The 57,671-nt window shown below is 67.6% G+C and carries 49 protein-coding genes (2 of these 49 only partly in view); 31 read left to right on the plus strand and 18 right to left on the minus strand.

Features of this window, described 5'->3' with window-relative positions; translation table 11 throughout:
- Positions 1–367 carry the beginning of a S9 family peptidase gene (locus tag NR101_RS08420; protein ID WP_256774830.1) on the minus strand. 1,862 nt of this gene lie to the left of the window's left edge, so only the first 367 of its 2,229 coding nucleotides appear in the window; it begins with the start codon at positions 365–367; its stop codon lies off the left edge, out of view.
- Positions 368–571: 204 nt separating this feature from the next.
- Positions 572–1,261: a glutathione S-transferase N-terminal domain-containing protein gene (locus tag NR101_RS08425; protein WP_256774831.1), complete on the minus strand. Its 690-nt coding sequence runs from the start codon at positions 1,259–1,261 to the stop codon at positions 572–574.
- Between the two features lie 109 nt (positions 1,262–1,370).
- On the opposite strand from NR101_RS08425, the gene NR101_RS08430 reads away from it, so the two are divergent.
- Both NR101_RS08430 and NR101_RS08435 read left to right on the plus strand, forming a co-directional pair.
- Positions 1,371–2,006: a TIGR00645 family protein gene (locus tag NR101_RS08430; RefSeq protein ID WP_256774832.1), complete on the plus strand. Its 636-nt coding sequence runs from the start codon at positions 1,371–1,373 to the stop codon at positions 2,004–2,006.
- A 187-nt stretch (positions 2,007–2,193) separates the two neighbouring features.
- Positions 2,194–3,213: an energy transducer TonB gene (locus NR101_RS08435; RefSeq protein WP_256774833.1), complete on the plus strand. Its 1,020-nt coding sequence runs from the start codon at positions 2,194–2,196 to the stop codon at positions 3,211–3,213.
- Between the two features lie 264 nt (positions 3,214–3,477).
- Here NR101_RS08435 and NR101_RS08440 read toward each other — a convergent pair whose 3' ends face one another.
- The 4 genes from NR101_RS08440 to NR101_RS08455 form a co-directional block, all read right to left on the minus strand.
- Positions 3,478–4,662, minus strand: coding sequence for an ABC transporter permease (locus NR101_RS08440; protein ID WP_256774834.1), 1,185 nt, complete (start codon positions 4,660–4,662; stop codon positions 3,478–3,480).
- Positions 4,659–5,405, minus strand: a complete 747-nt coding sequence (locus tag NR101_RS08445) for an ATP-binding cassette domain-containing protein (protein WP_256774835.1) — start codon at positions 5,403–5,405, stop codon at positions 4,659–4,661. Before NR101_RS08445 ends, NR101_RS08440 begins: the two co-directional genes overlap by 4 nt.
- On the minus strand, positions 5,402–6,913 hold the full coding sequence (locus NR101_RS08450) for an alpha/beta hydrolase (protein ID WP_256774836.1): 1,512 nt from the start codon (positions 6,911–6,913) through the stop codon (positions 5,402–5,404). Before NR101_RS08450 ends, NR101_RS08445 begins: the two co-directional genes overlap by 4 nt.
- Before the next feature lie 107 nt (positions 6,914–7,020).
- A complete protein-coding gene (locus NR101_RS08455; RefSeq protein ID WP_256774837.1) occupies positions 7,021–8,187 on the minus strand; it encodes a diguanylate cyclase in 1,167 nt (388 codons plus the stop codon).
- Between the two features lie 259 nt (positions 8,188–8,446).
- On the opposite strand from NR101_RS08455, the gene NR101_RS08460 reads away from it, so the two are divergent.
- On the plus strand, positions 8,447–9,607 hold the full coding sequence (locus NR101_RS08460; protein WP_256774838.1) for a lytic polysaccharide monooxygenase: 1,161 nt from the start codon (positions 8,447–8,449) through the stop codon (positions 9,605–9,607).
- Between the two features lie 47 nt (positions 9,608–9,654).
- On the opposite strand, the gene NR101_RS08465 is transcribed toward NR101_RS08460, so the two are convergent.
- Positions 9,655–10,404: a ferredoxin--NADP reductase gene (locus tag NR101_RS08465; RefSeq protein WP_256774839.1), complete on the minus strand. Its 750-nt coding sequence runs from the start codon at positions 10,402–10,404 to the stop codon at positions 9,655–9,657.
- Between the two features lie 104 nt (positions 10,405–10,508).
- On the opposite strand from NR101_RS08465, the gene NR101_RS08470 reads away from it, so the two are divergent.
- Genes NR101_RS08470 through NR101_RS08485 form a run of 4 tightly spaced genes read left to right on the plus strand, consistent with a single transcriptional unit; the run spans position 10,509 to position 14,108 of the window.
- Positions 10,509–11,468 (plus strand): ABC transporter ATP-binding protein, encoded by a 960-nt coding sequence (locus NR101_RS08470; protein ID WP_256774840.1) that lies wholly within the window; start codon positions 10,509–10,511, stop codon positions 11,466–11,468.
- Complete coding sequence (locus tag NR101_RS08475) at positions 11,465–12,265, plus strand: ABC transporter permease (protein ID WP_256774841.1); 801 nt, start codon at positions 11,465–11,467, stop codon at positions 12,263–12,265. Before NR101_RS08470 ends, NR101_RS08475 begins: the two co-directional genes overlap by 4 nt.
- The gene (panE, locus tag NR101_RS08480; RefSeq protein ID WP_256774842.1) at positions 12,265–13,203 is read left to right on the plus strand and encodes a 2-dehydropantoate 2-reductase; all 939 of its coding nucleotides are present in this window, start codon (positions 12,265–12,267) and stop codon (positions 13,201–13,203) included. Before NR101_RS08475 ends, panE begins: the two co-directional genes overlap by 1 nt.
- A gap of 2 nt (positions 13,204–13,205) precedes the next feature.
- Positions 13,206–14,108: an NAD-dependent epimerase/dehydratase family protein gene (locus NR101_RS08485; protein WP_256774843.1), complete on the plus strand. Its 903-nt coding sequence runs from the start codon at positions 13,206–13,208 to the stop codon at positions 14,106–14,108.
- A gap of 347 nt (positions 14,109–14,455) precedes the next feature.
- Here the strand turns inward: NR101_RS08485 and NR101_RS08490 are convergent, their stop codons facing one another.
- A complete protein-coding gene (locus NR101_RS08490) occupies positions 14,456–15,271 on the minus strand; it encodes a TatD family hydrolase (RefSeq protein WP_256774844.1) in 816 nt (271 codons plus the stop codon).
- Positions 15,272–15,373: 102 nt separating this feature from the next.
- Here NR101_RS08490 and hrpB point away from each other — a divergent pair, with 102 nt between their 5' ends.
- Together hrpB and NR101_RS08500 are read left to right on the plus strand one after the other, a co-directional pair.
- Positions 15,374–17,878, plus strand: a complete 2,505-nt coding sequence (hrpB, locus tag NR101_RS08495) for an ATP-dependent helicase HrpB (RefSeq protein ID WP_256774845.1) — start codon at positions 15,374–15,376, stop codon at positions 17,876–17,878.
- Between the two features lie 184 nt (positions 17,879–18,062).
- Entirely contained in the window at positions 18,063–18,452 is a 390-nt protein-coding gene (locus NR101_RS08500) for a hypothetical protein (RefSeq protein ID WP_256774846.1), read from the plus strand.
- A 132-nt stretch (positions 18,453–18,584) separates the two neighbouring features.
- On the opposite strand, the gene NR101_RS08505 is transcribed toward NR101_RS08500, so the two are convergent.
- Entirely contained in the window at positions 18,585–19,124 is a 540-nt protein-coding gene (locus NR101_RS08505) for a pseudouridine synthase (protein WP_256774847.1), read from the minus strand.
- An 85-nt stretch (positions 19,125–19,209) separates the two neighbouring features.
- The gene (locus NR101_RS08510) at positions 19,210–20,064 is read right to left on the minus strand and encodes a methyltransferase (RefSeq protein ID WP_256774848.1); all 855 of its coding nucleotides are present in this window, start codon (positions 20,062–20,064) and stop codon (positions 19,210–19,212) included.
- A gap of 174 nt (positions 20,065–20,238) precedes the next feature.
- On the opposite strand from NR101_RS08510, the gene NR101_RS08515 reads away from it, so the two are divergent.
- The 18 genes from NR101_RS08515 to NR101_RS08600 all read left to right on the plus strand — a co-directional run bounded on the left by NR101_RS08515 (position 20,239) and on the right by NR101_RS08600 (position 39,315).
- Complete coding sequence (locus NR101_RS08515) at positions 20,239–21,198, plus strand: aldo/keto reductase (protein ID WP_256774849.1); 960 nt, start codon at positions 20,239–20,241, stop codon at positions 21,196–21,198.
- 669 nt (positions 21,199–21,867) lie between these two features.
- Positions 21,868–22,074, plus strand: a complete 207-nt coding sequence (locus NR101_RS08520; protein WP_256774850.1) for a hypothetical protein — start codon at positions 21,868–21,870, stop codon at positions 22,072–22,074.
- 55 nt (positions 22,075–22,129) lie between these two features.
- Positions 22,130–22,318, plus strand: coding sequence for a hypothetical protein (locus tag NR101_RS08525; RefSeq protein WP_256774851.1), 189 nt, complete (start codon positions 22,130–22,132; stop codon positions 22,316–22,318).
- 186 nt (positions 22,319–22,504) lie between these two features.
- Positions 22,505–23,116 carry a hypothetical protein gene (locus NR101_RS08530; RefSeq protein WP_256774852.1) on the plus strand — a complete coding sequence of 204 codons (612 nt, stop codon included), beginning with the start codon at positions 22,505–22,507 and terminating at the stop codon, positions 23,114–23,116.
- Between the two features lie 211 nt (positions 23,117–23,327).
- Positions 23,328–24,464 carry a YcaO-like family protein gene (locus tag NR101_RS08535; RefSeq protein WP_256774888.1) on the plus strand — a complete coding sequence of 379 codons (1,137 nt, stop codon included), beginning with the start codon at positions 23,328–23,330 and terminating at the stop codon, positions 24,462–24,464.
- Positions 24,465–24,472: 8 nt separating this feature from the next.
- Positions 24,473–25,312 carry a hypothetical protein gene (locus NR101_RS08540; protein WP_256774853.1) on the plus strand — a complete coding sequence of 280 codons (840 nt, stop codon included), beginning with the start codon at positions 24,473–24,475 and terminating at the stop codon, positions 25,310–25,312.
- Between the two features lie 48 nt (positions 25,313–25,360).
- On the plus strand, positions 25,361–26,185 hold the full coding sequence (locus NR101_RS08545) for a nitroreductase family protein (protein ID WP_256774854.1): 825 nt from the start codon (positions 25,361–25,363) through the stop codon (positions 26,183–26,185).
- Positions 26,186–26,190: 5 nt separating this feature from the next.
- Positions 26,191–27,399 carry a M50 family metallopeptidase gene (locus NR101_RS08550; protein ID WP_345779479.1) on the plus strand — a complete coding sequence of 403 codons (1,209 nt, stop codon included), beginning with the start codon at positions 26,191–26,193 and terminating at the stop codon, positions 27,397–27,399.
- A 40-nt stretch (positions 27,400–27,439) separates the two neighbouring features.
- Positions 27,440–30,142 carry a lantibiotic dehydratase gene (locus NR101_RS08555; protein WP_256774856.1) on the plus strand — a complete coding sequence of 901 codons (2,703 nt, stop codon included), beginning with the start codon at positions 27,440–27,442 and terminating at the stop codon, positions 30,140–30,142.
- Entirely contained in the window at positions 30,132–31,172 is a 1,041-nt protein-coding gene (locus NR101_RS08560) for a lantibiotic dehydratase C-terminal domain-containing protein (RefSeq protein WP_256774857.1), read from the plus strand. Before NR101_RS08555 ends, NR101_RS08560 begins: the two co-directional genes overlap by 11 nt.
- Complete coding sequence (locus NR101_RS08565) at positions 31,156–32,274, plus strand: thiopeptide-type bacteriocin biosynthesis protein (RefSeq protein WP_256774858.1); 1,119 nt, start codon at positions 31,156–31,158, stop codon at positions 32,272–32,274. The genes NR101_RS08560 and NR101_RS08565 overlap by 17 nt, the downstream gene beginning before the upstream one ends.
- Complete coding sequence (locus NR101_RS08570; protein ID WP_256774859.1) at positions 32,271–34,136, plus strand: hypothetical protein; 1,866 nt, start codon at positions 32,271–32,273, stop codon at positions 34,134–34,136. The genes NR101_RS08565 and NR101_RS08570 overlap by 4 nt, the downstream gene beginning before the upstream one ends.
- On the plus strand, positions 34,133–35,176 hold the full coding sequence (locus NR101_RS08575; RefSeq protein WP_256774860.1) for a lantibiotic dehydratase C-terminal domain-containing protein: 1,044 nt from the start codon (positions 34,133–34,135) through the stop codon (positions 35,174–35,176). Before NR101_RS08570 ends, NR101_RS08575 begins: the two co-directional genes overlap by 4 nt.
- 26 nt (positions 35,177–35,202) lie before the next feature.
- Positions 35,203–35,385, plus strand: coding sequence for a hypothetical protein (locus tag NR101_RS08580; RefSeq protein WP_256774861.1), 183 nt, complete (start codon positions 35,203–35,205; stop codon positions 35,383–35,385).
- Positions 35,337–36,173: a YIP1 family protein gene (locus tag NR101_RS08585; protein WP_256774862.1), complete on the plus strand. Its 837-nt coding sequence runs from the start codon at positions 35,337–35,339 to the stop codon at positions 36,171–36,173. The genes NR101_RS08580 and NR101_RS08585 overlap by 49 nt, the downstream gene beginning before the upstream one ends.
- 48 nt (positions 36,174–36,221) lie before the next feature.
- Positions 36,222–37,394 carry an efflux RND transporter periplasmic adaptor subunit gene (locus NR101_RS08590; protein ID WP_256774863.1) on the plus strand — a complete coding sequence of 391 codons (1,173 nt, stop codon included), beginning with the start codon at positions 36,222–36,224 and terminating at the stop codon, positions 37,392–37,394.
- Positions 37,391–38,086, plus strand: a complete 696-nt coding sequence (locus NR101_RS08595) for an ABC transporter ATP-binding protein (protein WP_256777728.1) — start codon at positions 37,391–37,393, stop codon at positions 38,084–38,086. Before NR101_RS08590 ends, NR101_RS08595 begins: the two co-directional genes overlap by 4 nt.
- Positions 38,083–39,315, plus strand: coding sequence for an ABC transporter permease (locus tag NR101_RS08600; protein WP_256774865.1), 1,233 nt, complete (start codon positions 38,083–38,085; stop codon positions 39,313–39,315). Before NR101_RS08595 ends, NR101_RS08600 begins: the two co-directional genes overlap by 4 nt.
- Positions 39,316–39,357: 42 nt before the next feature.
- On the opposite strand, the gene NR101_RS08605 is transcribed toward NR101_RS08600, so the two are convergent.
- Positions 39,358–40,260: an NAD(P)/FAD-dependent oxidoreductase gene (locus NR101_RS08605; RefSeq protein ID WP_256774866.1), complete on the minus strand. Its 903-nt coding sequence runs from the start codon at positions 40,258–40,260 to the stop codon at positions 39,358–39,360.
- On the minus strand, positions 40,250–40,702 hold the full coding sequence (locus NR101_RS08610) for an Rrf2 family transcriptional regulator (RefSeq protein WP_256774867.1): 453 nt from the start codon (positions 40,700–40,702) through the stop codon (positions 40,250–40,252). Before NR101_RS08610 ends, NR101_RS08605 begins: the two co-directional genes overlap by 11 nt.
- 174 nt (positions 40,703–40,876) lie before the next feature.
- Here NR101_RS08610 and NR101_RS08615 point away from each other — a divergent pair, with 174 nt between their 5' ends.
- Positions 40,877–43,009, plus strand: coding sequence for a methyl-accepting chemotaxis protein (locus tag NR101_RS08615; protein WP_256774868.1), 2,133 nt, complete (start codon positions 40,877–40,879; stop codon positions 43,007–43,009).
- Between the two features lie 69 nt (positions 43,010–43,078).
- Here the strand turns inward: NR101_RS08615 and NR101_RS08620 are convergent, their stop codons facing one another.
- On the minus strand, positions 43,079–43,981 hold the full coding sequence (locus NR101_RS08620) for a LysR family transcriptional regulator (protein WP_256774869.1): 903 nt from the start codon (positions 43,979–43,981) through the stop codon (positions 43,079–43,081).
- 128 nt (positions 43,982–44,109) lie between these two features.
- Between NR101_RS08620 and NR101_RS08625 the strand changes: the two genes are divergently transcribed.
- The gene (locus NR101_RS08625) at positions 44,110–45,324 is read left to right on the plus strand and encodes an MFS transporter (protein WP_256774870.1); all 1,215 of its coding nucleotides are present in this window, start codon (positions 44,110–44,112) and stop codon (positions 45,322–45,324) included.
- 136 nt (positions 45,325–45,460) lie between these two features.
- Positions 45,461–46,264, plus strand: a complete 804-nt coding sequence (dkgB, locus tag NR101_RS08630; RefSeq protein ID WP_256774871.1) for a 2,5-didehydrogluconate reductase DkgB — start codon at positions 45,461–45,463, stop codon at positions 46,262–46,264.
- 253 nt (positions 46,265–46,517) lie between these two features.
- On the opposite strand, the gene NR101_RS08635 is transcribed toward dkgB, so the two are convergent.
- From NR101_RS08635 to mgtE, 3 genes are all read right to left on the minus strand, one after another.
- The gene (locus tag NR101_RS08635) at positions 46,518–47,216 is read right to left on the minus strand and encodes an alpha/beta fold hydrolase (RefSeq protein ID WP_256774872.1); all 699 of its coding nucleotides are present in this window, start codon (positions 47,214–47,216) and stop codon (positions 46,518–46,520) included.
- Between the two features lie 48 nt (positions 47,217–47,264).
- Positions 47,265–49,994, minus strand: coding sequence for a bifunctional acetate--CoA ligase family protein/GNAT family N-acetyltransferase (locus NR101_RS08640; RefSeq protein ID WP_256774873.1), 2,730 nt, complete (start codon positions 49,992–49,994; stop codon positions 47,265–47,267).
- Positions 49,995–50,669: 675 nt separating this feature from the next.
- Positions 50,670–52,040 carry a magnesium transporter gene (gene mgtE, locus NR101_RS08645; protein ID WP_256774874.1) on the minus strand — a complete coding sequence of 457 codons (1,371 nt, stop codon included), beginning with the start codon at positions 52,038–52,040 and terminating at the stop codon, positions 50,670–50,672.
- A 303-nt stretch (positions 52,041–52,343) separates the two neighbouring features.
- On the opposite strand from mgtE, the gene NR101_RS08650 reads away from it, so the two are divergent.
- A complete protein-coding gene (locus tag NR101_RS08650) occupies positions 52,344–54,149 on the plus strand; it encodes a monovalent cation:proton antiporter-2 (CPA2) family protein (protein WP_256774875.1) in 1,806 nt (601 codons plus the stop codon).
- 82 nt (positions 54,150–54,231) lie between these two features.
- Here the strand turns inward: NR101_RS08650 and NR101_RS08655 are convergent, their stop codons facing one another.
- A complete protein-coding gene (locus tag NR101_RS08655; RefSeq protein WP_256774876.1) occupies positions 54,232–57,570 on the minus strand; it encodes an ankyrin repeat domain-containing protein in 3,339 nt (1,112 codons plus the stop codon).
- Positions 57,563–57,671: the final stretch of a YcgL domain-containing protein gene (locus NR101_RS08660; protein ID WP_256774877.1), read on the minus strand. Its footprint extends 161 nt past the window's final position; 109 of the gene's 270 nt are visible here — the last part of the coding sequence; its start codon lies off the right edge, out of view — the gene reads right to left on this strand; it ends in the stop codon at positions 57,563–57,565. The genes NR101_RS08655 and NR101_RS08660 overlap by 8 nt, the downstream gene beginning before the upstream one ends.

The raw sequence follows: 57,671 nt of genomic DNA on the forward strand, positions 1-57,671 counted from the left end.
AGGTGCGTGCGTCGGGCGACCACTGGTAATCGACGATGCCGGTCATCGCCGCGATGCGCTGGCGCTCGCGGCGGGCCTTTTCGGCATCGCTCAGGGTTTCTTCGCCCGGCAGCACTACCTTGGAGTCGACCAGCAGGTGGGTCGTGCCGCTGGCGATGTCGTAGGCCCACAGGTCCAGCTGGTTGCGGTCGGCGTCCTTGCCGCGCAGGAAGCTGACCTGCGAGCCGTCCGGGGCGACCTTGGGCTTCATCAGGGTCGGGCCGGACAACGGCAAGGGGCCGGTGATGGCCTCCAGGGTCAGCTTTTCGGCGTGGGCGAGCGTGGTCGAAGCGAGCATGAGGGCAAGTGAAGCAAACAGGTGGCGCATGAAGGATTCCGGCAGCGTCTGGACGTTCCCCGCCCGCGCGGGGCGGACGGGGAGCAGTTCATCCTAACCAAAAGCCTTGCGCCCGTGCCGGCGGTTGGGCGGTGACCGGCTGCGGCGGGCGTTTTGGGGAGCCGGCCAGCGGCCGGCACTACCCTCTGGGTCGGTGGGGATGTCTGGAGCGGGGTGGCGGCGGGTAGTCCCGGCTCAGCGCTGGCCGAACAGGTGCTTGCGCTCTTCCTCGCTCAGCGGCTTGCCGGCGTCCGGGTTGACCTTCTGGCGCAGCGCATAGGCGCGCTGGGTGGCCGGGCGCGCGGCGATGGCTTCGTGCCAGCGCTTGAGGTGCGGGAAGGCGGCGAAATCCACCGGCAGCTTGTCGTACGCCCCGATCCACGGGTAACTGGCCATGTCGGCGATGCTGTATTCCGCACCGCCGAGGAAGGCGCTGTCGGCCAGGCGCTTGTCCATCACCCCGTGCAGGCGGCGCACTTCGTTGTTGTAGCGCTCGATGGCATAGGGAATCTGCTCGGGCGCATACACGTTGAAGTGGCCCATCTGCCCGCTCATCGGGCCCAGCCCGGCCATCTGCCAGAACAGCCACTCCAGCACCGCCACCCGGCCGCGTGCATCGGATGGCACGAAGCGGCCGGTCTTCTCGGCCAGGTACAGCAGGATCGCGCCGGACTCGAACACGCTCTGCGGGGCGCCACCGTCGGCGGGCTGGTGGTCGACCAGGGCCGGCATCTTGTTGTTGGGCGAGATCGCCAGGAATTCGGGCTTGAACTGGTCGCCGGCGCCGATGTTGACCGGCTTGATCTGGTACGGCAGGCCCAGCTCTTCCAGCAGCAGCGTGACTTTGTGGCCGTTGGGGGTGGGCCAGTAGTACAGGTCGATCATGGCGGCGCACTCGCGGATGGGTAAGTCTGGAGTCTAGTGCGTCGGTTGGGTGGCGGGGTCACGGCGGACCCGTTAACCTGCCGCGTCCCCCGCAACGCAGCATTCCAGCATGAGCGCCACCGAAAAGCCCATCAGCCCCCTGTCGTCCCTGATCTTTGCCTCGCGCTGGCTGCAGCTGCCGCTGTACCTGGGCCTGATCCTGGCGCAGTGCGTGTATGTGTTCCTGTTCGGCAAGGAACTGTGGCACCTGCTGCACAAGGCCAACAGCATGGGCGAGCAGGAAATCATGCTGCTGGTGCTGGGCCTGATCGACGTGGTGATGATCTCCAACCTGCTGGTGATGGTGATCGTGGGCGGCTATGAGACCTTCGTCTCGCGCCTGCGCCTGGAGAACCATCCCGACCAGCCGGAGTGGCTCAGCCACGTCAACGCCAGCGTGCTGAAGGTGAAGCTGGCGCTGTCGATCATCGGCATCTCCTCGATCCACCTGCTCAAGACCTTCATCGCCGCCGGCAGCCTGGACAGCCTTCCCTCCTGCAACAGCGATGTCTACATCCAGGCGGTGGCCAGCGCCGTTGCGGCCGCCGGCCCGAGCGCCGCAGTGGCCTTCAAGTGCACCTCGTTCACCTCCACCGGGGTGATGTGGCAGACCATCATCCATGCCGCCTTCATCCTGTCGGCGATCGGCATCGCCTACACCGACAAGCTGATGAGCGGCACGCCCAGCAAGACGCTGTCGCACTGACGCTTGCCCGGCGGCGCCGGCATCGGTCACGATGCCGGCCTGCCCTCGCCGCCCGGCCCCCGGCCGGGCGAGGGGGTGCTAGATTGCACACCTGCAGTACTGCCGTGGACGTCGGGAAACGTCCATGGGCCTCGGCCAGCCTGACCGCATCGGGCCTTACGTATCGTCGTCTTCAAAGGGGAGTTGGATGTCGCACGTCAACACGATCGCCAAGGCGCGCCTGCTTGCGCCGCTGACCCTGCTGGTGGCCCTGGCCGCCTGCTCGGGCAAGGACGAACCGGCACCGGCCGCGCCTGCCGCAGGGACCGCCACCACCGCCACGCCGGCGGCGCCGGCCGCACCGGCGGTCTCGGCCAAGGTGCAGTCGATGGGCACCGACCAGTTGCGCGACCTGGCCAGCCAGGCCCTGCGCGAAAACCGCATGTACGCTCCGGCCGGCGACAACGCCATCGAGTACTACCTGGCGCTGCGCGACAAGACCCCCGATGACGCCTCGGTCAAGAGCGCGCTGACCGACCTGCTGCCCTACACCCTGATCGCCGCCGAGCAGAGCCTGGGCCGCGAGGACTTCGCCGAATCGCAGCGGCTGGTCGCGCTGATCGAAAAGGTCGATGCCACCGCACCGGCGCTGCCGCGCCTGAAGCAGGGCATCAGCGGCGGCATGCAGACCGCGCTCAAGCGCACCCAGGAAGAGACCGACAAGGTCAAGAAGGACGCCGAAAGCCGCACCAAGCAGCTGGCCGACCAGCAGCGCCAGGCCCAGCAGCAGGCCACCGAAGCCGAAGCGGCCCGCACCATCGCTGCCCAGCAGGATGCCGCCCGCCGCGACGGCGAGCGCCAGGATGCCGAGCGCCAGGCCGCGACCCGCCGCGAGGCCGAACAGCGCCAGCAGGCCGCCGCCGCCCAGCAGGCCACCGCTGCCCGCCAGGCCGCTGCACCGGCCGCCGCCGCACCCAGCCTGCGCCCGGTCAGCACCCCGGCCCCGCGCTACCCGGCCGAGGCGCTGCGGTCGGGCACGTCCGGCGAAGTGCTGGTGGAAATCACCGTCGGCACCGACGGCTCGGTCACCAACGCCCGCGTGCTGCGCGCCACGCCCTCGCGCGTGTTCGATCGCGAAGCGCTCAACGCGGTCAAGCGCTGGAAGTTCGAACCGGTGGGTGCACCGGTGACCACGCGTCGCACGCTGGCCTTCGCGCCGGGCGGCTGATCGCTGGCCGATCGCGGTAGCAAAAAGCCCGGCGTGCGCCGGGCTTTTTGTTGGTTCCGTGTTTCTCGTTGCAAGGCAGCCACGCATGGCGTGGCTCTACCCGGGTTCGGGGCCGGTAGAGCCACGCCATGCGTGGCTGCACTACCAACCGCAAGCACCTGAAACATCGGCGGGGGATCACAACCCATCCGCGGATTGCGCCCTTGGCTCCAACGCGAACATCGATAGCGGGGCGATGGCAGCGTGGCCATCGCCCCGCACGACTCACCCCGAAATCGCCAATCGCTCCTGGTGGTAACGACGCACCGCCGCGTACCACAGCACCGCCGCCAGTCCGAAGCCGGCGGCCAGGTACACACCCCACATCTGCGCGCTGATCGGCTCATGGCGGATGATCTTCAGCAGCATCTGGTTCTGCGCCAGGAATGGCACCGCGAACTGCCACAGCTCACTCTTCAGCGGGTACACCATCAGCGCGTACCCGGGCAGCATCGGCAGCAGCATCAGCCAGGTCATGTGGCTCTGGGCTTCCTTCATGCTCTTGGCCGCCGCCGACAGGAACGTCAGCAGCGAGGTGCCGATGAACAGCATCGGCAGCATGATCAGCAGCATCTGCAGCATCGGCAGGAAGCCCATGTTGAGCTGTCGCCCTGCCCCGCTGCTGGACACCTGCGCACTCAGCTTGAACGCCAGCAATGTCAGCAGCAGCGAGGCCATGCCCACCATGCAGGCGGCGGCGATCTTGCCACTGACGATGGCACTGCGCGGCGCCGGGGTGGCCAGCAGCGGCTCCAGCGACTGGCGCTCGCGCTCGCCGGCGGTGGTATCCATCACCAGGTAGGCCCCGCCCAGGAACGAGGTGATGGTCAGCAGCACCGGCAGCAGGTAGGACAAAACCTGACCGCGCTTGGCCTCGGCGGTGGCCAGGTCCTGCGTGGCCAGCTCCAGCGGCCGGGCCACCTGTGCATCGACGCCCCGGGCGAGCAGGCGCAGCGCGCCCACCTGCTGGTTGTAGCCGGCCAGCGCGGTCTGCAGGCGCATGCTGGGGATGTCGGCGGCGCGGCGGGTGCTGTCCTTGACGATCTCCACCAGCGCCGGACGCCCTTCGGCCCAGTCCTCGCCGAAGTCCGGGCTGATCCGCAACGCGACGTCGATCTGCTGGTCGCGGATGGCCTCGGTCAGGTCCTTGGGGGCATCCACCGCATTGAGCCCCTGCGCGGCCAGGAAGCGCACCAGGTTGGGCGCGTGCTCGCGACCGATGGTGGCGATGTCCAGTGGCTTGTCGATCTGGGTCTTGACCCGGCTTTCGGCCAGCTTGCCCATGCCCAGGATCAGGATCGGGTACAGCAGCGGGCCGAGCAGCAGGGTCAGCGCAAGGGTGCGGCGGTCGCGGGAAAGATCGCGCAGTTCCTTGCGCATCACGGTCAACAACGTGGCGAACGAACTCATGCGTGCAATCCTTCTTCCGAACCGATCACCTTGACGAAGGCATCTTCCAGGTTGTCTTCCCCGGTCTGTGCGCGCAGCTCATCGGCCGTGCCGGCGGCCATCACCGTGCCGTGGGCGATGATCACGATGCGATCGCACAGCGCGGCCACCTCCTGCATGATGTGGCTGGAGAAGATCACGCAGCGGCCCTCGTTGCGCAGGCCCCGCAGGAAGCCGCGCAGCGCGCGCGTGGTCATCACGTCCAGGCCGTTGGTGGGCTCGTCGAGGATGACGTTGCGCGGGTCGTGCACCAGCGCGCGGGCGATCGCGGTCTTGGTGCGCTGGCCCTGCGAGAAACCATCGGTCTGGCGGTCCAGGATGTCCTCCATGTCCAGCGCCTGCGACAGCACCTGGGTGCGCTCGCGTATCTGCGCCCCACTCATGCCGTGCAGCTGGCCGAAGTAGGCGATGTTCTCGCGCGCGGTCAGGCGCTTGTAGACCCCGCGCGCATCGGGCAGCACGCCCAGCCGGCGGCGCACCGCCACCGCGTCGGCAGCCGCGTCGATGCCATCGACCATCACCCGGCCTTCGTCAGGCGTCATCAGCGTGTACAGCATGCGCATGGTGGTGGTCTTGCCGGCGCCGTTGGGGCCGAGCAGGCCGGTGATCTGGCCGTCCTCGGCATGGAAGCCGACGTTGTTCACCGCCTTGATCAGGCCGGTCTTGGTCTTGAAGGCTTTATGCAGGTTCTCGGCGACGATCATGGTGCCCATCCGTTGAACGAAGTGAAGGCCGGCACCGGACTCAGCGCGTCCAGGCAGGTGGCGTCGAGCGACGTGGCGTCGGCCTTGTCCATGAACTGGCCGAGCAGGCGCGGCATGCAGCCAGCGTTGAGGGTGCCGTGGCCCTGGCCCTTGGCGACCAGATGGCGGCCGTTGGGCAGGGTCTTGAGCACCTGCTCGGCGTAGCGCGGCGGGGTGACCGGATCGAACTGACCCGACAGCAGCAGCACCGGCAGGTCGCTCTTCAGCGGGGCGGTGAAGTCCTTCGGGCGCGTGCCGACGTTCCAGCCCGGGCACGCGGCGAAGAACATGCGCGCCACTTCCGGACCGAGCAGGCGATCATTGGCGACCGGCTCCTGGTAACGGTCGGCATCCTCGGCACAGATCACCGACCACTGCATGCCCCGGTTCATCTGCACGCCCAGCGTGCGACCGGCCATCCTGCTCAGCGACATCAGCGGCGCGTAGCGCGCGTGCGCGGCCTCGTCGAGCACCACCGGCAGCAGCGAGGACAGCTCGGGCATGTACGAGAACATGAAGGCCAGGCCGGTGACCGAGTCGGCGGTGAGCACGTCGCGCTTGGCCTCGGCGGTGCCCGGGTCGCGGTACTCGACCTCGACCGGGGCCTTGGCCAGCGCGGTCATCACGTTCTTCAGCTGGGTGTGGGTGTCGACCGGGAAGCGCTTGGCGCACGCGGCGTCCTTGCGGCACTGCTCGGCCTGCAGGTCGATGGCCGTTTCGAAGGTGTCGGCGAAATCACCGCCCACCACCACGTCGTTGGGGGCCACGCCGTCGATCACCACCGCACGGGTGTGCTGCGGGTAGTGCGCGGCGTACTGCTGGGCCACCCGGGTGCCGTAGGAGCCGCCGATCAGGTTGATCTTGTCCACGCCCAGGGCCGCACGCACCGCATCGATGTCGCCGATGGCCTGGGTGGTGGTGTAGAAACGGGTGTCGGCGCGATCAGCCAGCGATGCGGCGCACTGCCGGGCGAAATCGGCGATCAGCTGGGTGGACGGGGTAGCGGCGTCATCGAGCGCCATCTCCTTGCCGTCGGCGCCCACGCAGGTCAGCGGATTGGATTTACCCGTGCCACGCTGGTCGACCAGGATGATGTCGCGCTGCTTGCGCACTTCGCGCAGGGCCAGGTTGATCACCGCCGCCACTTCAGTAGCCGCCTGGCCCGGCCCGCCGGCCAGGAAGAACACCGGGTCGTGCTTGCCCTCGCCTTCGTTGCTGGTTTCCAGCCACGCGATGTTCAAGCCGATCTTGCGACCGGTGGGCGCGGCCGGGTTCTCGGCCACCTGCAGGGTGGTGCACTGGGCTTCGACGTTGTCGCTGGCCTGGGTGCTGGTCAGCGTGCACGGCTTGAACGTCAGTGTTCCGTACTGGCGTTGCGCGCCCTCCGCCGGGGTATCCGGGGTGGCCTGGCAGGCGGCCAGCAGCAGCAAGGCTGCTCCGGTCGCCAAGGGACGGCAGGAAACTCGCATGTTCGATCGCATCCTGGATTGAAGGGTCTCAGCATGCCATGACGGCGGGGCGCGCTGGATGTGACGCGCACACCGCCGCGAGTACCGATGCCGTGCCTCGGCCAGGCTCAGGCAGTCACTGGAACCGCGCTGACGGTGCGGTCGCGGCCGTCGGCCTTGGCCTGGTAGAGCGCCCGGTCAGCGGCGGCCAGCAAGGCCGCCAGGTCGTGCGCCCCAGTGCCGACAGCCAACCCGATGCTGGTGGTGACCATGACCGGCACATCGCCCAGGCAGGCGGGGCAAGCCTGCAGCTGCGCGCGGATGTGGTCGGCGTGTTGCGTGGCCCGGGCATGGTCGGCGCCCGGCAGCAGCAGCACGAACTCCTCGCCGCCGTAGCGGCCCAACAACGGCTGCTGGCCGGCCAGACTGCTGGACAGGACCGTGGCGAAGTGGCGCAGGACCTGGTCGCCCGCGATGTGCCCCCAGCGATCGTTGACCTGCTTGAAGTGGTCTACGTCCAGCAGCAGCAGGGCCAACGGTTGCTGTTGCCGCTGGCACTGCTGCAGGCACGCCTGGCCATCGGCCAGCACCGCGCCGCGGTTGAGCAGGCCGGTCAGTCCATCGGTGCGTGCCACGCGGCGCAGGTCGACCAGCATCTTCTCCACCAGCAGCAGCACCAGGGCGAAGCAGCGGGCCAGTTCCAGGAAGATGCCCGCGAGGTACGTGGCAAACATCGGCGCGCCAGCCCGGAAGATGTCCTGACCGGCATCGGGCGCCACCGGCAACCACAGCCGCACCAGGTACACCATCGCTTCAGCCCCGAAGATCGCCGCGGCCAGCCAGCAACTGGTGCGCTGCTCGGGCGGTGCATGGCGGACCAGCATCCAGGCCATCCAGCCATTGACCAGAACCGAAAACAGGCTGGCCACGTTGAGCCGGACGGCCAGGTTCGGGAACGGCACCACGAACACCACGATGCCGGCTACGTACGCACCGGCCAGCAGCACCGGCTGCCAGCTCGGCAGTCGCCGCTGCAGGTGGCGCGCCACGCCGTACAGCATCGCCACCGCCGACAGCGCCAATACCGCATTGCCGAAGATCACCAGCGGCACCACCGGCAACTGCGCACGCAGCGCCACCGAGGTCAAGCTGAGCGCCAGCAGCCACAGACTGGCCGTCCACAGGCGCAGCGCCGGTTGCCCGCGCAGGACCAGCAGCAGGAGTGAAAAGCCCAACGCAATGCCCAGGCACAGCAGGTAGCCGAGGACCGCGACGGTGGGGAAATCCAGGGACATGCGGCCTCGGGCATCGGAACGGCGCGCAGTTTAGCGTGCGCGGCGGCGTGGCAAAGCCGTCGCGGTATCGACGCCATTCCGCAACGTTCTGGGATGCGCTGCCCAGACGCACATTGATGACTATCCCAACGCGCATCCACTGCAATAAATCCCATTAGGAATTTCCTGACAGCGCCAGATACTCGGCGGCGCGCGCCCCATCGCCCCCGCCGACGCACCGATGCCGGCCGCGCCTTTCATCCCTGCTTACGGAGACACCATGACCTCTCGACATTCCCGTTCCCTGATCGCGCTGTCACTGGCGCTGGGCGGCCTGGCGGCCGGCGCGACCGCGCACGCCCACGGCACCATGACCACGCCGATCAGCCGGGTGTACGCCTGCTTCCAGGGCAATCCGGAAAACCCGACCAACCCGGCCTGCGCCGCCGCCAAGGCGGTTGGTGGCGCCCAGGCGTTCTACGACTGGGCGGGCATCAACCAAGCCCACGCCAACGGCAATCACCAGGCCGTGGTGCCGGACGGGGCGCTGTGCAGTGGCAACAACCCCACCTTCCGTGGCCTGGACCTGGACCGCAGCGACTGGCAGCGCACGCCGATCCAGGCCGATGCCAATGGCCGCTTCACCTTCGTATTCAAGGCCTCGGCACCGCATGTAACGCGTGACTGGCAGTTCTTCGTCACGCGCGAGGGCTGGCAGCCCGGTTCACCGATGGGCTGGGGCGACCTGGAGAAGTTCTGCACGCTGGGCAATACGCCGCTGTCGCCCGATGGCACCTACACGCTGGAATGCCAGTTGCCCAATCGCACTGGCCCGCATGTGATCTACAACACCTGGCAACGTGCCGATTCGGGCGAGGCGTTCTACACCTGCATGGACGTGCGCTTCGACGGCGACGGCGGCACGCCCCCGCCCGGCTGGCAGGACGCCGGTCCGCTTACCGCACGCGGCGAACTGCCGGTTGGAACGGTGTTGTCGCTGCGCGTGTTCACTGCCGCCGGGCAGGACGTGGAAACGGTGCAGGCCACGCTGGCCAGCGGCCAGACCGCCCCTGCGCAGTGGCCGCTGCAGTTGGCCCGGCAGGTCAACGCCAGCGCCACCCACGCGCGGGTGGGGGTGATGCGCGATGGGGTGGTCACGCCGATCGCCTCGGCCACCGACAACCGCGTGTACCTCTCGGCGGGCCACCGGTTCCAGCTCGATGTACGGACACCGGAAGTGCCGCCGCCGGAGGGTGACTACGATTTCGTCTACCCCGCCGGTATCGGCCGCTACATTCCGGGCCAGACCGTGGTGAAGGGCAGCGATGGCCTGCTGTATGCGTGCCGGCCGTTCCCGGAAGGCGCCTGGTGCAACACCGACGCCGACGCCTACCGCCCCGGGACCGGATCGGCCTGGCGCGACGCCTGGATTCCGTACTGAGTGCACCACCGGGGGCGGCGTTGTCTGCCCCCGGTCAGCGCAGCGGCCTACTTGCTACTGACGTACTTCTCCCGCCGCACCTGCGGCGTCGGCAGCCCCGCCTCTTTCAACGCCTCGAACGTCGCATCCACCATGTCCGGGTTGCCGCACAGGTAGGCGATGTCGGTGGCCGGGTTGGGCGCGAATTCGGCCAGGTGCTGCTGCACGTAGCCGTGGCGCACGTCCGGGTGCGGGTTGTCGGGCAGCTCGCGCGACAGGCACGGCACGTAGCGGAAGCCCGGGTGGGCATCGGCGAAGGCGCGGAAGTCGTCGCTGTAAAGCAGTTCGGCCGGCGTGCGGGCGCCCTGCAGCAGCACCACGTCGACACCACGCTCGGCCATGGCGGTGGCCAGCAGCGGCAGCATCGAGCGGTAGGGAGTGACCCCAGTGCCGGTGGCAATCAGCAGGTAGCGCGCGTTGTGGTCGCCCGGCTGCAGGCAGAACCGGCCGAACGGGCCGCTGGCGGTGACGTGGCCGCCGATGTCCAGGCCCTCGAACAGGGCCGTGGCGGCGCCGCCGGGGACGAAGCTGACCGCGATATCGACCGCTTCGCCCGCGCCGAGGGCGTGGTTGTGAATGGTGGCCAGCGAGTAACTGCGCTTGGTGGCGGTGCCGTCGGCGTACTCGAAATGGACCTGGATGAACTGGCCGGGCTGGAAATCCAGCGGCTGGCCGTCATCACGCAGGAACTGGTAGTGGCCGACGGTCGGGGCCAGCATGCGCCGGTCGACCAGTTTGAGGGGGAATTGGGCAGGCACGACTTTTCGGGACAGTGTGTAGCCGGGGCAAGCCCTCGGGGTCTTCTATAATAGCCGCTCCCCGCCCCTATCCAGCGCCAGCCCGCAGGCGCGAAGGCAAGAGCTTGGCTTCCCAGAACACTCCCGCGACCGGTACGGCCCCCGCCCTGCGGGTCCGCGACCTCCGTAAAACCTACGAAAACGGCACCCAGGCCCTGAAGGGCGTCTCGCTGGACGTCCTCCCGGGCGATTTCTTCGCCCTGCTGGGCCCCAACGGGGCCGGCAAGTCGACCCTGATCGGCATCATCAGCTCGCTGGTGAACCTCAGCGAGGGCCAGGTCGAGGTCTTCGGCAGCGACCTGGTGCGCAACCGCAGCGCGACCATGCGCCTGATCGGCCTGGTCCCGCAGGAGATCAACTTCAACCTGTTCGAGAAGCCCTTCGACATCCTGGTCAACTACGCCGGGTTCTACGGCGTGGCCCGCGCCGAGGCCGAGAAGATGGCCGAAGAGGAGCTCAAGCGCGCGCATCTGTGGGAGAAGGCGCAGGTGATGAGCCGTACCCTGTCCGGCGGCATGAAGCGCCGGCTGATGATCGCCCGCGCGATGATGACCCGCCCGCGCCTGCTGATCCTGGACGAGCCCACCGCCGGTGTGGACATCGAGATCCGCCGCGACATGTGGCGCGTGCTCAAGGAGATCAATGCCGCCGGCACCACGATCATCCTGACCACGCATTACCTGGAAGAAGCCGAGCATCTGTGCCGGAACCTGGCCATCATCAACCATGGCCAGATCGTCACCCAGGGCCCGATGCGCGAACTGCTGGCCAAGCTGGACGTGGAAGGCTTCCTGTTCGACATCGACGGCAGCCTGCCGGCCCAGCTGCCGGAGATCGAGGGCGCGATCCTGATCGCCACCGACAGCCACACGCTGGACGTGGACATGCCGCGCGCGATGGACCTCAACCGGGTGTTTGACGCCTTGAACGCCGCCGGCATCCGGGTGCGTTCGATGCGGACCAAGAGCAACCGCCTGGAGGAGCTGTTCGTGCGCCTCACCGGCAACCAGGAGAACGTGGCATGAGCAGCACCCCGACCCCGGTCCTGACCGACGGCCAGCGCAACCGCATCGCGCTGATGACCATCGTGCGCCGCGAAGTGGCGCGCATCCTGCGCATCTGGGGCCAGACCCTGGTGCCGCCGGCGATCACCATGACCCTGTACTTCCTGATCTTCGGCGGCCTGATCGGCTCGCGCGTGGGTGAGATGGGCGGCTACAGCTACATGCAGTTCATCGTGCCGGGCCTGGTGATGATGAGCGTGATCCAGAACAGCTACGGCAACATCAGCTCGTCCTTCTTCGGCGCCAAGTTCGGTCGCCATGTCGAAGAGCTGCTGGTGAGCCCGATGCCGAACTGGGTGATCCTGTGGGGCTATGTGTCCGGCGCGGTGCTGCGCGGCCTGATGGTCGGCGTGATCGTGCTGATCATCGCCATGTTCTTCACCCCGGTGCGCATCCCGCACCCGCTGGTGACGCTGACCACGGTGCTGCTGGGCGCGACGATCTTCTCGCTGGCCGGTTTCATCAACGCGGTGTACGCCAAGAAGTTCGATGACGTGGCGATTGTGCCGACCTTCATCCTGACCCCGCTGACCTATCTGGGCGGCGTGTTCTACTCGGTGAAGCTGCTGCCGACCTGGGCCGAAGCGGCCACCCATGCCAACCCGATCTTCTACATGGTCAACGCGTTCCGCTACGGCCTGCTGGGCACCAGCGACGTGCCGCTGTGGGTGGCCTACGCGCTGATGCTCGGCTTCGTGGTGGCGCTCACCGCGCTCGCGCTGTGGCTGCTCAAGCGTGGTGTGGGGATGCGGAGCTGATGCGCATCCTGATCCTCGGCGCCGGCGGTACCGGCGGTTATTTCGGTGGTCGCCTGGCGCAGGCCGGCGTGGACGTGACCTTCCTGGTGCGTCCGGCGCGTGCGGCGCAACTGGCGGGCGAAGGGCTGGTGATCCGCAGCCCGCTCGGCGATGCGACGTTCCCGGTGCAGCACGTCACCGCCGAGGCATTGCCCGCGCTGGCGGCGGCGCAGCCGTTCGACCTGGTCATCCTGAGCTGCAAGGCCTATGACCTGGACAGCGCCATCGAGGCCATCGCGCCGGCGATGGGGCCGCGCACCACGGTACTGCCGATCCTCAACGGGCTGCGCCATTACGCCGCTCTGGATGCGCGCTTCGGCCGCGATGCGGTGTTGGGCGGGCTGTGCTTCATCAGCGCGACCAAGGCCGCCGATGGCGCGGTGCTGCATCTGGCACCTGCGGCCAAGCTCACCTTCGGCGAGCGCGACGGCACCGGCAGCAGCGCGCGGGTGCTGGCGCTGGCGGCGGCCTGCGTGCAGGCCGGCGTGGACCATGTGGCCAGCGACGCGATCGGCCAGGAGCAGTGGATCAAGTACACCTTCCTGACCACCCTGGCCGCATCGACCTGCCTGATGCGCGCCGATGTCGGCACGATCGTGGCCACCGATGACGGCGCGGCGATCGTGCGTGGCCTGTACGAGGAGTGCCTGGCCGTGGCCGACGCCGCCAGCGAGCCGATTCCCGCCAAGGCCCGCGAGATCGCGCTGACCGCCACCACCCAGGCCGGTTCGGTGCTGAAGGCCTCGATGCTGCGCGACCTGGAAGCCGGCCAGCAGGTCGAGGCCGAGCAGATCGTCGGCGACATGCTGGTCCGCGCGCGTGCCGCCGGACAGGCGGCGCCCCTGCTGGCCGTGGCGTATGCGCAGCTGCAGGCCTACCAGCAGCAGCGCAAGGGCTGAGCATGGCCGCCGACACCGCGCCGGCACGCGTGCTGGTGCTGGGCCTGGGCTACGGCGGGCGACATCTGGCCGCGCTGCTGCAGGCACACGGCATTGCCTGCAGCGGCACCGTGCGCGATCCCGCCACCACGCCGGCCGACGGCGTGCCACGCCATCGTCTGGCCGAGGAATGCGCCCTCGATGCGGCGTTGCGTGAGGCGATCCGAACCGCCGATGCGATCCTGTGCAGTATCCCGCCCGATGCCGACGGCGATCCCGCCCTGCGCCTGCTCGGCGAGGCGCTGCAGGATGCACCGTCGCTGCGCTGGGTGGGCTACCTTTCGTCGACGGCCGTGTATGCCGACCGCGATGGCGGCTGGATCGACACGCACGCGACGGCCGATGCCACCGACGGCACCGCACTGAAGCGCCTGCGCGCCGAACAGCAGTGGCAGGCCTTCGCGCGGGCGCACGGCCTTGCTTCGGCGGTGTTCCGGCTGCCCGCCCTGTACGGACGCGGACGCAACGCGCTGGTGCAGTTGGCACAAGGCAAGGCGCGGCAGGTTGTGCGCCCGGGCCAGGTATTCAACCGGCTGCACGTCGAAGATCTCGCCACTGCGGTGCTCGCAGCGATGCGCCGGCCGCGGGGTAACGCGCTGTATCTGCCGGCCGACAATGAGCCGGCTCCGCCGCAGGACGTGCTGGCCTATGCGGCGGCCCTGAGTGGCCTGCCGCTGCCTGCGCCGCAGGCCTGGGATGATCCGGCCGTCCCTGCTTCTCTGCGGCGCTTCTATAGCAGCAACAAGCGCATCGACAGTCGCGGCACGCGCGAGGCATTGCAGTGGCAGCCGCGGTTCCCGACCTACCGCGAAGGCTTGACCGATGCGTGGGCGGCCGGCGACGGGCGCGTCACCGCGAACCGGTAGAGCCGAGCCGTGCTCGGCTGCTCTCCGATCCGGTACCCGGGTGGCCGGTAGAGCCGAGCCATGCTCGGCTGCTCTCCGTTCCGGTACCCGGAGGGCCGGTAGAGCCGAGCCATGCTCGGCTGCTCTCCGTTCCGGTGCCCGGAGGGCCGGTAGAGCCGAGCCATGCTCGGCTGCTCTCCGTTCCGGTGCCCGGATGGCCGGCAATAAATACGCCCGGTGTGGGCCGCGCGTCGCGCGGTTGCCGAGCATGGCTCGGCACTACCGGATCGGGCAATAGATACGCCTGGTGTGGGCCGCGCGTTGCGCGGTTGCCGAGCATGGCTCGGCACTACCGACAGCGGACCGGGTCAGGCTGCGTCGGGCAGGCGGAAGAACGTGCGCGTGGCCGCCGTCGCATTGGCTGCCGTGACGTCCACTTCCTCGCCACGGTCGCGCGCCAGTTCCTCGACGATATGCGACAGGAACATCGGCTCGTTGCGGCGGTCCTTGGGCATCGGCTTGAGCGAGCGTGGCAGCAGGTACGGCGAGTCGGTCTCGATCATCAGCCGGTTGGCCGGGATGTGCCTGACCAGCTCGCGCAGGTGGCCACCGCGGCGCTCATCGCACAGCCAGCCGGTGATGCCGATGTACCAGTCCTGGTCCAGGTAATCGAACAGTTCCTGGCGCTCGCCGGTGAAGCAATGCACCACCGCCGCGCCGAGCTTGCCGTCGAAGTTCTTCATCTGCGCCATGAAATCGGCGTGCGCGTCGCGCTGGTGCAGGAACAGCGGCTTGCGCGCGCCATCGGCAGCCCGCACGTCGCTGGCCAGCTGCAACTGGCGCTCAAACGCGCGGTGCTGGGCCGGGCGCGGGGCGAAATCGCGGAAGTAATCCAGCCCGCATTCGCCCACCGCCACCACCTCGGCATGCGCGTGCAGCGCACGCATCTCCGCATCACACGCGTCGGTGTACTCCACCGCGTGATGCGGATGCACGCCGGCGGTGGCGTACAGGAACCCCGGGTGCTGGCGCGCCAGCTCCAGCGCCATCGGCGAGTGCTCGCGGCTGGCGCCGGTGATCACCATCTGCACCACGCCGGCATCGCGCGCGCGCGCCAGTACGGCGTCGCGGTCGCGATCGAAGGAATCGTGGGTGAGGTTGGCGCCGATATCGATCAGGTGCATGGGGGGCTACAGGACAGTGAACCCGTCCATTCTAGCGTGCCGCCCGCACGGCCCCGGCGTACACGTCTCGCCGCACCCGCCCACGGCCCGTATCCTTGGCCCATGAGCACGCCGATTTTCCCGATCTCCCCGCTGCTGCCGCAGATCCTCGCGCATCTGGCCACCCATCCACGGCTGGTGCTGGAAGCGCCACCCGGTGCGGGCAAGACCACCCAGGTGCCGCTGGCGCTGCTGGACGCCCCGTGGCTGCAGGGCCGCAAGATCCTCATGCTGGAACCGCGCCGGGTTGCCGCGCGCAGTGCCGCGCAGTTCATGGCGCGCCAGCTGGGCGACGAGGTCGGTGGCACGGTCGGTTACCGCATCCGCTTCGAGAACAAGGTGTCCGCGCGCACGCGCGTGGAAGTGGTCACCGAAGGCATCCTGACCCGGATGCTGCAGGACGACCCGATGCTGGAGGGCGTGGGCGCGTTGCTGTTCGATGAATTCCACGAGCGCCACCTGGCCGCCGACCTGGGCCTGGCCTTGGCGCTGGATGTGCAGGCGCAGCTGCGCGAAGACCTGCGCATCGTGGTGATGTCGGCCACGCTGGATGGCGAGCGCCTGGCGCAGTTCCTGGACGCGCCGCGCCTGAGCAGCGAAGGCCGCAGCTTCCCGGTGGCGATCAGCCATTTCCCCGCACGCCGCGAGGAAGCGCTGGAGGCGCAGGCGCGCCGCGCGGTGGAGCAGGCGCTGGCCGAACATCCCGGCGACGTGCTGGTGTTCCTGCCCGGCCAGCGCGAGATCGCGCGTACCCAGGCGGCGCTGGAACAGGTGCTGCCGCCGACGGTGCAGGTGTTGCCGCTGCACGGCGAGCTGCCGGTGGAGCAGCAGTCGCGCGTGCTGCAGCCCGATCCGAACGGCCAACGCCGGGTGGTGCTGGCCACCAACGTGGCCGAATCTTCGGTCACCCTGCCCGGCGTGCGCGTGGTGATCGATGCCGGGCTGGCGCGGGAACCCCGCTACGACCCCAACAGCGGCTTTGCGCGCCTGGATGTGGTGAGCATCGCGCAGGCCTCGGCCGACCAGCGCGCCGGACGCGCCGGACGCGTTGCCGACGGCTGGGCATGGCGGTTGTGGCCGCAGTCGCAGCGGCTGGAAGCGCAGCGACGGCCGGAGATGGCGCAGGTGGAACTGGCGTCGCTGGCACTGGAACTGGCCGCGTGGGGCAGCGATGACCTGCGCTTCGTCGACGCGCCGCCGGTCGGCGCCCTGGCCGCCGCCCGTGAATTGCTGCAGCGGCTGGGTGCGATGCGCGACGGTGGCGCCTTGACCGCGCTCGGCCGGCGCATGCTCACCCTGGGCACGCACCCGCGGCTGGCGGCGATGCTGCTGGCAGCCGAAGGCGGCGTCGAACAGGCGCTGGCCTGCGACCTGGCCGCACTGGTGGAAGCGCGCGATCCGCTGCGCCAGGGCGGCGATGCACTGGCCGCCCGCTGGCGTGCGCTGGCCGCGTTCCGGCAGGGGCGCGCACCGCACGACGCCAACCGCGGCGCCTTGGCCGCCATCGATGCGGCCAGCAAACAATGGCGACGCCGCCTGCGTTGCGACACCGCGCCGCCGGCCTCGGTGGAGGCGCATCGGCTCGGCGATCTGCTCGCCCATGCCTTCCCCGACCGCATCGCCGCGCGCCACCCCACCGACCCGCTGCGCTACCTGCTGGCCAACGGTCGCAGCGCGCGCCTGTTCGATCCCAGCAACCTGCGCGGCGAACCGTGGCTGGTGGCGGTGGAGCTGCGCTTCGAGGCACGCGATGCGCTGCTGCTGCGCGCCGCGCCGGTCGATGAAAACCGGCTGCGGCGGGATTTCCCCGAGCGCTTCCAACAGGAAGACGTGGTGCGCTGGGACGCCGACAAGCGCGCGCTGGTGGCGCGTCGTGAGACCCGCTTCGACCGCATCGTGCTCGACAGCCGTTCGGCCGGGCGCGTGGATCCGGCCCACGCCGCGCAGGCGCTGACCGAGGCCGTGGCCGAACTGGGGCTCGAGGCGCTGCCGTGGACCGACGGCCTGCGCCAGTGGCAGGCGCGCGCGCTGGCGGTACGCGCGTGGATGCCCGAGCTGGAACTGCCCGATCTGTCCGATGCGGCCTTGATGGACAGCCTGTCGCGCTGGCTCACGCCGGCCTTCAACGGCAAGACGCGTCTGGATGCGCTGGACGAGGCGAGCCTGGGCGAGGCATTGAAGTCGCCGTTGCCGTGGGCGCAGCGTCAGTTGATCGATCGCCATGCGCCGGTCCGCATCGCCGTGCCGTCGGGCATGGAGCGGGCGATCCACTATGCCGTCGATGCCGATGGCATCACCCCGCAGCCTCCGGTGCTGGCGGTGAAGCTGCAGGAACTGTTCGGCCTGGCCGACACCCCGCGCATCGCCGACGGACGCATTCCGCTCACCCTGCATCTGCTCTCGCCGGGTGGACGCCCCTTGCAGGTCACCCAGGACCTGCGCAACTTCTGGGCGAACACCTACACGGAAGTAAAAAAGGAAATGAAGGGGCGCTATCCCAAGCATCCGTGGCCGGACGATCCGTGGACGGCGACCGCCACCCATCGGGCCAAGCCGCGCGGGACATGATGCCGCCGGCGGCGCGCCCTCACGCGCCCCGCGCATTCATGGCTGGCGGCTGACCGCGTCATCTGGTCCTGCGGCGGTGGCCCGATGGAGCGGCTACAGTCGTCATCCGGTCGTGGCTGGCGGATAACACGCCCTACACGGCCCACGGGCGACACTGGACCAGAACCGAGGCAAAGGACCCCCCATGAGCAGATTGACTGTGATTACCGACCGCGCCCTCGAGCGCGCCCTGGACCTGGCAAGCACCGCCGGTGACGGCCTCAAGCATGCTGGCAGCAACCTGCGCCACTTCGGGCCGCAGGCGACCGACTGGATCAAGACCGGCGCGGCGCTTGGCGCAGTGAAGACCGGCAGCAAGGTGGCCGCCAAGGTGGTGCGTCGCAACCCGGCCGTGACCATCGCCGCTGCCGCCGTCGGCGTGGGCCTGCTGGGCTACGCGCTGTACCGCAAGCAGCAGAAGAAGAAGCTCGCCAACGGCGAGGTGGTGAACGGCCAGGCGCAGCGCATCAGCGCCCGCAACCGTCGCGCCAGCACCGTGGTGGACGAACACAGCGACATCGGCAGCGACGCCTGATCCTTTCGGGTCAGCGTTGACGCATCGAAACCGCCGGCAACGCCCGGCGGTTTTTTTTTGGGCGGGGTAGAGCCACCCATGGGTGGCTGCGTCTTACGCCCGGCACCGCGCGCAGCCCCCCATGGGGTGGCGCTACCGGATCTCGCGCCATTGGCCGGGTTGCAGGTCATCCAGCGCATGCGCGCCCATCGACACCCGCACCAGCCGCAGCGTGGGTAGGCCCACGGCCGCGGTCATCCGCCGCACCTGGCGGTTGCGCCCTTCGCGCAGGGTGATCGCCAGCCAGGTATCGGGGACGGTCTTGCGGAAACGGACCGGCGGATCGCGCGGCCACAGCGTCGGTGCAGGGTCCAGGCGCTCCACGCCCGCCGGCAACGTCGGCCCATCGTTGAGCTGTACGCCACGCCGCAATGCCTGCAGCTGGTCGTCGCTGACCGTGCCTTCCACCTGCACCCAATACGTTTTGTCCGCCTTGTGCCGCGGATCGGTGAGGGTGTGCGCCAAGCCACCGTCATCGGTGAGCAGCAGCAGGCCCTCGCTGTCGTAGTCCAGCCGCCCGGCCGCATACACCGCCGGCGGCAGCCCGAAGCCGGCCAGTGTCGCGCGCGGCGGCTGGCTGCGGTCGGTGAACTGGCACAGCACGTTGAAGGGTTTGTTGAAGGCGATCAGCATGGCGGAAACGGCAGCGGGGGACGGGCCATTGTCCCATCCCCCGCTCGTGTGTGATGCAGGACAGCCAGCAGCAGGTCTTGGGCGGTCAGGGCTTCACGAAGCGCAGGGTCATGCGGTCGCTCTCGCCGATGGCCTGGTACTTCGCATCGTCTGCCTTGTCGTGCTGGTTGGTCGGCGGCAGGGTCCACACCCCGTTCGGGTGGTCCTTGGTGTCGCGCGGGTTGGCGTTGATCTCGCTGCTGCCGGCCAGTTTGAAGCCCGCCGCCTCGGCCATCGCGATCACCTGCTTCTGGCCCACGTAGCCGCTCTTGTCGTCTGCGGGCACGTCGGCCTTGGCACGGTGTTCAACCACGCCCAGCACGCCACCGGGCTTGAGCACCTTGTAGAAGCCGGTGAACATGCCCTCGGCCTGGTTGGCGCTGCGCCAGTTGTGCACATTGCGGAAGGTCAGCACCACATCGGCCGAGTTGTCCGCACCGAACTGCGGCGCGGTCGGGTTGTAGGCCACCACTTTGCTCTTGCCATACAGCGCGGCATTGGCGGCGAACTTCTTGTCCAGGCCATCGCGGCTGCGCTGCTGGTAGTCGCGGCCGCGGCCTTCGGGCACCGCCATCGGATCGACCACCGCGGCGACATAGCTGCCCTTGTCGCGCAGCAACGGGCCCAGGATTTCCGCGTACCAGCCGCCGCCCGGGGTGATCTCGATGACGGTCTTGCCCGGTGCCACGCCGAAGAACGAGAGCGTCTGCGCCGGATGCCGCCACGCATCGCGCTTGACGTTGGCCGGGTCGCGGCCGTTGCCCTGCACCGCCGCCTGCACCGCCGGGGTGATTGCGATCTGTGCGTTGGGGCCGGCCGGCTTGGTCGCCAGGGCCGGGGCGGACAGCAGCAGCGTGGACAAGGTGAACAGGCAGGCAGTGGTCAGCGAACGGGTTTTCATCGGCGTCTTCCAGTGGCGGGATGCGGCGAGACTAGCAGCCGCGATGCCCAAGGTGTTCACAAAACGTTAGTGCGATGCAGCACAGCGGAACGCTGTTTTGTGGCAGCCGCCGCAGCGCTGTCATGGCCGCGGATCTATGCTGGTGCATTGGATTTCCACAGGAGCACCTCTCCCATGACTGCATCGCGCGAACTCGGCCGCTCCGGCCTGACTGTGCAACCCATTGCCTTCGGCGGCAACGTGTTCGGCTGGAGCGCCGACGAGAAAACCTCGTTCGCGCTGCTGGATGCCTTCGTCGACGCCGGCTTCAACCTGGTGGATACCGCCGATGCGTATTCGGCCTGGGTGCCGGGCAACAGCGGCGGCGAATCGGAGACCATCCTGGGCCGCTGGTTCAAGCACAGCGGCAAGCGCGACAAGGTGGTGCTGGCCACCAAGGTGGCCAAGTGGGTCGAGCGCCCGGGCCTGTCGGCCGACAATATCGCCGCGGCGGTGGAAGATTCGCTGCGCCGCCTGCAGACCGATGTGATCGATCTGTACCAGGCGCACGAAGACGACGAATCCACGCCGCTGGAAACCACCCTGGCCGCGTTCGGCCGCCTGATCGAACAGGGCAAGGTGCGTGCCATCGGTGCGTCCAACTACAGCGCCAGCCGCCTGCGCGATGCGCTTGCGGTGTCGGCCGACTATGCGCTGCCGCGTTATGAAACGTTGCAGCCGGAGTACAACCTGTACGACCGCGCCGGCTACGAGGCAGAACTGGAACCGCTGGTGCGCGACCAGGGCATCGGCGTGATCAGCTACTACTCGCTGGCCAGCGGCTTCCTGAGCGGCAAGTACCGCAGTGCCGCCGATGCGGGCAAGAGCAGCGCGCGCGGCCAGAGCGTGGTGAGCAAGTACGTCAACCCACGCGGGCTGCGCATCCTGACGGCGCTGGATGACATCGCCGCCGGGCACGGCGCCAGCCCCTCGCAGATCGCATTGGCATGGTTGATCGCGCGCCCTGGCATCACCGCACCGATCGTCAGCGCGACCAGCGTCGAACAGCTGAAGGATGTGCTGGCTGCTGCCCAGGTGGCATTGTCGGCGCAGGATATCGCGCAGCTGGACCGAGCCAGCGGGGAACACAGCTGATCTTGCACACACACCGCAGAATGCAGACAGGGCCGCCTCGTGCGGCCCTGTTCATTTTGTGGGAATGTCGCGATTTCGCGGAAGCTCCCCGACCGCTTTATGCGCCACACGCGTGAACTCCCCGTCATGCTGGCGTGACGACTATAATCCTTGATAATAATGAATGAGCGCCTACCCGGCGCATATATCGCCTATTCCGCACAAATATAGGTGCTGCACGTCATCCAGAATTAGTGACGCACTTATCATAATAATTATATATATGTGATGCATATCACATATAAGTGCATCCGCGATTTACAGCACTTACTGAACACTATCTAACTGCACGCACGGAGTGGTTCTTCTTTCACGGACGGAGGGGAAGACGGAATGGCAGTTTTCAGAATGCGCCAACGCCCGGCACCGGTGCGCAGTTACCAGGACGGATCGCGCGCCGCCGCAACGCCGCCAAACGCCGGCAGCGGATGTGCACAGCGCGATGGTCCCCGCAGACCTTTCCCCATTGATTATCCATGCACCCCGGCCGCATCGGTTGATGCGGCGGTGCATGCCTTATTCCTGTCGTCGCGCTGATCGGGGCGACGTCGGAATCGCACGTCCTGCCACGCTGTGCAGGTGGCAGGCGTTGCGCCCATCAATGTTCCAGACGTCAAAAGGAGCAGTTGAATGAGCAATACCACGCACGAAGAGACCAGCAACGATGGTCTTGATCTGTTTGCCGAAGAACTGGACCAGAAGCTCAATGCCGCTGCGGCGGCGGGCTGCAGTTCCACCCTCGGCAGCTCCACTTCGTTCAGTTGCGTCGCAGGCACCTTCTGCAGCTTCGGCTGTATCGGGTCGGCCTGTACCGCAGCCGTCGAAGTAATGGCATGACCCGCACCTTCCAGTCATCCGACTCGAAGTACCGCTCATCTCAAGGAGAATCACCATGAACGACAACAACGACATCGACCTGTTCGCCGACGAACTGGATGACCGCATGAACGCAGCGGCCATCGCCGGCACGGTTTCATCGGGCACCTGCCTGAGTTCGGCCTCCACCGGTGGCACCTCGTCGGCCTCGTGCGGCTGCAGCTTCAGCAGCCTGTGCAGCGCCTCGTTCGAGCAGACGATGTAAGAAGGCCATGAGGTATCCGGGGAAGCAATAACTCGATTGCCACCCGCTCACTCGTTCCATTGGTCCAACCCTCAGGACGTCGGCACCTCGCGCCGAAGACACTGGTGAAAGCCCGGTATGGAATCCATGTGAGTCCCCTGCCCCACCCCTCCGCACGCGTTCCACCGACCAGGACAACCCGTAGCCATGCCTGCCGCGAACACGAACCGTACCGCATCCGTGCAGCACCACCGCACCTGCATCCTGCACGTGCCGGACCTGCTGCCGCTGGCCCGCCTTGTCGCCGCCGGGTGCGATCGGCATACCACCACGTCAGTCTGCGTGAGCGCCACCGAGCCCCTCCCACTGCATGCGCTTGCCAACGTTGACGCCTGCGTGGTGCTGCTGTCGTCCTGCCACTCCGACCAGGACGCGGCGGAACTCAATGTCCAGCTGGAGCAACTCAAGATCCCCACGCTGTTCGTTTCCTGCGGCAGCGAGCGTGTCCGCGTGGGGCCTTGGTGCCACTACGGCCACACCGCATGCCTGGCATGCGTCGATTCGATCTCACGCTGCTTCGCAGACGCCGACACAACACGGGGCCGGGCTTGCCAAGGCCTGGACGATGCCGACCTGGCAGGCCTGATAGAGAACACATTCACCGCGATCCTTGCCCGATGCAGTCCGCTCCTCGATGGCGCCGTTCTCCATCACGACGGCGCGGATCGCGTTGAATACGTTCTCAAAGACCCACTGTGCCCGGTCTGCTCCAGCTGGTCGCGGCAGCCTATGGAGACGCTATATGCACAGCACGGCTGATACGCCCACACAGGTCAACGGCTATCTCACCCCCGAGGATATCTTCGCCAGGACTGCCGAGCTGCTGGATGCCCGCACAGGGCTGGTCAATCCGCCGATGGAGCTCCCCGCCGATAGTGGGTCGGCACAGATCATCGTGTATTCCTCGGCGCTGAGCAGGCTGCAGAACGCGCTGCCCCATATTGAACTGCGTGCCGATGATGGGCTGATCATGTCTGGCTCCGGCTCGTCGGTGAGACGTGGCCCGGCACGCGCCAAGGCGGTGTGCGAGGCACTGGAACGGTATTGCAATATCAGCTACGACCCCGCCGCCATCCGCGTGGCGACCCGCAATGAACTGGGCGATGCTGCGCTCGACCTGAGCCTGTTCCATCGCGGACAGGACAGCGAGTACAAAGCAGTTTCCTCGCATATACGCGCCTCCGATGAGCTCAAGATGCGCTGGGTGAAGGGATCCTCGCTCGTGACCGGCCGCGAGCTGTGGGTGCCGTTTTCGGCGATCTACATCGCCACGCCATACAAGTACCCTGGCGAGGCATTCGTGATTCCGATCTCGACCGGCAGTGGCTTGGCCGCATCGTACGCGCGGGCCGCGGTGGCCGGCACGCTGGAGTTGGTCGAGCGCGATACGCTCAGCCTGGTGTGGCTGCAGAAAATGCGGCTGAAGCGTATCGACATTTCCGCCAGCCGCAATGTCGAGTTGGTCGAACGCGCAAGGATGATCGCCCAATCAGGCATCGAACAGTTCTTTTTCGATGCAACCACCGACATTGGATTTCCCACCGCTTACCTCATCCAGCGCGCCCCCGGCCGCAGCCTCCACATCCTGGTGATGGCAGCGACCCGTCTCAACATGGAGGATGCGATCATTCGTGTGATGGACGAAGCGTCCTCCTCGCGCATCGCGCTGGAATCCCTCGCCCGGCAGCCAAAGCTGTATCGCGCCGAGGACTTCCGCAGCTTCACGCGACTGACCGACGGCGCCGTGTTCTATGGGGACCCGGCAAACGAACACGCCTTCGACTTCCTGTTGCGTGATCACCAGACCGTCGCACTGGAAGACATCGGCTCCCAGCGCGTGGCCAAGGACACCGAGATGATGGACGAGGTGGTGGCGGCGTTCCGACGCAGCGAACTGGAACTGATCTGCGTGGACCTGACCACCCCCCAGCTCAAGCGGATCGGGTTGCGCAGCGTGCGCATGCTGGCCCCGCAGCTCATGCCGCTGACCATCAACTACAACATGAAGTATGGGGCGACCCCGCGCCTGTACCAGGCCCCGCAGCGCATGGGCTTGGAAGTGCACGGCTTCGATGCGCTCAACCCGTGGCCGCAGCCCTTCGCCTAGGAGAACACATGGTCGATTTTCTGATGCAGGACTGCATACAGGGCCATCAGCACCTGCTGGACCGCCTGGATGCGCGCGCGCGGCGGATACATGCCGATGACCCGTCTGCGATGACACCACGCAGGCGCCTTGCGTCCTGTCAGGTGTACCTGGTCGCAGGTGGCGAGGTGGGCCGACGCACCGCCGACAAGCTCGCCGCCCTTGGGCTCGGCTACCTGTCCGTCGCGGCGGCGACAGCACAGGATCAGACAGCCCTGCGCCAGGCGTTTCCGGCCGGGGCACGTGGCGACTGCAGCGTATTGCCCGGTGCCTACGACATCTACGCCGCAGCGCTGCAACTGGGCATGCACCAGCTGATCTGCTTTGCGTCCTCACGCCCACATCCGGCCGTGCAGGCCCAACTGAACGGGGCAGCCGTGCGGCTGGGCATTCCGTTCGTGCAGACCGCCCTGTTCGCCCACGAAATCCAGCTGGGCCCCACCGTCATCCCCGGTGCCACCGCGTGCCATGCCTGTTACCAAGCACGCCTGAAGGCCAATTACGCGCGCTCGGACGTCCCCGAGGCGCGTGACCGCTTCCTGGACCGGAACCCGACGTTCGAGTTCGCCGGACGCCTGGTGGCCGTGGACGAGCTGGCCGCCACGTTGACCACCTCGGAGGTGGAGAGGGTGTTGTCCAATCACGCGCCACCGGTGGCGCTGAGCACCGAGGTGAGCATCAACGCGCTCACCCAGACCCGGCAGAAGCACTTCGTTCCCTACCTGGAATGGTGCGCGGTGTGCCAGCACACCCGCGCGCCGGACGCCACCGGCGAGTTTTCATCGTTCGTCCAGGCAGCCGCCCGCTAGCCACGCCACCGTGGACTTTTGTACCGGATATTGGGGAAGACAATCACGATGAAAGAACATTTTTTCATGCGCGAAGGTGTCGGCCGCGGCGCCGGCATGGTCGTCCACGAGTTCACCAAGAACTTCGAACATGGGCGTCGTCATCTGCAATCGGAGCAGGCCGTCGGCCGTGCCGGCGATTGGGGATCGGCGGCCTTCCCGTTGGCGCTGGATCAGCGACCGGTCAGCTACGCCATGGATGCGCAGGGACCGGCACTGGATGGCCTCCTGGAGGTCCTTTACAGGCGCCGCAGCGTGCGCGGCTATGCGCCCGGCGCGCTGCCGATGGGGCACCTTGGAAGGCTGCTTGAGATGGCCTATCCGCCGGAATCGCATGACCCGCACTACGTTCCGGCGACGGCGCCACACCAGTCCACCGGACGCTGGAACGGGCATGTCACCGCCTGCCGCCTGGTGCTGCTGGCACGCAATGTGGCGGGGCTGCCGTCGGCGGTATACCTGGTCGATGAACGCGAACGGGTGCTGCGCCGGATCGGCACCCAGGGGCTTGCTGGAATGGATGCACTGCTGGCCGATGCGTGCTTCCAGCGCGAGTTCCATTCTTCCCCGGCGCTGTTCCTGCAGTTCGGCTCCATCCATGATGCGATCACCCGCTACGGTGAGCGCGGTTACCGCTACATGTTGTTCGAGAACGGGGTCATGATCCAGCGGCTGTACCTCGCCGCCGCGGCACTGTCATTGTCCGCCTGCGTGACCGGTAGTCTGGTGCAGAAGCAGGTGGAGCGATGGGTCGGCGCCGATGGCTACAGCGCCGCCCTGCTCAACGGCTTCGCGGTCGGGATGCGCAACCCGCCCCGCCCGGAGCTGACGTGAGCAGCATGCCGTTGGACCCTGCGGCGGCGGGGACGACGCTGGAGACGCTGCAGACCGAAGCTGCCAGCGGTGCGCCGGCGCTGGCCGGTGGCGTCAGCTGGCACGTGTTCGGTGCCCCGATCGATGGTCGGCTGCGCTACGTGGTCAAAAGCGCGATCTCGGGAAACTACCTGATGACCTCCGCCTTGGGCGTGGACATCCTCGCAAGCCTGGATGGAAATCGCGACCTGGACGCCCTGTGCCAGCACGTGTCGGCGCTGCACGGCAAGCCGGTGCCCGCTGCGCGACTGAGCCAGTTCCTGGATACCTGTCTGGTCAACGGCATGATCCAGGTCGATTCATGGGGTGATGGGAAGGAGATCGTGGCCGATGCGGGCGCGCGCCGCGAAAGGCTGGGCATTTACAGCAAAGTGCATAACGCCGATGCGTTGCTGGACATGATCCTGGAGTACCGGCGCTGGTGGCTGAATCCGGTTACCAAGGCCGCAGCGGCAGTGCTGTGCCTGCTGGGGCTGGCCAACATCTTCCTCATTCCCCCGGGCGGTGGACTGATCGCGCCGCTCAAGCAGATGGATATGTCCTACACCGATGTCTTTCTGCTGGCCCTGCCAATGGTGTTTGTCATCGAGCTGGCGCTGCACGAGCTTGGCCATGCGCTGGCATGCCGCCTCATGGGCGCGCGTCCCAAGGGGTTCGGAGTGGGCCTGCTGTTCGGAGTATTGCCCATCGTGTTCACCGAGACGACCGACTCCTACACCATCCCCAGCCGCACCAAGCGCGCCTTCGTCTCATTCGCCGGCCCCATGGTCAACCTGATGAGTTTCGGACTGGTGATGAGCCTCTACTGGTCGGTCGCCCCTGGCGGTTTGGCGGCCAAACTGCTGCTGGCCTACAGCGCGCTGCCGCTGGCCTCCTTCCTTGTCAGCATGAATCCATTTTACCTGCGCATGGACGGCTATTGGATCCTTGCCGACTGGCTGGAAAGACCCAACCTGCGCCGCGATGCAATGCGCTATCTCAAATCGATGTTCACACGCGGCAGTGCCAGGCCGGCCCCTGTCCAGCGGGACCGCAGGGAAAAGCTGACGTTGTCGTTGTACCTGCTGGTGGCGGTGGGCTGGACGGTGACCTTCATCAGCTACGTCACCGTCGAAGGCCTGCGGACCATGTATTCGATCATGCAATCGTTCTTTACCCAATCGGTGTATTTCTAAGCGCGAGCAAAGGGGTATGACGTTGTCCAGCCACTGGAAGATGTCCCGTTACGCTCTGGTCCGCATGAGCGGTGCCACCCAGGATGCCCTGGTCGATCTGCGCTTCGAGCGCGCCTCGGCACATGTTCAACGCCTGCACGCCATGGGCCAATGGCTTGGTGTGCAGCGCGAGCATGTATGCGAGCGGGTTCTGTTCGAGTTGATCCGCACCGCCAGCGGCGCGGACAAGTCGCAGCTGGTTGGAATCCGTCGCAAGCTTTACAACGGCAAGTTGCCCAGGCGCCAGGACATGGCGGTCATCATCGAGCACCCGGACCGCGTGGCACGTCGCGCCGTCATTCGTTATTACCTGCGCCTGCAACGCTACCAGTCCACCACCCGGGGCGACAGCGCCGAACGCGCACGCCTGGCGTTCAACCAGGAGCTGCAGCGCAAGCGGGACGTACTGGTTCAGCACCTTGCCACCCCGCAATTCCTGAAAGCACTGCAGGTCGCCTCGCCGAGCCTGGCCGGCAGCGTCGCCAAGCTGGTAACCCGCCCCACCGCAGGCTGGGCCAAGAAGGAACGGCAGATCGAAGTCCGTGCGGTGCGCTACCTGACCCGCATGCTGATCAAGACCAGCCCGTTCGGACGCTTCGGGCCGGTGGCATTGGCCAGCTACGACGACACCGCAGACGATGTCGTGCGGCTGGACACCAATGGTGCGGTCACCGAAACCGTGTCGAGCCTCAACCTGTCGTTCGTCGACCGCCTGTTGTCCACACTGGGGCGCCACCCCCTGGTCGCTGGGCAGCTCCCGGTGAAACTCAATGGCAGCTACTTCCTGGATGGTCACGACATCTGCTTTTACAGCCCGGCCGAACGCAACAACCTGCCCAAATACACCACCCTGCGCCGCGGCAGGTTCCTGCGACAGATTCAGGTGGTCGTGGAGTTCCTGGAAGCCGCGTCGGCCCCGCCGACCGCCGCCGGGCTGGCCGAAGCACTGCTTGCGCAAGGGGCCAGTGAGCACTGGGAGGACCCCAAGGACGTCCAGCCGTTTGTCGAGAGCCTGATCGTTTCGGGCCTGCTGGTGCGCGAGCTGATGGTCCCGACCAACATCATGGACCGGCTGGACGGACTGGCTCAGCTGCTGGACACGCTGGCCGTGAACGTGCCTGACGAATGGTCGGCCGGGTTGCGTGAACTGCGCGACCTTGGTCATCGGTTCGCCGACATGGGGTTGCGCGACCGCGACCGTGCCATCCGCCGCGCCGACCAGTTGCTCGGTGAACTACTGGACAGCACCGTTGACCCCAGCGCGCGAATGGCGCGCGACCGACGCCTGTTTGTCGAAGACACATACACGCGCGGGGGTAGCTTCACCCTGGGCCGGCCGTTCTGGGACCATGTTGGCGCGGATGTGGCCGCCTTCGTCGAACTGCTGTGCCGACGCGACCGCGGCGGACTCGGCTACCAGCTGATGAAGGACATCTTCATCCAGCATTACGGCGAGGGCGGCGTCTGCGAAGACGCCGGAAAGTTCGGCAACGAGCTCGCCAAAACCGCCTTCAAGCCCACCGCGATGGGCACCGCCGGCTTCGCCCATTCGGCACGGGTAAACGACAACGCGTGGCGTTACTTCACGTGGCTGCAGGCCGCCGTGGACCAGTCCGGTGGGGTGTCGGACATCGACCTGGGGCGCGACCGGGTACAGTCCCTGGCCGAGGAGTTCAGCGGCTGGGAGCTGCCACGCACGTCCATCGCGCTGCACCTGCAGTTCGTGGCCGCTTCCGCCGAAGCCCTGGCCGCCGGCGACTTCCAGGTGGTTCTCAACTACACCCTGCCCGGCCACGGTCGTTTTTTCACCCGCTACTGCGCGTATTACGACCAGCAAGCCAGCCCGGGAACGCCGCTGAGCGACCAGCTGGCCTCGGAAACCCGGCTGATCGGCACTAGCGCCGGTGGCATCGAGCCGGTCGAGATGGTGTCCATCGTCAACCACAACGCGCAGATCCACCGCCCGCTGACCGGCCGGGTGATCGTGGCACCCGGCGAGCACGTGCAACTCCCCCCGGAAAACGTGATCGGCATGCGTGAGCTGCAGCTTCGCCACGATAGCGACAGCGGCGAGATGCGCGTGTTCGCAAGCGGCGAGGAGATCCTGCCGCTGTACATGGGGTTCTTCCACTCGATGGCGCTCCCATACAGCCACCGCGTGCTGGCCGATGCATCGCCGCACGCCTTCCACGCCGAGCGGTTCAGGTTGTTGGAATTCAGCGAAAACACCGGCGCCGGTCGACGCGGGCCAGGTGCCACGGCGATCCGCCATTACCCGCGGCTGCGGTGCGGGCGCCTGGTGATCCAACGCCAGGCCTGGGTGGTGGACTTCAGCGAGCTCGCACCGCACTTCGTGGAGCCAAGCGATGACTTCGACCTGTTCGTCAAGGCCAATCTATGGCGGCTGGCGCATGGCCTTCCCCCCATGTGCTTCGTGCGTGTCCGCCGCCGACGCGCCAATCCGGGCGAGATCACCAGCGCGATCAATCCGAACGAACACAAGCCGATGTTCCTGGATTTCGAGAACATGTTCACCGTACGCAGCTTTGCTGCCGCCTGCGCGAGCCAGCCGGTGGACACCGTGCAGTTCGACGAGGCGCTGCCGGAACAGGGTGATACTCCGCTGGTGAACGCCGGCTCGCCGGTGACGCTGGAAATGCAGATCGAGATCAACCGCCAGGTGGAGCCGGCCGATGCAGCTTGATGCTTACCGCCAACTCGGATTCTGGACCTTGGCGCTGGGCTACTACGCACGGCACGATCCCGATGCGATGCTCGATCCCGAGGGTGACCAGGTCGTGGCGGACTTCGTGGCGCCGCTGGTGCGACAGCTGCGCGACGAGGACCTGCTCGCCGACTACAGCTGGATGCGCTACGCCGAGGGCGGATTTCATCTGCGCTGCCAGTTCCGGGCGCAATCGGATGATCAGGCCACACTCCAACAGGACTGCATCCGGGCCCATTTCCAGCGGATCAAGCTTGCACGTCCAGCGCTGTTCACCGGCGAGCAACGGCTGTCTCCGATGGCTGCGGCACTGAACCGCCGCTCCGGCGTGAACACACTGCACGCGCCCGGCACACTGCAGGCCGGCGTAGCGCGCGATACCGGCGAGGAGCATGTCTACGACCAGACCAGCAGCTACCTGTATGTGATGCGCGCACAGACGCTATGGTCGGACGTCGCGCTGCAGGCCGTGGCCGCCACCACCACCTACGCACAACGGTTGTGGATTGCACTACCGGCGGCACTTGCACTCCTGCGCCAGCATGCGACCTGCGCGTCCCAGCATGCTGCGCAGGCATTGTTCATCGCCGCCACCTGGCGACAGCACTTCGGCATCGATGCGACCATCGGCGATGCGCAGGCGGCGCGGGTGTGGGCGCAATGCGACCGCATCGAAGCGCTGGCCGCCAGCATCGCAACATCGCCGCTGCAGACGGTCCGGCACCTGCCAGAAACCTTGCATCACCTCGCCGAGCACGCGCTGGCCCGGGGCCAGGCAGGGGTGACGTCGCTCGCCGCTGAACGGCCCGAACTGCGGGCCATGCAGGTACTGTCACTGGTCCACCAGGTATTCAATCGTCTGGGTATCAGCCTGATCGACGAGACCGCGATCTGCGCGCTTGTATATCGCTGGGTCGCGACCGACGCGGCAGTGCCGGTGGAGACGATCCAGGCCGAAGTGGCGACGTGGATCCAGCACTGGAGTCGACCACATGTCGCTGCTGCCTGAGCCTGGCTGGCTGTACCTGCGCATCTTCCCCGGTCATGGCGACCAGTCCGCAGACGCGCCGGTAGCGCTGGAACACAGCGCCGATGTCCTGCTGACGCACTGCCTGCTGCCGACCTTGCGACGGCTGCAGCAGGCCGGGAGCATCCAGGGCTACTTCTTCCTGCGCTATGCAGAACAGGGCTACCACCTGCGGGTGCGTTGCCGTGTCCGCGACCAAGACCAACACAGCGTGGCCAGAACTGCACTTCTGGCTGCGCTCGATACGCATCTTCTGGACGATCCGCACACTTTCCCTGGGGCAAGCGACAGCGCCGGGTTGATTGCCGACGGACGCATCCGCGACAGCCACTACCAGCCCGAGCTGGACAAGTATGGCGGACGCTCGGGGCTGGACGTGGTGGAGTCGCATTTCCATGGCTGCACGGATCTGGCCGCTGAAGCGCTGGCTCTGGCCGCGCAGGGCTTCAAGCGCGACCACCTGTCGGTGTGGCTTACCGGACAGATCATGTACGCGCTGGAGTTGAACGGCGCAGAGGCCGCCGGGCTGCTGGCCGGCTATGCGCGCTATTGGATGCCCGCCACCGGCATGGACATGGGCCAGGCGAGCGATGCATTGGAACAGGCCTATACCACGCGCCAGCGTGCGATTGCCGGGCTGCTCCCCGATGCCCGCGGGGACAGCGTCTACGCGAGCACCTACCCGCAGGTGGAGCGCCACCTTGGTACCGCACGCCACCTGTTCGTGAACACCGTGGCGCGCCTGCGCACCCTCGAAGATCAGGGCCGCCTGCACAGCAGCGCCCTGGCGCCGCTGGAACAGCATGCCATCGCATCCGAGCGCATCGGACGCCACCGGCTCACCTATCTGCTGATCGTGCCAAACCTTCTGCACATGATGAACAACCGGATCGCCGTCAACGTCCTGACCGAGGCCCGGCTGGCGTTCTTCATGGCACGTAACTTTGCCGGGGAGACCGCCGTGCAACGGTCCGCGTTGCCGGTGATGCTGCAGCCTGCCCCGCTTCACTCGATACCCCCGGCCCCACCGCCGGGAGCCGCGACATCGCGCGTGGACCACGTTGCCCGGAGCCAGGAATCATGAACCAAGGCAAGACCCTTTCACTCAGCGAATTGCTCGCACTCGACCCTCAGATGGCGATGCCCGACCGCCCACGCGTGCCGGCCGATCTGCTGCGCGTCACCGACAGCCAGACCACCGAAGTGGTCTTTGGCGCGGCATCCACCGTGGTCTTCGGTGGCAAAGCGGTGAGCAGCCTGTTCCCGCAACTGTACCCATTGCTGGATGGTCGGCGGACGCTCCAGGAGATCGCCGACCATCTTGATCACATCCCGCCGGCGCATGTGCAGAAAGCGATCTCGATGATGTACATGAAAGGCATCATCGAGGATGGTGTTGCCGCCGCACCGGTCGATCCCACACTGGCGCGGCGATTCCCGGCACAGCTGCAGTTCTATTCGCGCTACTTGGACCTGACCCGGGTCTACCGTAATCGCGACGATGTTCTGCAGCGCCTGCGCGACAGCCGGGTGCTGCTGGTGACCGATGCGCCCTGCGCGCCCACCCTGGTGAACGCATTGGCCGAGTTCGGACTGGGCCAGCTGGACCTGGTCTGCAGCCCTGACCTGGCCGCCCAGGTCCAGGCTGCAGGGCAGGACCTGCAGGTGCGCCATCTGTCCGATTCACCGTCAACGTATCTGCGCGACCATGCCGCGCAGCAATTGCACGGGCATGCCCTGGTGGTGCTGCTGGTGGGCCGGCATGCATCAGCGCTGCTTGAGGCGATCAACACCGCCACGCGCACCACCAGCGCGCGCATTGCCTATGCGGTGATGGGACCGGAGCGCGTGCAGATCGGCCCGATCGTGGAACGCGACTTCACCCCCTGTTTCACCTGCGCGGGCGATACCGCGCCGGGCGCGGACGCCTGTCTGGATCCACTGGCGGTCGACTATGGGATACATACCTTCAGCCTGGCCTGCCTGACCCTGCTCACCCACCTGGCGCCGATCACCACCGCCGATCGGATCCAGGTGCTGTCGGCCGATACGCTGGGGTTCGAAGGCACCCCGTTGTATCGGCAACCGGGATGCCCGGCATGCGGGCTGGGAGGCGCCAACGGCTCGGACCTCACGGCCTGGTTCGCCACCGGTGCGCAGCTTCGTCACTCACTGGCGTGGTTCTACAACGAGAATGCGAATTTCAAGCGTCACCACATGATCCCCAAGGGTCACCAGGTCCACTACGAAGAGAAGAACACGCGTGCCGCTGCCGGTGCCGTGAAGACCATGGACAATGCAACGGCACAGCGCATCGAACTGGCCACCTCCCTGCCCGCCGGACTGCTGCAGCCCTATGCAGGCGACTATGCGCTGTCGAGCGATTGCAGCGGGGTGCCGTTGCCGCAGCGAATCAACATGCTGCTCAGCGTGGCGGCCACCCGCCGCGTACAACCGATTGCTGAAGGGATGGAGGTCGGCTTCCGGGTAGTGCCTTCCGGCGGCGCGCTGTCGTCGCAGAACCTGTATCTGGTCAACTTCTCCGTTCCGGAGCTGCAGCAGGGCATCTTTTACTGCAACCCCGACGGAGATTTCAATCGCGTCGGCGACGGCATCGCCAGCCTCGACGACCTCGGCCTGCTGGTGCAACCGGATTGGCAGGAGCGGCTGCCGCAGGCGGCCGTGGTAATCACCGAGGCGTATGGGCGGGTGGAAAGCAAGTACATGGGCATAAGCTATCGCTACACGCTCAGCGATGCAGGCGCGATGCTCGCCACGCTGATGGCGTTGGCGGCACGGCTTGGAATCGACCTTGCACATACGGCCAATTTCTACGATGACACGCTTGCCGCTACCCTGCGTTGCCAAGGCATAATCGAGTATCCCGCGCTTGTGTGCCTGCTCTACGACGCAAGCACGGATGTGGCCGCACAGGAGGCGGCATGAGCCAGTCGCCACCGTTTCTCCTGGTCGAATTCTATTATCCGATGATCGATGACGGCAATGGAGGGGACTGCATCGGCGACGCCTGCCTGGTGGCCGTACTGCAGCCGCTGGCCCGGACACTGTCGGCCCATCCCGGGGTGGAGAGCTATGATTTCATGCGCTACTCGATCGACGGTTACCACCTGCGCATCAAGTTCCATGGCCAGCGCTGCGCACTGCAAAGGCTTGCCGACGAAGGCGTTCGCCCGGCCCTGCAGGCGTTTGCGCTCAGCCACGCGCGCTTGCTCGCGCAGGACATGGCCTTGGGCGATTTTGGCCAGCGCCTGGTGGCGCGGCTGGGCAAGGAGGGGGATTCACTGAAGGAAGGGGGCGATTTCGCGCTGCGCATGGCGCGCGATGCGTCGGAGCTGTTCGAGTCTGCGGCGGTCCGCAGCGACTACCTGGCGCTGTCGCGCTGCATGTGCGACCTGCTGCTGGTGGCGATCGAGCAGGACCTCCTCCCGCGGGAGCGCCGCACGCTGGTAAGGCTCATGCTGGTGCAGTTGCTGGAGGCCAGCGGCCTCAATGCGGCGGGGCTGCACTATCTGGCAACGTTCGCCGCGCGTCAGTGGCAGGGGTACTTCAATATCGACCCGGCGCAGATCGCCAGCTGCCGCGCTACCGCCGCTGCCGCAGCGGAAAGGTTTTCCTCGTTCCTGGCCGGGGCAGGTGACAGCGCGGCGAGCGCCAGGGCACTGCCGGCGCGCTTCCGACCGGCATACGAACTGCACATGCGGCAGATGCTGCCGATGATGGCGGCGCTGGTGGACATTGGCCAGGGCGGTGCAGCCACCAGTCATACCGCACTGCGCCTGCTCAGCATGGTGCACCTGGCGCACAACCGGCTGGGCCTGAACATCCTGCAGGAAATCATCTTCGCCGAGCTGGCGATCCGTCACTTCGCCATTGGTCTGGACCAGGCCGAAGTTCACGACAACACCGCGTGGGTGGACAGAAACCTGACCACTTACCTGGCCAACGCCGGTGGCATCACGCTATGAGCCCCGTCGCTTTCAAGGAGACAGCAATGAAGAAGAACCCGCTTCTGATCATCGGTGTGGTTGGCCTGGTTATCACGGCCGCCATGCATCTGGGCATGAGCTTGGCCGGGGTCAGCCGGGCCGGTTCCGGGCTTGGACTGTGGATGGCCTGTTACAGCGCATGGCTCGGCTTTTCGATCATCGGCCTGGTGCTGTCCAGGAAGCGTTGACAGTCAGATCCGCCCACCGCAGCCGCATGCACGCGAAGGATACGATGGATACCGTGGCGACACTTCCCGATACCCCCCGGCCCAGCGCCTGGACGACACTGCTCAATGTTCTCGTTTCACCCGCCGCCGCATGTGATGACATCGCGCGGCGCCGACGCCACGCCCTGCTTCCGCTGGTACTGCTGCTGCTCTCCTTTTCGACATTGTGGGTCTACTACTACAGCCGGGTTGATTTCGGCTGGTTGTTGGAGAGGATGATCGACAGCAGCATGGCGCGGATGAAGGAGGGCGTGTCGCGCCAGGAGGTGGAGATGCGTATGGGCGAGTTGACCGCCGGCATGATGTGCGCGCTGATGCTGTTCGCCGGGCTGGCATCGATCCTGATGATTCTTGCATTCCGAGCGGTGTACCTGCTGGTGCTGTCTCGCCTGCTCAGCGAACGCCAGACGGGCATTGCCACCTGGATGGCGCTGTCGATCTGGGCAGCGGTACCCACTGCGCTCTCCAGCGTGATCGCGCTGCTCTACATCCTCACGCTGGATGTGAGCTACCTGATGCCCGAGGACGTGGCCGTGGCCTCGGTCAACCACCTGTTCCTGCACCTGCCCTCGAGTGATCGCTGGGCACCGCTGGCGACCAGCCTGGATGTGTTCCTGGGCTGGAACGCGGTGATTCTCGGGGTTGGATTCTCCCGCTGGACCGGTACCGCCTGGTGGGTGGGGCAGCTGGTTGGCTTCTTTCCCTTCGTCCTGATCTACGCCATATGGGCGGCCATCGTCGCGTTCTGATCCCGTGCGGTACTCAACAGCAGGGTTGCGCCCCTGATTGGAGTCGGTTTGTTCAAGAGCAAGCGTGCCCGCCTCGGCCTGATCGGTGCGGTGATCGTGATCATCCTCGTGGCGGCAAGGCTGCTGGCCCCCACCCAGACCCAAGCGGTGGAGATCGGCCAGGTCCAGGTCCGGCCGGTGCGCACCACGGTACTGGCGTCCGGTTCGGTTGCATTCGTCCGGACCGTCGAGCTGCGCCCTGAGATCACCGGCCGCGTCTCGCGTATCGCGGTGTCGATGGGCGATTTCGTCAAGCAGGGCGATATTCTGTTGGAGTTCGATCCCAGTACGCTGCAGGCCGAGCTGTCCCGCCAGACGGCAAGCATCGCGGCCCAGCAAGGCATGCTCCGACGCGCCAATGACAGTCTGGACCGCGCGGACCGGCATGCGCAGCGAAGCCGTGAAATCTTCGAGCGGCAGCTGATGAGTCGCGACGGCTACGACGACATCCAGACCACCGCCAACCTGGCCCGACATGACCTGCAGATCCAACGCGACAATCTGAAGATGGCCACGGCCATGCGCAGGAGCATCGAGGAGAACCTGGGCAAGACCGTCATCCGCGCGCCATTCGATGGCCAGGTGGTGGATGTGGCGATCAAGATCGGCGAGACCGCCGTTGCCGGGATTACCAACATGGCCGGCTCGCAACTGATGACACTGGCCGATACCCAGGACGTGGTGGCCGACCTGCTTGTCGATGAGGTGGACGTCGGCAGATTGGCGATCGGCCAACCGGTGGAGGTGGACGTGGTTGCACTGGGCGAGCGACGGATGACCGGCAAGGTCGCCGAGATCGGCCTGGCGGCTCAACCCAAGCAGGGCAACGAAGCGCTCAAGTACAAGGCGCGCGTGGCCTTCCCGGCGATGGACACCGCAGGCGTTCTCAAGGACATGACGGTTCGAGCCGAGGTCGTGGTTGCGGCGGGGCAAGCAGCACCTGCGGTGCCATTGCGCGCGATCCTCAGCGAACCGCTGGGGCGCGGCGAGCGACGCCACCACCTGTTTGTGGTTGAAGGCAACCGGGCACGCAAGCGCGTGGTCGAACTTGGCCGTGCCGATGACGAGTTCCAGGTGATCAGTGCGGGCGTCAGCGCCGGCGACCGCTTCGTGGTTGGACCGTATGAGCAACTGCGGCACTTGAAGGACGGCGACATCGTGCGAAGCGTGCAGACCCAATGAGCAGCGTGCCCGCAGGCGCCGCGGCCGCCGTGTTGGACGTCCGTCAGGTCAACAAGCAGTTCATGAGCGGCGGCGAGCCGCTGGCAGCGCTGAAGAACGTCTCGCTGTCGGTGATGGCGGGCGATTACATGGCGATCGTCGGCTCGTCCGGATCAGGCAAGTCAACGCTGATGAACATTCTCGGTTGCCTGGATCGCCCCAGCAGCGGCGAGCTGTGGTTCGAAGGCGTCCCGATCACCGGCAGGAGTCCGACAGCCCTGGCGCGTATCCGCAACCAGCGGATCGGCTTTGTGTTCCAGAACTATTCCCTCCTGCCCAAGTTGACCGCCGTGGACAATGTCGCCCAGCCCCTGGTATTTGCCGGCGTCGGCGCGGCCGAGCGCCGCCGTAGCGCTGAAGGCATGCTTGCGCGGGTGGGCCTGTCCGATCGAAGCAGCCACTATCCCTCGCAGCTCTCCGGTGGGCAGCAGCAACGGGTGGCGATCGCGCGGGCGCTGGTCACCCGACCGGCGCTGATTCTGGCCGACGAACCCACCGGCAACCTGGACTTGGCCAGCCGCGAGGCGGTGCTGGGGTTGTTTGAGGCGCTACACGCCGAGGGCAACACGATCGTGATCGTCACGCATGATCCAGAGATCGCCGTACGCTGCCATCGGGTGATCGAGATCCGCGACGGGGAGGTGGTGGCATGATCGACCGCATCCTGCTGGAAAGCGTCTCGGCCGCGTTCCGGTCGCTGTTGGCAAGTCCGGGGCGTACCGTGCTGACCTCGCTGGGCGTCGCCATCGGCGTTACAGCCACCATCACCGTGGTATCCATCATTGCCGGCTTCAACACCCAGATCAATGAACGTTTCGAGGGTTTCGGCGCCAACTCGGTGACCATTCAGCCAAAGAACTCCTTCGAAGACCAGTTGAAGGGACGCATCGCCTATCTCCGCTATGAAGAGCTGGACCTGGTGGCCAGGCGCGTCCACGGCATCTCCAACATCACCCCGGAGATGAGTGTCTTCGGACAGTTCCGCGGCACCGTTCAGTACAAGGGAAAGTCCACCATCACCGACGTCAAGGGGACCGCCAGCAGCTGGCAGAACCTGCTTCGCACCTACCCGGAGAAGGGACGCTTCCTGGTGGCCTCCGACGATGAAGCGCGGCGCCGGGTAGCGGTCATTGGTCCAAGCGTGGCCAAACAGCTGAAAATGCCTGACAACCCTATCGGGGAGTACATCCAGGTGGGCTCGGGATGGGCCAAGGTGGTGGGGGTGCTGGAGCGACGCGGCAAGAGCTTCGGGGTGGACCAGGATGATCTGGTCCTGATGCCATTTTCCACCGGCCGCGCAATGAGCAGCCGCGAGCGCGATCCAAGCTTCTGGATCCAGCTGGAAGTTGACGACCCGGCGCGCATGAGCGACACCATCGAGCGTATCCGTCAGTTGCTGCGGCAATCGCGTGGCATCGCCGATGATGAAGAAGAAGATTTCGAGGTGCAGACCTCGACCCAGTTCATGGATGCGTTCAACGAGATGAGCCTGTCGATCTCGCTGATTTCCGGCGGCATCATGGCCATATCGATGCTGGTTGGTGGTATCGGCATCATGAACATGATGCTGGTATCCGTCGCCGAACGCACCCGGGAGATCGGTATCCTCAAGGCGTTGGGGGCCACCCGCAACTGGATCGTGGTGATGTTCCTGTCCGAGGCGGTGATGATGGCCCTGGCCGGCTGCCTGCTGGGCCTGTTGTTGAGCACCGTGGCGATCATGGGAGTGGGCCTGATCCCCGGCTTCCCTCCGCCGTCCACCCCGCTATGGGCAATCGGGTTGTCGATGGGCTTCTGCGTACTGATCGGCGGATCGTTCGGCGTCATTCCCGCGGTCAAGGCCGCCAACATGGAACCCATCGAGGCAATGCGCCGCAGCTGAGCGGAGATCGACCCGCGCGCCGGTTTTGCCGCTCCGCCGCGGCTACGGCGCGCTGTCCTCGGCCACCAGCGCGTGATGCACACTGATTCCGGCGCGGACACCTTCGGCATTGGCCAGGGTGATGTTGCCCACCACGGTCGCATCGCCGGCGGCGTACACGCCGGGCACGCTGGTCTGCTTCTGCGCGTCCACCTGCACCAGCACGCCGATCGGGCTGTCTTCCAGCACGCAGCTGAGCTGTTCGACCAGCGGCGAGGCCATGTGCTGGCGGGCCGCAACGAACAGCGCGCGCAGGTCGATGTGGCGGCCGTCGGCAAGCAGCGCCCCGCTCAGGTCCGGCGCCTGCCCGGCCAGTTTGACCACCTGCGCGGTTTCGATGCTGACGCCGCGCCGCTGCAGCATCGCCCGTTCGTCGTCGTCGATGACCATGCCGTGCGCGAACAGCGTGACCTGGCCCCAGTCGGCGAGCAGGCCGGCCATCTTCACCGACATCGCGTGACCGCCAAGCAGGCCGATCGCGCCGCCGCCGACCTCGTAGCCGTGGCAGTACGGGCAGTGCAGCACGCTGTGGCCCCACCGTTCGCTCACCCCGGCAATGTCGGGCAATTCGTCGCGGATACCGGTGGCCAGCAGCAGCTTGCGCGCTGCCCACGTGCCGCCGTCGGCGGTGGTGACCGTGAAGCCATCGGCGCTGGCATGTGCGTCGGTGACGGTGTCACTGACCCAGCGCACGGTCGGGTAGTCCAGCAGCTGCGCCTTGGCCTGCCGGAGCATCTCGCTACCGGCGATGCCGTCCTGGCCCAGCACGCCGTGCGAATGCGCGGCGAAGCGGTTGCGCGGCAGCCCGCTGTCGATCACCAGGACGTCGCGGCGCGCACGCGCCAGGATCAGGGCGGCGGACAGGCCGGCAAAACTGCCGCCTACGATCACGGCGTCAAATCGCATGGGGAACTCCTGCTGCATGGCGGGCCAGGTGGCGGGCGAAGGCCTCGCCGAGGGTGGCCAGGGTGGTGCCGCGCAGGCGCTGCTCAAGCAGGGCCTGGGCCTGGCGGTAGCTGTCGTCCAGCGCCTCGTTGACCACCTGCTGCACCGGACAGCCACGTCCGGTCTCGCGCGCACCGGTGTGCAGCAGGGCCGGCGCGCCGATGGCGATGTAGACGTCGTGCAGGGTGATCTGTGCCGGCTCACGTGCCAGCTGGCTGCCGCCGCCGTGACCGCGCACCGTGCGCACCAGCCCGCCCCGTTGCAGGGCGGCAAGCAGGCGCCGGATCACCACCGGGTGGGTGGGCAGGCACATGGCGAGCTGCTCGGAAGTGCGTGGGCCATCCTGACCGACCAGATGGGCCATCACATGCAGGGCGTCGGAGAACTGGTTGCTGGATTTCATGTAACAACCATAGTTACAAATCGACCGGGTGTCCAGCACCGCCTGGGCATGTCATTGGGCACTGTCACATCATTTTCATTTCAGTAAATGGAGACATAAATGTGATGCACATCCCACTTCAGAAGGAGCTGCCGCGAACCGATACCGCATCGCCCTCCCTCACTTTCCCTCCCCATGAACAAGACATCCAGCGTGCCCACGCGCGCCCTGAGCCTGCAGTTCAAGTTGCTGGGCGCGCTGTCGCTCGGTCTGGCCATCGTGGTGCTGTGCGCCTTGGCCGGGCTTGCCTCGGCCTGGTTGAACCTGTCCACCGACGTTCCACCAGCGGTGGCGCGCAACGCGCAGGCCGAATTGCTGCAGCGCGAGTTCCGGCTGCAGGTGCAGGAATGGAAGAACGTGCTGATCCGCGGCAGCGATGAAGCGCTGCGCACGCACCATTTGGCCGCGTTCGACAGCCAGGGCGGCAAGACCGCCGCGCTGGCCAAGGCGCTGGCCGGCAGCGACGACGCCAACACCGCACGACTGGCCGCCCGCTTCCTGGCCCAGCACGCCGCGCTGCAGAAGGACTACCACGGCGCACTCGAGGCGTTCGCCACCAGCGGCTACAGCCCGTTGCAGGGCGATGCGCTGGTGCGGGGCAAGGACCGTGCGTTGGGCACCACGCTGGATGCGCTGGGCAAGCAGACCGCGCAGGTGGCCGAACAGGCGGTGACATCGCGCTCGACGCAGGCACGCCGCACGCTGCTGCTCTGTGCCGTGTTGACCGCGTTGGCCGCCGCGGTACTGATGGGCGTGCTGGCCGTGTGGCTGCGTCGTGCGGTGATCGCCCCGGTGGTGGCGGTGGAAGCCGCCGCACGTGCGGTAGCTCGCGGTGAGCTGGACCACAGCGTGCAGGTGCACAGCCGCGACGAGATCGGCCGCCTCGGCCAGGCCATGGGCGCGGTGACCCGCACGCTCAAGGAGGTGCTGGCCGCGCAGGCCACCATGGCCGAGCGCCATGACGCCGGCCAGATCAGCTACCGCATGGACGACACTGCCTTCCCCGGCGGCTACGGCCAGATGGTCCGCGACAGCAACGCGCTGGTGCATGCGCATATCCAGGTGAAGATGCGCGCGATCGAGATCATGGGCCGCTATGCGGTGGGCGATCTGTCGCTGGACATGGAACGTCTGCCCGGCGAAAAGGCGGTGATCACCCAGGCGCTGGATACCGCCAAGGTCAACCTGGGCGCGATCAATGCCGAGATCAAGCGCCTCGCCACGGCAGCGGCGGCCGGCGATTTCAGCCAGCGTGGCGACGAAGCGCGTTACCAGTACGACTTCCGCGACATGGTCGGTGGCCTCAACCGGCTGATGCAGACGACCGAACAGGATCTGGAGCAGGTGTCGACCGTGCTGCAGGCGATCGCACGCGGCGATCTCAGCGCGCGCATGCACGGCCAGTTCCACGGCGTGTTCGCCCGCATGCGCGACGATGTGGCGCTGACCACCGGCCAGCTGACCGGCATCGTCGGCGACATCAAGCGCGCCGCGCAGTCGATCCAGGCGGCGGCCGGGGAGATCGCCACAGGCAACAACGATCTGTCCCAGCGCACCGAGCAGCAGGCGGCCAACCTGGAAGAAACCGCCGCCTCGATGGAAGAGCTGACCTCCACCGTGCGCCAGAACGCCGAACACGCGCGCCAGGCCAACCAGCTGGCGATCGGCGCGCACGCGGTGGCTGCCGAGGGCGGTGAGGTCGTCGGCCAGGTGGTGCAGACCATGGGCGCGATCCAGACCTCGTCCCGGCGCATCGCCGAAATCATCTCGGTGATCGATGGCATCGCGTTCCAGACCAACATCCTGGCGCTCAACGCGGCGGTGGAAGCGGCGCGTGCCGGCGAACATGGCCGCGGGTTTGCCGTGGTCGCCAGCGAAGTGCGCACGCTGGCCCAGCGTTCGGCCGGGGCCGCCAAGGAGATCAAGACGTTGATCGACCTCTCCGTCGGCGATGTCGCCAGCGGCGCGCGGCTGGTGCAGCAGGCCGGGCAGACCATGGGCGAGATCGTCAGCGGCGTGCAGCAGGTGACCGCCATCATGGCCGAGATTTCCGCCGCGTCGCAGGAGCAGTCCGCGGGCATCGAACAGGTCAACCAGACCGTGGTGCACATGGATGAAGCTACCCAGCAGAATGCCGCGCTCGTCGAGGAAGCAACGGCGGCCGCACGCAGCATGGAAGAACAGGCCATCGCCCTCAACGAGGCGGTGGATGTGTTCGTGCTGGATGCCGGGAAGGCCGCACCGCCCGGCTTTTCGCGGGCCGCATGAGGTAGTGCCGGCCGCTGGCCGGCAACCCCATGAACCCGGCATCGCGCGGTTGCCGGCCAGCGGCCGGCACTACCGGAGGTAGGGGTCGCCGACCATGGCGGCGGCCAGGTGGTCCAGGAACGAGCTGATCCGCGCCGACACCGCCGTGTTGCGGTAATACACCGCATGGATCGGCTGGCGCACCTCCACGGTGAGTTCCGGCAGCAGTTGGACCAACCGCCCGGCGTCGCGATCACGATGGGTCATGAAGTCGGACAGGCAGACGATGCCGACGTCCTCCAGTGCCAGCGCGCGCAGGGTTTCGCCGCTGGAGACGGCGATGGCCGGGCGCACGTGCAGCAGTGCGTCGGTGTCGCCGGGCAATGGCCAATGATTGAGCGAGTCCGGTTCGTTGAAGCCCAGCAGCGTGTGCCCGCGCAGCTCAGCCACGCGTGTGGGCGTGCCGTGCTGCTGCAGGTACGCCGGGCTGGCCAGGACCCGCAGGCGGCTGTGCGCCAGCGGCCGCGCATGCAGGGTGGAATCGGCCAGCGGTCCGATCCGGATCGCCACGTCGGTGCGCCGTTCCAGCAGATCGATGTAGCGCTCGCTGCTGTTGAGTTCCAACAGCACGTCCGGGTAGCGCGCCCGGTACGCAGCGACCAGCGGCGCGATCGCATGCAGCACGAACGGCATCGCCGCATCCACGCGCAGGCGCCCGGCCGGACGGTCGCGGCGGGCGGCGATCTGCTCTTCGGCGGCCTCCACCGAGGCCACGATGGCGCGCGACTGTTCGAGGAAAGCGGCCCCTTCTTCGGTGAGCTGCAGGCGCCGCGTGGTACGGGTCAGCAGCGTGGTACCGAGCTTTTCCTCCAGCCGCGCCAGCGCCCGGCTCACCCCGGAGGTGGTCTGGCCCAGGGTTTCGGCGGCGGCGGTGATCGAGCCGCTGTCGATCACCGCGATGAAGGCCTGCATTTCGTCGAGGGTGGTTTTCATGGCGGTGAGCCGGCACGCGGAAGGCCTATTATTGATCATGGGGCAAGAGTGATTGGCGTGAAGGCCGCTTTTTCGGCAAGAGTGCGGCGCGCAGACTGCGCAGCCTCACCTCCCACCGGTAACCCACCATGTCCCGTGGCATCCCCTTGGCCCTGCTGGCGCTCACGCTTGGTGCGTACGCCATCGGCACCACCGAATTCGTCATCGTCGGGCTGATCCCGACCATCGCCGCCGACCTCGGCGTGTCCCTGCCCTCGGCCGGCCTGCTGGTCTCGCTGTACGCCCTGGGCGTGGCGGTGGGCGCGCCGGTGCTGACCGCCCTCACCGGCCGCGTGCCGCGCAAGACCCTGCTGGTGGCGCTGATGGTGCTGTTCACGCTGGGCAACGTGATCGCCTGGATGGCGCCGGGCTACGGCTCGCTGATCGTGGCGCGGGTGCTCACCGGCCTGGCACATGGCGTGTTCTTCTCGATCGGCTCGATCATCGCCACCTCGGTGGTGCCCAAGGAGAAGGCCGCCAGCGCGATCGCGATCATGTTCACCGGGCTCACCGTGGCGCTGGTCACCGGGGTGCCGCTGGGCACCTTCATCGGTCAGCACCTGGGCTGGCGCGCGACGTTCCTGGCGGTGGCCGCGCTCGGTGTGATCGCGCTGATCGGCAGCCTGCTGTTCGTGCCGCGCAATCTTCAGCGCAGCGAGCCGGCCACGTTCGGCCAGCAGTTGTCGGTACTGGCGCAGCCGCGTCTGTTGCTGGTGTATGCGATCACCGCGCTGGGCTACGGCGGCACGTTCCTGTCCTTCACCTACCTGGCCTCGATCCTGCAGGACGTCAGCGGCTTTTCGGCCAACGCGGTCAGCGGCGTGCTGCTGGTGTACGGCGTGTCGGTGGCCATCGGCAACCTGTGGGGCGGTCGCCTGGCCGACCGTCGCGGTCCGGTCCCGGCGCTGACGTTGATCTTCGCGTTGCTCGCCGCGGTGCTGTTCGTGCTCACCTTCACCGCCTACAACACCTGGCTGGTGCTGCTGACCGTGCTCGCACTCGGTGCGGTGGCCTTCGGCAACGTGCCGGGGCTGCAGGTGTACGTGGTCAAGCAGGCGCAGCGTTTCGCCCCGCAGGCCGCCGACGTCGCCTCGGGCCTGAACATCGCCGCCTTCAACGTCGGCATCGCCCTCGGTGCGTCGCTGGGCGGGCTGGTGGTGGATCACCTCGGGCTGATGCACACCCCGTGGCTGGGTGCGCTGGTGGTACTGGGCGCACTGGGCCTGACCGTGCTGAGTGGTCGCCTGGATCGTCGCGATGGCGTGGCCGACCGCGCCGACGGCATCGCGGTGAGTGCGCATTGATGGATCGTGTGGCGGACCTCCGCAACGGCGGTCGACAAACGGTTCGTTTCACGCAACAGCAGCCGACCAACGGTCGGCTCTACGTCGCTTTACGGTGCACGGCGTAGCCTGCACCTCACCCCATGAAGGAGTTTCCATGAGCATTCCCGCATTCGGCCTCGGCACGTTCCGCCTCAAGGGCCAGACCGTCATCGACTCGGTCCGCAACGCCTTGGACGTGGGCTACCGCGCCGTCGACACCGCACAGATCTACGACAACGAGGCCGAGGTTGGCCAGGCCATCGCCGAATCCGGCGTGGCCCGTGACGATCTGTTCCTGACCACCAAAGTGTGGATCGCCAGCTTCAGCCACGACACGCTGCTGGACAGCCTGCGCGAGAGCCTGCGCAAGCTGCGCACCGACCATGTCGAGCTGACCCTGATCCACTGGCCCTCGCCGAAGGATGCGGTGCCGATGGCCGAGTACCTGGGCGCACTGGCGGAAGCAAAATCGCTGGGCCTGACCCGGCAGATCGGCATCTCCAACTTCACCATCGCCCAGACCCGCCAGGCGATCGAGATCCTGGGTGCCGATGCCATCGCCACCAACCAGATCGAAGTGCACCCATACCTGCAGAACCGCGCGCTGATCGCGTTCCTGAAGGAACAGGGCATCCACGTCACCGCGTACATGAGCCTGGCCTACGGCGAGGTGCTCAAGGACCCGGTGATCCAGGCCATTGCCGAGCGCCACCAGGCCAGCCCCGCGCAGGTCGCATTGGCATGGGCATTGCAGCAGGGCTACGCGGTGATCCCCTCCTCCACCAAGCGCGAGAACCTGGCCAGCAACCTGCTCGCCGCCGACCTGCGCCTGAGCGATGCGGACATGGCGCAGATCGCCACCCTGGACCGTGGGCAGCGCCTGGCCAACCCGGAAGGCATCGCGCCGGACTGGGATTGAGGCAGGCGGGCCTGGTCGGCAGTCGCGGTGGTGTTCTTCCTTCGCGCCTGCTGGCCGTGTTCCCGATATAGGCGGCGGTAGGGTCGGATCCGTATCGACCGTCGACCATGTGGATCGGCGCGGCGAACGCATGAGCCGTTGCAGGAGCCTGTGCGTCGACGCGGGTCATGCCATTGCCGAACCTGGCGCATTTCACGGCAGTTGATCGGGATGCGGCCCAACCAGCATCCGCGGCCGCGGCGACAGTATTGAATCAGGCCTGCAACCATGCGCGCATCGCGGAGCTCACCTCGTCCGGTTTCTCCATCGGCGCCAGGTGCCCGCAATCAGGCACCACCACCAGTGTCGATCCCGGCACCAGCGCGTGCATTTCCTCGCTGATCGCCAGCGGGGTGATGCGGTCGTTGGCACCGCACACGATCAGCAGCGGATCGCGGTAGCCGGCCAGGACGTCGTGGCCGTCGCCACGTTCGAGTGCGCTCTGGCGAAGGAACACGTCGGCACCGAGCCGCGCGGTCATGTCGCGCACGCGCTGCACCAGCACGTAATCGTCCAGCCGCGAGGCGTCGATGTAGCTGCGCATCAGCGTGTCGCCAAAGCCGTGGAAGGTGCCGGGCAGGCGCACGCTGGCGCGCTGCGACCGGCGCTGGGCGGCGCGCTCGGGCGAATCGGCATGGATCGACGTATCGATCAGGGCCAGCCGCAGCACCCGCTCCGGTGCCGTGCGCAGGATCTGCTGGGCGACGAAGCCGCCGAGCGAGAAACCGGCCAGGGCGAAACGCGCCGGTGCCTGCGCCAGCACGTCATCAACCACTGCCTGCAGCGTCTCGCCACGGGTCTGGTCGCCCACACTGCAGTCGGCGATATCGGACAGGTCGGCGATCTGCGCCCGCCAGAGTTCAGCGTCGTTGAGCAGGCCGGGGAGGAGAAGCAGGGGGAGGCGGTCGGTCATGGCGATAGTGTCGCCCCGCCGGCGTGCACGAGCCGTGCCGCCGATGGCTCAGTGCGTTGCAGTATCTGGCGGCGCGGGCACCTGCACATCCTGCACCGGCAGGGTCACCACCATCACGGTGGAATCGTCTGGATCGAGCCGGGTCTTGAAGCCCAGGCTCTGGCACATCGCCAGCATGGTGCTGTTCTCGCGCAGCACCTGGCCTTCGATGATGTTCAGGCCCAGCCACTGCGCGTACTCGATCATGATGCTCATCAAGCGCCAGCCAATGCCGTGCCCCTTGAGGTCCGAGCGGATCAGGATGCCGTATTCGCCGCGGTCGTAATCGGCGTCGGCATGCAGGCGAACCGCGCCGAGCATGTCGCCGCTGCGCGGGTCGATGGCCACCAGCGCGATCGAGCGGGCGTAATCGAGCTGGGTCAGGCGGGCGATGAACTCGTGGCTGAAATGCTTGACCGACTGGAAGAAGCGCAGGCGCAGATCGTCGTCGGTGACGCGGGCGAAGAACGCGCGGAACAGCGCGTCGTCTTCCGGGCGCACCGGGCGCACGAAGGCGGGCGCACCGTCGGACAGGGTAATGGTGCGCTCCCACTCCTTGGGGTACGGGAACACGGCAAAACGCGGATGGCCACGGCCCTTGTGCAGCTTGCGCGAGGGCGCGATGGCCACGCGTGCGTCCAGCGCGATCACCCCGTCGCGGTCGGCCAGCAGTGGATTGATGTCCAGGCTGCGGATCTCGGGGATGTCGGCGGCCAGCTGGGCCAGCTTGACCAGGATCAGCGCAACCGCGCGTTCGTCGGCGGCCGGCACGTCACGGTACGCCTTGAGGATGCGCGAGACGCGGGTGCGGCCGATCAGTTCGTGCGACAGGCGCAGGTCCAGTGGCGGCAGCGCCAGCGCCTTGTCGTCGATCACTTCCACCGCGGTGCCGCCGCGGCCGAACACGATCACCGGGCCGAAGGTCGGGTCGTCGGCGATGCCGGCGATCAGTTCGCGCGCCTTGGGGCGGACGATGGTCGGCTGCACCAGCACGCCGTCGATGCGTGCATCCGGGCGCTTTTCATGCGCCCGCGCGATGATCGAGGTGGCGGCGGCATGCACCGCCTGCAGCGTGCCGAGGTTGAGGCGCACGCCATCGACGTCGGACTTGTGCGGGATGTCGGCGGAGAACACTTTCACCGCGACCGTCGCGCCCTGCTCCAGCAGCGGCTGGGCCAGGTCCATCGCCTCGTGCGCGTCGCGCGCCTGCATCACCGGCGCCGAGGGAATGCCGTAGGCGGTGAGCAGCTGGTGGGTGGCGATCGGGTCCAGCCACTGCTGGCCGGCGGCGAGCGCGCGCTCGACAAGCGCCCGCGCGGCGACGGTGTCGACCACGAAATCTTCGGGCAGGCTGGGCGGGGTTTCCATCAACGCGGCCTGCGCGTCGCGGTAGCGCACCAGATGCTGGAAGCCGCGCACGGCCTCGGCTTCGGTGGGATAGGTCGGCACGCGCGCCGCATTGAGGGTGGCAGTGGCGCGGTCGTCGTTGCCCAGCCAGACCGCGAACACCGGTTTATCGCGGTGGTGGCGCGGGCGCAGGCCAAGGGTGCGGGTGAGCGCCTGCGCGGCGTCGGCCGAGGAGGTGAACGCGGTGGGCACGTTGACCACCAGCACCGCGTCGTTTTCGCTGTCGGACATCAGCGCGTCGATGGCCGCGGCGTAGCGCTCGCCGTCGGCGTCGACCACGATGTCCACCGGGTTGCTGCGCGACCAGCCTTGCGGGAGCACCGCATCGAGCTGGGCGACGGTGGCCGGCGACAGCTCGGCGAGGCTGCCGCGCAGCGCCAGCAGCTGGTCGACCGCCAGCCGCCCTACCCCGCCACCGTTGCTGAGGATGGCCAGCCGCCGCCCGGGGAAGGTGCCGAGCCGGCCAAGGGTTTCGGCGGCGGTGAACAACTCGTCCAGCGCGCTGACGCGCAGCAGGCCGGCGCGGTTGAACGCCGCGCCGTAGACGGCGTCGCTGCTGGCCAGGGCCTGCACATGGGTGTCGGCGTCGGGATCGATGCGGATGTGGCGGCCGGACTTGACCACGACGACGGGTTTGGCACGGGCGGCCGCACGCGCGGCCGACATGAACTTGCGCGCGTCGCCGATGTGTTCGACGTAGAGCAGGATCGCGCGGGTGCGGTAGTCGGTGGCGAAGTAGTCGAGCAGGTCGCCGAAGTCGACGTCGAGGGTGTCGCCGAGCGAGACCACGGCGGAGAAGCCGACCGAACGGGCGACGCCCCATTCCACGAGCGCGGCGGCAATCGCACTGGATTCGGAGATCAGGGCGAGGTCACCGGCCTGCGGGAAGTGGGCGGCGATGCTGGCATTGAGGCGGGCATGCGGGGCGATGACGCCCAGGCAGTGCGGGCCGAGAATGCGCAGGCCTTTGGCGCGGGCGGCGGTTTCGACCTGGGCGGCGAGCGAGCCGGGGCCCTGGCCCAGGTTGGCGGTGAGGATGATGGCGGCGGCGACGCCACGCTCGGCGGCGGTGGCCACCACCTGGGGGACGATGCTGGCCGGCGCGGTGATGATGACCAGCTCGGGAACCCAGTCGAGATCCTTGAGCCGTTTGACGGTGCGGATGCCGTCGATGTCGCTGTAGCGCGGGTTGATCCAGGCGACCTTGCCGGGGAAGCCGGTGGCGCGCAGGTTGCGCATGACGGCGCGGCCGGCGGAGCGTTCGCGCGGGCTGCCGCCGATGACGGCGACCGATTGCGGACGGAAAACGGATTGCAGGTGGTAGGTGCTCATGGGCCGCACAGTCGCCGGGTCATGGGTGACACGGTACACGGCTGGAGTGGTGGGTGTGATGATCTGGCGCAGGTGCAGGATCGAGATTCAAGGCAGCTCGACAGCGCGTCCACCGGTAGTTCCTTTCCTCGTGCGGGACAGCGCCGCTCGGCCCGGCCGAGACACGGCTTGAACCTGCGCCGCCGTACACACTGGCGCCGTTGTGTTCCGCACGTGGCCTCGCTCGTGTGGTTTCGATGATGCCGCTTCGATCTGCCGAGCATGGCTCGGCACTACCGTATGGCATCCGTGCCCGGCGGGAATGGCGTCCATGCCCGGCGGGGCATGCCGCCGCGCGTGCGGACAGCGGCGCATTCCGGTGTGGCTACGCGCTGGTGTGGCTTCGCTGATGCCGCTTCGTTCTGCCGAGCATGGCTCGGCACTACCGTATGGCATCCGTGCCCGGCGGGAATGGCATCCATGCCCGGTGGGGCATGCCGCCGCGCGCCCGGACAGCGGCGCATTCCGGTGTGGCTACGCGCTCGTGTGGTTTTCGCCGGTGCCGGTTCGCTCTGCCGAGCATGGCTCGGCACTAGCGTGTGGCATCCGTGCCCGGCGGGCATGCCGCCGCGCGCCCGGACACTGGCGCATTTAGGTAGAGCCACGCCATGCGTGGCTGGCACTCACCGTGTTCGACTACAACAACGTGCCGCTGAGAATCATCGCGGCGATGCTGAAGTAGATCACCAGGCCGGTGACATCGACCAGGGTGGCCACGAACGGCGCCGAGGCGCTGGCCGGGTCGAAGCCCAGGCGTTTGAGGATGAAGGGCAGCATCGAGCCGGACAGCGAGCCGAACGTGACGATGCCGACCAGCGCCGCGCCGATGGTGAGGGCCAGCAGCTTCCAGTGCTCGCCGTAGTCGTGCAGGCCCAGCAGCTGCCAGGACACGATGCGGATCATCGCCAGCACGCCCAGGATGGCGCCGAGGGTGAGGCCGGTGGGTACTTCGCGCAGCGCGACTTTCCACCAGTCGCGCAGGCGCAGTTCGCGCAGGGCCAGGCTGCGGATCAGCAGCGAGGTGGCCTGGGAACCGGAGTTGCCGCCGGAGCTCATGATCAGCGGGATGAACAGGGTAAGCACGACGGCGCGGGAGAGTTCGTCTTCGTAGTGCTGCATGGCGCTGGCGGTGAGCATTTCGCCCAGGAACAGCACGCTGAGCCAGCCGGCGCGCTTGCGGATCATGTCGAAGAAGCCGATCTGCATGTAGGGCTTTTCGAGCGCTTCCATGCCGCCGAACTTGTGCGCGTCCTCGGTGGATTCCTCGATCAGGGCGTCGAGGATGTCGTCGACGGTGACGATGCCGAGCACGTGCTGCTGGGCGTCCACCACCGGGATGGCAAGCAGGTCGTGGCGGCGGATCAGCTGGGCGACTTCTTCCTGGTCGAGCATCGCATCGACGGTGACCGGCGGGTTGACCTGGGCCACCTCGAGGATGGGCTCGTCGGGCAGGCCGGTGATCAGCCGGCGCATGGTCACCACCTGCACCAAGGTGCGCGCGTGCGGGTCGAGCACGTAGATGGCGTAGACGGTTTCGCGGGTGCGCTCGACTTCGCGGATGTGCTGCAGGGTGCGGCCGACGGTCCAGTCGGCGGGCACGCTGACGAACTCGGTGGTCATCAGCGCGCCGGCGGTATGCGCGGGATAGCTGAGCAATTGCTGGATGGAGTGGCGTGCCTCGGCGCTGAGCAGCGGGATCAGGCGGGCGCGCTCGTCTTCGTCCAGTTCATGGACGATGTCGGTCGCGCGGTCATCGGCCATCAGCCCGAGCAGGGCGGCGGCGCGGGTCACCGGCAGCAGGCCGACCAGCTCGCCGCTGCGGTTGAGCTCGGGCTGTTCGAGCATCTTCACCGCACGCGGCAACGGCAACGCCGCCAGCGTGTCGGCAGCGCGCGACAGCTCCAGGGTGTTGAGGAACTCCACCGCGTCGGCGGTGTTGAAGTGCTCCAGCGGTTCGCTCAGGGCGGCGGCATCGGCCACCGGGCGCAGCAGGTCTTTCTGGTTCATCGGGTTCGCCTGTGGGGATCGCCATGCGCGACGCCAGCAGTGGCGAACCGTCCCTCGTCAGGCGGTGGCCATCACTGGCGTCGAGCAAGGTCGACTTCTACTGTCGCTGGACATGGGTTTGGGGACTCCGCAAGGGTGTACTGCCGGACGTGCCGGCAGCGGCGGGCAGTCTGGACCCGGGCGCAGGGCGGGTCAACCCGTGGCCGGCTGCGGTGTTGGGCCGCGATTGACGTTGGGCCAACGCCGGCGTCGCATAATGGGCCTCGATATTGCCCGGCGACACTCCCATGAGCAGGTCCCTCCATGCATAGCGGCGCGCTCGAGCTGGCCCTGGTGCTGCTGCTGGCGGCGGTGATCGCGGTACCGGTGTTCAAGAAGCTGGGGCTGGGCGCGGTGCTGGGCTACCTGGCCGCCGGCGTGGTGCTGGGCCCCGATGGCCTGGGCTTTGTGCAGGATGCCGACCGCATCCTCGGCGCGGCCGAGATCGGCGTGGTGATGCTGCTGTTCGTGATCGGGCTGGAGCTGTCACCGGCCCGGCTGAAAGTAATGCGGCGCTCGGTGTTCGGCGCCGGTGCATTGCAGGTGGCGCTCAGCGCGATCGTGCTGGGCAGCCTGTTGCTGCTCGATCATTTCCAGTGGAAGAGCGCGCTGATCGTGGGCATCGCACTGGCGCTGTCGTCCACGGCGGTGGGCCTGCAGCTGCTGTCCGAGCACAAGGGGATCAACAGCGACTACGGTCGGCTGGGCTTTGCGATCCTGCTGTTCCAGGACCTGATCGCCATTCCGCTGCTGGCGGCGATCCCGCTGTTGGGTGGGGCCAAGAACGAGTCGCTGCAGTGGCAGGACGTGGCGGTGGCACTGGGTGCGCTGGCGGTGGTGATCCTGTGCGGGCGGCCGGTGCTGCGCCGCCTGTTCAACATCATCGCGCGCACGCGCAGCCCCGAGGTGTTCACCGCGATGGCGCTGCTGGTGGTGCTGGGCACCGCCTGGTTCATGCAGGAGGCCGGGTTGAGCCCGAGCCTGGGCGCGTTCCTGGCCGGTGTGCTGCTGTCCGATTCGGAGTTCCGCCACGAGCTGGAATCGCAGATCGAGCCGTTCAAGGGGCTGCTGCTGGGCCTGTTCTTCATTGCGGTGGGCATGGGCATCGACCTGGACCGCATCGTGGCCGAGCCGGCGATGATCGCCGCGGGCGTGGCGATCCTGCTCGTGGTGAAGTTCGGGCTGCTGTTCGGCATCGGCAAGCTGGCCAGGCTGCGTACCCGGCACGCGCTGATGCTGGGCAGCGTGCTGTGGCTGGGCGGCGAATTCGCCTTCGTGGTGTTCAACGAGGCGCAGCGCGCGAACCTGCTGGGCAATGCCAACCACGACCGCCTGGTGGCGATCGTCGGCCTGTCGATGGCGATCACGCCGCTGCTGATGATCGCGCTGATGCGGCTGCTGGGCAGCGAGGATGCGGCACAGGCAGACGAACGGCCGGCCGACAAGGTGGATACCGATGGCGCGCCACCGCAGGTGATGATCGCCGGCATGGGCCGCTTCGGCCAGGTGGTGGCGCGCCTGCTGACCGCGCAGAAGATCCCGTTCGTCGCGTTGGAGTCCAATCCGGACACGGTCTCGGATCTGCGCCGCTTCGGCAACAAGCTGTACTACGGCGATCCGACCCGGCCGGAGATGCTGCGCGCGGCCGGCGGCGAGCATATCCGCGTGTACGTGGTGACCCTGGACGACCCGGACGCGAACATGCGCGCGACGCGGCTGATCCGGCGCAACTATCCCGATGCGGTGGTGCTGGTGCGCGCCCGCAACCGCCAGCACGCATGGCGGTTGATGGACATGGCCGCCGAACCGTTCCGCGAGGTGTTCGGCACCAGCCTGGAGCTGAGCGAGCGGATGCTGATCGCGCTGGGCATCCCCAAGGACACCGCGCGCAGCCATGTACAGCGCTTCCGCGAACATGACGAGAAACTGCTGCGCGACCAGTACCTGGTGTACGACGACGAGACGGCGGTGATCCAGACCTCACGCGATGCGCGCGCGGATCTGATGCAGCTGTTCGAGGCCGATGCGGAGAGCGATGGGAAGGCGTCGGATCGCGACCGCCACGGTTGAACCGGCGCGATGGAAGCGCTGGCGGCGACGGAATGAAAGGGAGCCGACCCACGGTCGGCGCTACGCGCGGTGGTCCGTCGGATCAGCCGTTGTCGCGCAGGAACCGCGCCATCGAGGACACGCCCGGCACGCGCGGCTCGAACTCGCCGGCCACGTCGATGAAACCGCGCATGACCGCGATCTCGCGCGGGCTGCGGTTGAGGGCATCGCGCACGTCCGGGTCGGCACCGGCACGCAGCAGGCGCTGCACCAGCAGCGGCAGCCCGTGCAGGGCGGCCAGGTGCAACGGACCGAAACCGCGCGGATCGCGCACCTCCAGCGACACGTCCTCGTCGAGCAGGCGCTCGACCGCGGCCAGCACGACCTGCTCATCGCAGGCGGTGCCCGGTTCAGCGCGCGCGCCCAGCAGCAGCAACAGCGGCGTCACCGAACCGGCCGCGGCCTGGTCGGGCTCGGCGCCGGCCAGCAGCAGGGTGTCGAGCAGGGCCAGCAGGCGCGAGCGGTCGCGGGCGCTGAAGCCGTAGAGCGCCGCACAGTGCAGCGGGCCCAGTTGCTGCGCGTCGCCGGCATGCACGTTGGCACTGGCGGTGAGCAGGCGCGCGACGATGTCGGGCAGGCCCAGCGCCGAGGCCAGCATCAGCACGGTGACGCCACCGGGCAGGCGGTATTCGAGTTCGGCGCCGGCGTCGAGCAGCGCCGAGACGATGTCGATCTGGCGCATGCTCACCGCTGCCGACAGCGGCGTGGCGCCGCTCGCCGCGGCGTGCTGCGGGTTCGCACCACGCGCCAGCAACAGGTCGACCACGGCCAGGTGGCCACCGCCCGCGGCGCGCAGCAACGCGGTGCAGCCCTGCGCGTCGACCACGTCGACGGCAAAGCCCAGGTCGATCAGGCGACGCACCGCATCGGCATCGCCGGACATGGCCGCGGCGGGCAGGTCGCCGTCGCGCAGCGCACGTCGCGGCAGCGGCCACACCCGCCAGTCCAGCCAGTCGGCGAGGTCGCGGCGACCGATCGACAGCGCCACGCCCAGGGGGGTCTGGCCATCGGCCGCGCGGGCTTCCGGGGACGCGCCCTGCAGCACCAATAGTTTCAGCGAGCCTTCGCGGGCCAACGCCGTGGCCAGGTGCAGGGCGGTCATGCCATGGCTGTCGCGCGCCTCACGGTCCACGCCAAGCACCAGCAGCGCATGCTGCAGCCGCAGCCAGCCCAGGCGCACGGCCAGCGACAGCGGCGGATCGCCGGCCGGCGACGGCGCGAACGGATCGGCGCCACGTTCCAGCAGTTCCAGCGCCAGTTGCTCCAACCCGCGCGAGGCGTGATCGTGCTGGGCGCAGGCGCTGAGCAGACGGGCAAGGCCGCCACGACCGGCCGGGGACAGGCCACGGCGCAGCAGCACCTGCAACGCCGGGACGGCATCGATGCCGCGCGCCAGCAGCGCGAACATCGGCGTGTCGCCGCAGGCATCGAGGACTTCCGGCGCGGCACCGTTGGCGATCAGCCAATCGACCGCCTGCGGATCCAGTGCGAGTTCGGCGTCGTGCAGCAGGCCACCCAGTTCGTCGGCCGCGCACAGCCGCGCCAGCGCGGCCATGCCGTCGAAATTGCCGAAGCCCAGCGCTTCGCGCAGCAGGTCCAGCGGCGGCCGGTCCGGCAGCGACGGCGTGCCCGGGCCTGCCTCGGTATCGACCGCGACCAGCCCGTCGGTGACCGATGCCGGCAGCGGATAGTTGCGGTCCAGCAGCGACACGATGGTCCAGCGCCCGGCGCTGGCGGCGATGTCGACGGCGCGACGGCCCTGCGGATCGGGAATGTCGGCGGCGATGCCCAGTTCCAGCAGGCGGCGCACCAGCAGCGGCGACACGTTGTCGGCCATGCAGGCCAGCAGCACCGCGTTGCGCCCTTCCCCATCGACGGCATTGCGCTCGGGATGGTGCGGCAGCAGGTGTTCGATCACCGCCGCGCGACCGCCCCGGGCCGCTTCCAGCCATGGGGTGCGCGAAAGCGCATCGCGCGATTCGAGGTTGGCACCGGCGGCCAGCAGCACATCGATGATGTCCACATGGCCGGCCAGCGCGGCCTCGTGCAGGGCACTGCGGCGCTGGCGGTCGCGCGCGTCGGCGCGCGCCTTGTGCTTGAGCAGCAGCTGTACGCCGGCCGGATCATCTTCTTCGGTACCGGCGGCGGCCAGCAGCACCGGGGTGCCCTCGGCCGGCTCGGTCTTGGCGCCGCGCTCGAGCAGGAACCGCGCCAATCGCCAGTTGCCGACCTGACAGGCCACCGCCAGCGGCGACCAGCCTTCCTGGTTGAGTGCGTCCACTTCGGCGGCGGCATCGCGCAGCAGCGCGGCCACGCCCGGATCGGAACTGCGTGCGGCGTGGTGCAGCGGCGTGTTTCCATCGCTGTCGACCGCGCGCGAATCGGCGCCGTTGGCCAGCAGGGTCATCACCGCCTCGGGTCGGCCGTGCCAGCTGTCGCGGGTGGCGGCCAGCAACGGGGTCATGCCCCGGTGCGGTGCATTGACGTCCACCCCGCGCGCGATCAGTTCGCGCAGCAGGCGCAGGTCCGGCAGCACGGCGGCCAGCACCGGCAGGTTGCGCTGGTCGCGCCAGGCCGGATCGGGCAGGCCATGCGGATCGGCGCCGGCGGCCAGCAATTGCAGCGCACGGTCGACGCGACCACTGCGGGCGGCGTCATACAGCGCTGGCAGGTGTTCGTGCTGGCCGAGGTGTTCCAGCGGCTGCGGTTCGGCGTCGTGGTTGGCCAGCGCATCGGCACCGTGGCCGTCCACGTCGAAGGGGTTGCGCACGGCCAGCGCGGTGGCCGGGGCGATGGTCTGCAGCAGCAGGTGCGCCAGCGGCGACAGCACCACCACGGCGGCGGTCAGCGGCCAGCGCAGTGCGTCCGATACCAGGCCGGGCCAGGCCGGCAGCACCACCAGCGCGCAGAGGGCAACCACCAACGCAGCCACGCCCAGCCCACGCCAGGCGCTGAGGTCACGGCCGGACAGGGCCTGCCAGTGGCCGGTCAGGCTGCCATCGGTGCGTTCGATTTCATTCCACAGCGGCCACGTGCGCCAGACGCCAAGCAGGGCGGCGCTGACGGCCACGCTCAGGCCGAGCACGGCGGCAAGGCTGCCGCTGTCGTGCAGGGCGCTCAACGGCCAGGCCACCAGCGCGGCCAGCAGCAGCGGGCCGGCCAGCCAGGGAACCAGCAGCGCAGGCAGGTCCTGCCGCAGCAACTGCGGGGGCGCATGCACGGGGCGGGTACGTCGCCACCAGGCGATGCCGAGGGCGAACGCCGGCTGCGCCAACGCCACGCCAAGGGCGGCAGGCACGCCGCCGAGCGCGGCCGCCAGGGCCAGCAGGACGCCGGCGGCGAACGCGATGGCCATGGCGCGGCTGCGCAGGGGATCAGTCATCGCGGCGACGCGGGACGCGCACCGGGGCGACCGGTGGCGGGGGCATCTGCAGATGGAATCCGCGCTCGGCCAGGTTGGCGCGCACTTGCGCGACGTCGGCC

Source organism: Stenotrophomonas sp. Ste86 (genome assembly GCF_024519465.1).
GTDB lineage: Bacteria > Pseudomonadota > Gammaproteobacteria > Xanthomonadales > Xanthomonadaceae > Stenotrophomonas.

Coding starts and splice junctions, on each gene's coding strand:
- NR101_RS08425 (WP_256774831.1), bottom strand. CDS start 1,261: ATGATCGACCTGTACTACTGGCCCACCCCCAACGGCCACAAAGTCACG.
- NR101_RS08430 (WP_256774832.1), top strand. CDS start 1,371: ATGAGCGCCACCGAAAAGCCCATCAGCCCCCTGTCGTCCCTGATCTTT.
- NR101_RS08435 (WP_256774833.1), top strand. CDS start 2,194: ATGTCGCACGTCAACACGATCGCCAAGGCGCGCCTGCTTGCGCCGCTG.
- NR101_RS08440 (WP_256774834.1), bottom strand. CDS start 4,662: ATGAGTTCGTTCGCCACGTTGTTGACCGTGATGCGCAAGGAACTGCGC.
- NR101_RS08445 (WP_256774835.1), bottom strand. CDS start 5,405: ATGATCGTCGCCGAGAACCTGCATAAAGCCTTCAAGACCAAGACCGGC.
- NR101_RS08450 (WP_256774836.1), bottom strand. CDS start 6,913: ATGCGAGTTTCCTGCCGTCCCTTGGCGACCGGAGCAGCCTTGCTGCTG.
- NR101_RS08455 (WP_256774837.1), bottom strand. CDS start 8,187: ATGTCCCTGGATTTCCCCACCGTCGCGGTCCTCGGCTACCTGCTGTGC.
- NR101_RS08460 (WP_256774838.1), top strand. CDS start 8,447: ATGACCTCTCGACATTCCCGTTCCCTGATCGCGCTGTCACTGGCGCTG.
- NR101_RS08475 (WP_256774841.1), top strand. CDS start 11,465: ATGAGCAGCACCCCGACCCCGGTCCTGACCGACGGCCAGCGCAACCGC.
- panE (WP_256774842.1), top strand. CDS start 12,265: ATGCGCATCCTGATCCTCGGCGCCGGCGGTACCGGCGGTTATTTCGGT.
- NR101_RS08485 (WP_256774843.1), top strand. CDS start 13,206: ATGGCCGCCGACACCGCGCCGGCACGCGTGCTGGTGCTGGGCCTGGGC.
- NR101_RS08490 (WP_256774844.1), bottom strand. CDS start 15,271: ATGCACCTGATCGATATCGGCGCCAACCTCACCCACGATTCCTTCGAT.
- hrpB (WP_256774845.1), top strand. CDS start 15,374: ATGAGCACGCCGATTTTCCCGATCTCCCCGCTGCTGCCGCAGATCCTC.
- NR101_RS08500 (WP_256774846.1), top strand. CDS start 18,063: ATGAGCAGATTGACTGTGATTACCGACCGCGCCCTCGAGCGCGCCCTG.
- NR101_RS08505 (WP_256774847.1), bottom strand. CDS start 19,124: ATGCTGATCGCCTTCAACAAACCCTTCAACGTGCTGTGCCAGTTCACC.
- NR101_RS08510 (WP_256774848.1), bottom strand. CDS start 20,064: ATGAAAACCCGTTCGCTGACCACTGCCTGCCTGTTCACCTTGTCCACG.
- NR101_RS08515 (WP_256774849.1), top strand. CDS start 20,239: ATGACTGCATCGCGCGAACTCGGCCGCTCCGGCCTGACTGTGCAACCC.
- NR101_RS08520 (WP_256774850.1), top strand. CDS start 21,868: ATGAGCAATACCACGCACGAAGAGACCAGCAACGATGGTCTTGATCTG.
- NR101_RS08525 (WP_256774851.1), top strand. CDS start 22,130: ATGAACGACAACAACGACATCGACCTGTTCGCCGACGAACTGGATGAC.
- NR101_RS08530 (WP_256774852.1), top strand. CDS start 22,505: ATGCCTGCCGCGAACACGAACCGTACCGCATCCGTGCAGCACCACCGC.
- NR101_RS08535 (WP_256774888.1), top strand. CDS start 23,328: ATGTCTGGCTCCGGCTCGTCGGTGAGACGTGGCCCGGCACGCGCCAAG.
- NR101_RS08540 (WP_256774853.1), top strand. CDS start 24,473: ATGGTCGATTTTCTGATGCAGGACTGCATACAGGGCCATCAGCACCTG.
- NR101_RS08545 (WP_256774854.1), top strand. CDS start 25,361: ATGAAAGAACATTTTTTCATGCGCGAAGGTGTCGGCCGCGGCGCCGGC.
- NR101_RS08550 (WP_345779479.1), top strand. CDS start 26,191: ATGCCGTTGGACCCTGCGGCGGCGGGGACGACGCTGGAGACGCTGCAG.
- NR101_RS08555 (WP_256774856.1), top strand. CDS start 27,440: ATGTCCCGTTACGCTCTGGTCCGCATGAGCGGTGCCACCCAGGATGCC.
- NR101_RS08560 (WP_256774857.1), top strand. CDS start 30,132: ATGCAGCTTGATGCTTACCGCCAACTCGGATTCTGGACCTTGGCGCTG.
- NR101_RS08565 (WP_256774858.1), top strand. CDS start 31,156: ATGTCGCTGCTGCCTGAGCCTGGCTGGCTGTACCTGCGCATCTTCCCC.
- NR101_RS08570 (WP_256774859.1), top strand. CDS start 32,271: ATGAACCAAGGCAAGACCCTTTCACTCAGCGAATTGCTCGCACTCGAC.
- NR101_RS08575 (WP_256774860.1), top strand. CDS start 34,133: ATGAGCCAGTCGCCACCGTTTCTCCTGGTCGAATTCTATTATCCGATG.
- NR101_RS08580 (WP_256774861.1), top strand. CDS start 35,203: ATGAAGAAGAACCCGCTTCTGATCATCGGTGTGGTTGGCCTGGTTATC.
- NR101_RS08585 (WP_256774862.1), top strand. CDS start 35,337: ATGGCTCGGCTTTTCGATCATCGGCCTGGTGCTGTCCAGGAAGCGTTG.
- NR101_RS08595 (WP_256777728.1), top strand. CDS start 37,391: ATGAGCAGCGTGCCCGCAGGCGCCGCGGCCGCCGTGTTGGACGTCCGT.
- NR101_RS08600 (WP_256774865.1), top strand. CDS start 38,083: ATGATCGACCGCATCCTGCTGGAAAGCGTCTCGGCCGCGTTCCGGTCG.
- NR101_RS08605 (WP_256774866.1), bottom strand. CDS start 40,260: ATGCGATTTGACGCCGTGATCGTAGGCGGCAGTTTTGCCGGCCTGTCC.
- NR101_RS08610 (WP_256774867.1), bottom strand. CDS start 40,702: ATGAAATCCAGCAACCAGTTCTCCGACGCCCTGCATGTGATGGCCCAT.
- NR101_RS08615 (WP_256774868.1), top strand. CDS start 40,877: ATGAACAAGACATCCAGCGTGCCCACGCGCGCCCTGAGCCTGCAGTTC.
- NR101_RS08620 (WP_256774869.1), bottom strand. CDS start 43,981: ATGAAAACCACCCTCGACGAAATGCAGGCCTTCATCGCGGTGATCGAC.
- NR101_RS08625 (WP_256774870.1), top strand. CDS start 44,110: ATGTCCCGTGGCATCCCCTTGGCCCTGCTGGCGCTCACGCTTGGTGCG.
- dkgB (WP_256774871.1), top strand. CDS start 45,461: ATGAGCATTCCCGCATTCGGCCTCGGCACGTTCCGCCTCAAGGGCCAG.
- NR101_RS08635 (WP_256774872.1), bottom strand. CDS start 47,216: ATGACCGACCGCCTCCCCCTGCTTCTCCTCCCCGGCCTGCTCAACGAC.
- NR101_RS08640 (WP_256774873.1), bottom strand. CDS start 49,994: ATGAGCACCTACCACCTGCAATCCGTTTTCCGTCCGCAATCGGTCGCC.
- mgtE (WP_256774874.1), bottom strand. CDS start 52,040: ATGAACCAGAAAGACCTGCTGCGCCCGGTGGCCGATGCCGCCGCCCTG.
- NR101_RS08650 (WP_256774875.1), top strand. CDS start 52,344: ATGCATAGCGGCGCGCTCGAGCTGGCCCTGGTGCTGCTGCTGGCGGCG.
- NR101_RS08655 (WP_256774876.1), bottom strand. CDS start 57,570: ATGACTGATCCCCTGCGCAGCCGCGCCATGGCCATCGCGTTCGCCGCC.